Here is a 57,671-nt window from a genome sequence, read left to right on the forward strand (position 1 = left end):
CCTGGACCAGGGAAAATCTCATCGATCCGTTTCAGTGTCGACTCGTCCAATTCAAGCTCCACTGCACGCAGTGAGCTTTCGAATTGTTCCGCTGTACGCACGCCGATGATTGGCGCTGTTACGGCAGGGTTGGAAAGCAGCCATGCGAGCGAGACCACATCCTCGCGTTCGCCAAGCTCGTCGCATAGTGCACCGTATGCTTCCAGCTGTGCAGCGTGTTTCTCGAGGCGATTGGTATCGCCGCTGCGTTTGCCTGCACTGCCGCGGCGAGCATTTCCGGCGAGCAAACCGCCGTCGAGCGGACTCCATGGAATGACGCCGATGCCAAGTCCTTGTGCTGCTGGCAGCACTTCGAGCTCCGGCAAGCGGCAAAGTAAGTTATATTTATGTTGCTCCGACACAAGTCCGAGTATTCCGCGAGCTTTCGCTTCGCCTTGTGCGACGGCAAGATCCCAGCCTGCAAAGTTGCTGGCGCCGACGTAGCCGATTTGGCCTTGTGTTTGTGCCGCTTGGAATGCAGGCCATAGCTCGTCCCAGCTTACGTTGCGGTCAACGTGGTGCATTTGGTACAGCTCGATATGGTCGGTTTGCAAGCGCTGAAGCGATGCTTCCAGGTGACGGCGAAGCTTATAAGCAGACAAGCCGCCATCGCGGTTTGGTCCATCATTCTTGTTACTCATGTCGCCGTAGAATTTCGTAGCCAGCACGGTACGCTCGCGGCGTCCGCCGCCTTGCGCGAACCAACGACCGATGATTTCCTCTGTGCGGCCGGCATTCTCGCCCCAACCGTAAATATTCGCCGTGTCAAAGAAGTTGATGCCCGCATCCAGCGCCGCATCCATAATCCGAAACGCTTCCTGCTCGTCCGTATCGACTCCGAAATTCATCGTTCCCAAGCACAAGCGGCTAACCTTCAAACCAGAACGTCCCAAATAGGTATACTTCATCTTGATTTCACAGCTCCTCTTCCATGTATGAATGAGATAAGGAAATAACTCCCTTTCCTATTATAAAGAATTTGCTGGGGAAAGAAAAATGAAGTTGGTGTTTAGTTTTGCTCGCCATGTAAGTGTAGTTGCATGGAAGTGGCCGATGAAGCGCAAGTTCGGCTCCTCGGCCAACACTTCTAAGCGAGCGTACTTGAGTAATGAAGCTCTCCTGGTGAGCTAAATTGGCTAGAAATCGATGTGGTTGTGCTGATGTGGATCTCCTGGTGAGCTACTTTCGATGAGTTCAGAGAATGCTCAAATAGAACACAAGTGTGGCTCCTAGAGCTACACAGCTCTACATCACGATCACATATAACAGAGACAACCCACGAGCAACAACAAAAGACGACGATAACCATCGCCGTCTTCTCTACAAACACTATGGCAGATGGTGAGACTACTCACCATCACGCATTCCTTGAACAGCCGCGCGAATCGCGCCATAAAATTCGCGCCAATGCGGTGCGGCCTCGGCTGGGCCGATTAAGTTTTGCGGCGTATTCGATTCAGCCAGCCCAGCTTCCGACAGTTGACCGCTTAGATGGAGGCGGCTAGCCCTCTGCGATACATCAACCGCAGGTGAAGCAGCCTTGGCGTGACCCGCGACAACTTCTCCAGCCTTCACCTGACCCTCACCAGCGCCACTTATGCGCTCGGCTTCAACTTCTCCAGCTTTGGCCTGATCCGCGCCAGCGCCGTCATTCACACGTGCCGCATCATCAGTGGCGTCTACTCCAGCATCCCGATCCTCAGCAACTTCCACCGCTGCATCCAATCCCGCTACCGTGTCTGCCTCTGCCTTCAGTGCTTCCATTACTTCATCATCATGCACTTGATTACCCGTCCATTCTTCCATCGGTTGCCTTGCACCTCACTATCGCTTAGCCCTTGAGCCGATGCTTACGGAGCGAGAACAGCTCACGCAGCTCGTCAGTCGACATCTCGGTAATCCAATTCTCCGATTGGCTCACGACTTGATCATTGAGCATCTGCTTCCGCGTAATCATATCGTCAATTCGCTCTTCCAATGTGCCGAGCGTTACGTATTTGTGCACCTGCACATTACGCGTCTGGCCAATCCGGAACGCGCGGTCCGTCGCTTGATTCTCGACTGCAGGATTCCACCAGCGATCGAAATGGATAACATGGTTGGCCGCCGTCAAATTGAGTCCGGTGCCACCGGCTTTCAGCGACAGGACGAATGCACAGCCCGGCTCGGCTTCATTTTGGAACCGCTCGATCATGTTGTCCCGTTCCGCCTTCGGCACTGCGCCGTACAGATAAGGCGTCGGAATGCCCAGTCGCTCTTCAATGAGCCGCTTGAGCGTTGATCCCATCTCCACATACTGCGTGAAAATCAAACAGCGCTCGCCTTCCGCCGCAATCTCCTCCACCATCTCAAGCACGCGGAGCACTTTATTCGAGCGCTCCGGATCCCACGCTGAGGGGAATAGCGTCCGATCTTCCTTCATTAATAAGCTCGGATGATCGCATACCTGCTTCAAGCGAGTAAGCGCAGAGAGTATGATACCCCGGCGCTGCAGTGCACCGACCGCCTCCAGCTGATTCATCAGTTCAGACACAATATTCTCGTACAGCGCACCTTGCTCCACAGTCAGCGACAAATACGTACGCATCTCGTTCTTCTCCGGCAGCGCAAGCGCGATGGCAGGATCTTTCTTTAACCGGCGCAGCATGAATGGCTTCACCCAGCGCTGCAGCTCTGCGATAAGCGCCTCATCGCGCTCCTTCTCAATCGGCAGCACAACGGCTTTACGGAATTCAGTCAGCGTCCCAAGATAACCCGGATTCGTAAAATCATACAACGACCACAGCTCGGTCAACCGGTTCTCCATCGGCGTACCTGTCAGCGCGACCCGGTGATGCGCGGAGAACCCGCGAATCGCGGAGGATTGCTTCGTATAGTAATTCTTAATATTCTGCGCTTCATCCAAACAAAGCACATCCCACGATACAGCGCCAAGCTCATCCTCATCGATTGGAGCTAGCGTGTACGAGGTTATAACAAGGTCAACCTCTGCCGCTTCCGCCGCAAATTCCTCTCCGCGCATACGCTTCGGCCCATAATGAACCATGACACGCAGCTCCGGTGCGAAACGTTCCAGTTCCTTCTCCCAGTTGCCGATAACGGACGTCGGGCAGATCAGCAGCGACGGGCCGAAGCTCCCATGCTCCAATACATGCTGCAGATAAGCTGTAAACTGAATCGTTTTGCCAAGCCCCATGTCATCTGCTAAGCAGCCGCCAAGTCCGAACTTCCGCAGAAATGCGAGCCATGATACCCCTTGCAGCTGATAATGACGAAGCTCCCCTTGGAAAGCATCCGGTGTAGCAATAAGCGGCAAATCCGCCGATTCATTCAGCTGTCCGATCCAAGTTGCCAAATGCTCGTTCAGCTCAATCTCGGCTGTCAAAGCATCTTGAAGCTCATCCTCCGGCTCCAGCTCTGCTCCGCCGCGCAGATGCATTTCCATCACATCGCGCATCGTTAAACCGCGTTTCCCGCCATTCTTCTTCAACCACTTGCGAAGCCGTTCCACATCGCCGGGGTCAAGATGTACCCATTCGCCGCCAACTTGCATCAGCCTGCGGTTCTCAGACGCCAGCTTCATGAACTCCGCTTCCGTCATATCGACATTGCCAACGGCAAGCTTCCAGTCAAAATCAACGATTTGCTGAAGGCCGAACATCGACTGCTCGGCAGAACCGACAGACGATCTTACCTTTGCTTTCAGCTTCATTCGGCGGCTTCGCGCCGCTTCCCACCAAGATGGCAGCAGCACGGAACAACCTGCGGCAAGCAGCTTCACGCTCTCCTGCTCCAAGAAGGCATACGCCTGCGCATCGTTCAGCTCAATGCGGATAAGTCCTTCATCTCCATGGTCAAAAACTTCCCCAGAGAGCACCCATTCCGGCAGCGCCGCCGCCCACTTCATCTCTTCCTTACGCATCCGCTCGGCAAAAGGCTCCCGCCATGCTTCCGGAGCATCCTCCGACAGCACAAATCGTCCTTCCCCTTGCACATCAGACACATCATCGTTAAGCGCAAGTGTCATCCAGCGACCGCTGTCTTCACGGTCCCGAACTGCCGGACGCAGCCGCCAGCCCTGCCCATCATTGGGCTCAAGCAGCTGCAGAGCAGTACGGAAAGGCGCATTATCCTGCTTCATTCCGATGGAGACCAGCCAATCGTCCTCATCGGCCGCTTTCATCAATAGCGCACCTTCACCAGCTTGAGATGCGGCGTTTCGCCAAGCCGCGCCAACCGAATCATCGGAAGCGATTAGCTCCTCCACGATACCGCTTAGCCACCCTTGTACCGAGCCGATATCTCCCTGCTCATCGAGCTGAGCGGCAAGCTGCATCCAATCCTTGCGAGTCTTCACTTCGCCTTGTGGTACATCCAAGCGCCAAGCTCTCGCTTCAGCCTGCCAACGCGACCAATCCGGTGAAAACCAGCCGTGGAGCAGCGCCTCGCGCAGCATCACAGCAAGCTTCGCCAGCGTGTGCAGTCTGTCAGTCCATTCTACTTGCAGCAGCCTAACCGGCTGCGGGGAGGACAAATAATCCATCGCAATCGCCGGCGACAACGGCAGCTCGGTACGTTTGAGCCGCTCGTCCGTACGTTCTTCGATCTCTGCGCCAAACCAAGAAGCCTCGTGCCAAGCGAAGAGAAGGCGGCGCAGACGAAGCGTTAATCCAGCTACATGCCCAGCTGCAAGCACAAGGCCTTCGCCCTCTTTCCAAAATCCGTCAACGACGACCGATTCAGTTCCTGTGTACCCTCTCATGTGATGATTTTACCCCTCCAAAGCTCTTCCTGCAGCGCGCGCAGGCGCCCATGCTTTCGTACGATACCATCCACATAGCGGCTCCATTTATCGTTATGCTCTTCCGCTTTATACAGCTTCTCAAGCTTCTTCATCAGCTTGACCGCTTGCTTGTAGCCTTGTCGATTACGCGAACGAATCGCGCCGTCAATCGCTTGATGATACAGCGGATACAGCACGCGGGGAGCTGCCTTGCTGATTTCCCGCACCAATTGGATATCCATCTCATCTGGCTCGATGCCGAATAATAGCTGCAGATCTGCCCATTTCTCATAATGTTTGCGATCCAACCAGTGTTCCGTCAACGCCGAGTACGAGTACGGCAGGAACGAAACCAAATACTGCTGCCAGCTCGGATTGTCCGGCTGCTGAAGATCAGCAAGCCGGCACATGGACAAGAACGGTCCAAACGCCTTGGATTTCCGCTCAATCGATAAGCCGCCGTACAAGTACCGAATCCAGTTCTCGAGCTTCTCCCAATTCCGCTCCTCAAGCCGCTGCAGTGCACAATCACATGCAAGCAGCGCCGTCCGATTAAATGGGGTTCTGGCAAGCAGCTCCATGGCATAGTCGTCGTTATTCTCCGCATAAGCGAGAAAAGCCATTGCCATAGGAGCGAAGAAGCTCGCATGTCCAGCGTTTCTTTCCTCTGCCAGCTTCATCTCCAGCCAATGCTTCTCCTTGCCGGTCCAGCCGGAATCGTGAACCAGCTGCCCCCATATCGAGAAATACAGCGCCTCCCATCTGTGGAGCTGGTGTTCACGATCCATTTCCCGTTCATGGAACAGCTCAAGTAATTGTTCAACCCCGACACGTTCAATGTCCGTCATGGTATCGGGTGTAAGTTCTCCTGCTAGCTCGTGATATTGATTGATCCAAGGCTCCGTCATCCGCGCGAAAGCCATCTCATAATAGTAACGGCTGTAGCTGTCTGTAATCGAATAGGCCCGTTCCGTCTGCTCCACGACAAAAATAATGCCATGCATCCAGTGCAGCCGTCTCAGTCCTTCATCCCAATTCTTCGAAACCGCCTTAATCGCCGACAAAACCGGCTGCAACGGATGCAGGGAGTGCCTGCATTGCCGCCATACTTCGCCGTGCTTCGCTTCCATATCTTGCTGCCATAGACGCGGGTCACCTTCGAGACCGGTCTTAGTCGCAGCAATGACAGCCGCTTCAGGGATCGTATCCCCAGCCCCCCGCTGACCTTCAGTAAACATCGGATCGCGACCATACAACACACGGTTGTGCACCTCGTCCGCACTTCTTCCCGCATAGTCATAGTAAGCGTAGAAAACAGCAGCCATATGCTTGCAATATCCTTTAGCCGGACAAGTACAAGTACTAAAACCGAATTCATCGCAGTCGAGCGTAACGGCAAAAATTGCAGCATCCTTGACGGTTCCATATACAGAGGTTCCTTCCATCACTTGAACGGAAAGCACCTTCTCCCGGCGGTAATAATCAAAGCCAAGCTGCATCACCTCAAGGGGGATGCTGCTTGCGACAGCTGTTTCCAAAGCTTGCAGCCGCTGTTCATCCAGTTGAAAAAACGTGCTCACGATGCGTCCCCCGTTCCTCAATAACCATTCCAACCATTATACCACATTCACAAACGGTTTCGCTTTGAACTGGGACAGACATGAAGAGAATAAAAAAAGCCCCTTGTCCGGACCAGCAATTCCGGGCAAGAGGCTTGGCATGATTTTCAAAAACAGTCACTCTTAATAAGGCACTTTCACGATAAATGTCACCGTATTCGGTTCATTGATGGCAAGGTTTATGGCACCTTTGTACTGCTCCACGATGGACTTCACGATGTGCAAGCCAAGTCCGGAATGACTGCCTTTCTTCGACGTATAACCTGCCTGGAATAACGGTTTATTCTCAAGCTCGGCTGCGCGCAAACAAGTATTACTTACGGCAAACTCATAATAACCGGTTCTCTGACATGCCTCGATGTGGACCGTGCGTTGACCTTCTGCGTAATTGAGCACCTCGTCAAACGCATTATCGATCAGATTGCCGAGCAGCCTTGTCATATCAAGCGACTTCATCCCAAGCTCCAGCTTATTGATATCATTGAAATCCGCCTTGAATTCTACCTTGAGCATCTCAGCCTGCAAACCCTTCGCACGAATGAGCGCAGCGATTGCCGGATTGCCGATATCGATAATATCGTTCATTTGTCTGATCTCGCCGGTCAATTCTGCCGCGTACGACTTCAATTCCTCCGTTTTGCCAAGCTCAGCCAACGCGTGAATGGTCTGCACATGGTTAGCAAAATCATGCCGCTGAGCGCGAATCGACTGGAACAATCCGTTTATTTCATCCAAATACGTCTCTTGCGCCTTACGAATCAACTTATCCTGCGATTTGCGGTAAGCAGAGACGAACAAGTAGACCAAGATTAAACTCAGCACAGTTACAATGCCGATAATCAGCGCTATATTGATAAACTGTTTATCCAGCGTCTGTTGAATGGTCGCATAATCGGAAACAAGCGAAATCACATAGCGATTTAGCGGCTCGCCATTCTTATCAAGCATACTCGCCGATTTGGTTTGGATATCAACCGGAATAAACAGCTTAATAACATGTTTGCCGTTGATGACATCATTCTGATAAACCTTAATGTTCTTCTCATTCGCCAATTTCACGTTAGCCAAATCATCAGGATCCTTAAACTTATATGTTCCATTGATGATTTCATTTTGCGTCTTGTGCTTGAGAACGTCACCGTTATCGGTAATGGTTGTTTTATCGCCATCTCCGAATGTCTCCGGATTAATAATCGTAATTTCACTTAACGATTTATTCTCTTTGAGCGTCAGAGAGATCAGCTTATCAACCCCGGTTGCATCGTCGTAAGCATGCTGCCTGCTGTCATAGCTGATATAGGGATCAATCATATAGTTGGTCGTACCGTCGTAATAGTAGCCCCATTTTTGAATAGAGCTTGTGTCAGTCGTGGCAAACTCAAAAGGTCCTGTCCAGAAGTTCGTTAAATGCTGGCCCCAGTCAATCGTAACCTTGTGTTCATCGAACAGCTGGTTGAATGCTTGATACCATGGCTTCCACGTATTTGTCTTGTATCCGATCTGTTTCGGACTGGACGATTTATATAGGATGATATTGTCTTGGGTTCGTTTGAGCAGCGTAATGCCAACCATATCAAGCTTCTTCGAGAGCTCCACCAATTGCGAGTTGGACACTTTCTCGACATCCGGACTCAGTGCGAATTGGGTTGCGATCGAGACAGCGCGAAGCTCGCGGCCGATTTGCTCCTGATATTTCTCTGCGCCATTGCGGGACAGCTCAATGGAAATTTCAATCTGTTTTGCAACCGATTCCATTTCATGCTCAAGGCTGTCTTCCAGTGAATCCTTGGATGTAAAATAATAGATGGTATTATTGACGCCAAGTAACAGCGCGATCAATAAGATGGCAAGAAGCCACGCATTACGCCGCATTTCGACAGACTCTCCGATCAAATTCGATATTTCTCTCAATTATGTACGATTTCATAGAGAGTGACAATGAAAGAATTGAACAATAATGGGTTTTACGAGCTAAATATGGGGGATTTTAACGCAAAAAAGCGGTGTCAGCACGTAAGAAACATGCTGACACCGCTTATTTTAGGAAGAAAGTCTTTTGAAAAAGGCCAGAAGTGCCCATTTACGCTCTTGTCGTTTCTTGTAACGCGGCAAAGCTCGATACAGGGTTCCGCATTCTACCAGTGTTTGCTTCGCATCTTCCGCACGTCCCAGCTGTGAATAGAGCAGAGCCAGCTTATAATAAGCCTCGATGGAAGAAGAATGAATGGCGCGGAAGGATTGCAAATGTCCGATTGCCTTCTCTGGATTGCTTCTGGCATGAATCCCAGCTAAGCGTAAGTAGGGCGTCCCGTACTTCACTCTCGGATTGATCGAAAGTGCATTGCCAATTGCCGCTTCGGCTGCATCCGTTTCACCAAGCTGACTGAGACAAGCACCGAGATCATCCCAGAATTCCGCGGAGTGCTCCAGTGCATCCTGCAGCGGCATCAGCCATTCCTTCGCTTCTTTATAACGTTTGCGTTCTATCAGCAGTCGAGCGAGCTCGTGTTTGGCTGGAATATCGTTTGGATTCATGAGGATTTGCTGGCGCAGCCTTCTGATTGTACCGAATCTGCGCAGCGGCTTCACGAAACTTGGCGTGAGTCCGACGAACCTGCGGTCCAGTACATAAAGCAGGGCTAGAAGGACAAGAACAGCAAGGAACGGACTGCCTGTCAGCCACCATAACAAGCCGAAAAGTAGGATTTTAATCATAGAGCCTCCTGCTTTCAATAATGAGGTTGATTCCTGTCATCATTGTACACGATTGGCCAAGCTCTCAGATAGTGGGAATTCGATTTCCTCTTGCAGAGCAACTCAGGTGAGCCGTACACTATGAAGTAGAAAAGGACAGCGAAGAGGATGGGGCGACAATGATGATGGAGCAATTGCGGGAAACGCTGCCGTTATGGGTAAACGCAAGCCGGCTGCATGCCAGCGAAGGGCAAGTAGCCTCCTATATTCCGGAGCTTGCTAAGGCGCCTGAGGATGCGCTGGGTGTTACGATTATGGGTGCCGGCGGGGAGACGATTAGTGCTGGGGAGACTGACTTTCCTTTTACCATGCAGAGTATATCGAAGGTGTTCACACTTCTCCTAGCCCTAATGGATAACGGCGAAGACGGTGTATTTGCTAAAGTTGGCATGGAGCCGACCGGCGACGACTTCAATTCAATGCTCAAGCTTGAGCTCGTTGAACCGGGCAAGCCGTTTAATCCGCTTATTAATGCCGGTGCAATCGCGATCAGTTCGTTGATTCACGGCGATACACCTGCGGCCAAGACGCAGCGCATTCTGGCCTTCTTCGCGGAAGCGGCAGGCGGTGCAGCGCTGTCCGTCAACGAAGATGTCTTCCGTTCCGAATCTGCAACGGCACATCGAAATCGCTCGCTTGCTTATTTCCTAAAGGATAACGAAGTGCTCGGTGACGAAATTGACGTGGAAGATGTGCTCCGCGTCTACTTCCAACATTGTTCCATCGAGGTCAGCTGCAATCAGCTTGCACGTATGGCGCTGCTTCTGGCATTCGACGGCTTCGATCCGCTGGTTGGTCGACAAATCGTACCGAAGCGTTACGTGCAAATCGCCAAAACCTTCATGATTATGTGCGGCATGTACAACGCATCCGGCGAATTTGCGATTAAAGTCGGCATCCCGGCGAAGAGCGGCGTCTCCGGCGGCATTCTCGCCCTTGTTCCCGGCCGGTACGGCATCGGTGTCATCGGTCCGGCACTCGGCACCAAAGGAAACAGCACCGCAGGCGTCCATTTGCTGGAGACGATGTCGACCGCGCTCGATTGGCGAATTTTCTAATATTGCGGTGAGACAATGAGAAAAGAGGCTGAACCAGTGGGATCCCCACCTGTTCAGCCTCTTTTATTTGATGCAAATGTTGCAATTAACCTACATGCATCATCATTTCCGGTTGTTTGTTGCCTTCTTCACCGGCAATCGGTGCCGGTTTGCGGAGCAATAAGCCCAGTACAGCGCCGAAGATCGCGATGAACGTCAAGATCAGGAACGTATCGCCGAATGAGAGCGAATAAGCTTCAAGCTCACTCTTAGCCGTCGGTCCGTAGAACACCATGCGTTTAGCAAGAATGGTTGCCAAGCCTGCTACTGCAAATGAAGTCATGATTTGCTGCGCAGCATTCGTAAGGGAAGTTACGCGGCTGACGAGATCACGCGGTGCCGATTGCATCAGATGCGTGTTCAGCGGCATCATCGACATGCCCATTCCTGCTCCGAGCAAGGCCAGCGGCCCCATGATCATCATTTTGCCGGATTCTGCATCAACATGAGAGAAGATGTATGCCGCTACTGTTACTAGCAGCATCCCTGCGAATACAAGCGGTCTTGCGCCGATCTTATCGTAGAGCATCCCGCCGATTGGCATGAACAAACCTGCGGCGATTGCTTGCGGAAGCATAATGAGTCCTGTGTCAAATGCACTGTAGTGCTGTGCTTGCTGCAGGAACAGTGGAACTAGGAACATCGTGCCAAACAATGCGATTTGGGAAATCCATTGCACGACAATCCCTTTCGTGAAGTCCATCGAACGGAAAACACGTAGCTCAAGTAGTGGATCTTTACGTCTGAGTTCAACGATAACGAACAAGATAAGTGCTACTGCTCCAACAACAATACCGATAATCGTCTTCGATGCCGTCCAGCTTACTGCACCTTCACTAACACCGTAGGAAAGACCGGCGAAAGCGATTGGAGCCAAGAGGAAACCAAGCTTATCAAGTGCGGCTACAGCTTGACGCTCGATGCGAGGCAATGAGCGAATACCAAGGAATACGCCAAATGCACCAATTGGAATGTTGATCAGGAACAACCATTTCCAGCTGACATAGTCAACCAGGTAACCTGCAAGTACTGGTCCAAGCGCCGGAGCAAGAAGGATCGGAATCCCCATCATACCCATAACTGCGCCAACCTTCTCCGGTGGGCTAAGACGATAAATGAAAGCCATCGCAACCGGGAGCACCATACCTCCGCCGACCCCTTGAACGATACGGAAAATAATCAAGGTCTCAACAGATGTTGCCAACGCGCAAAGCAGCGAGCCTACCGTAAACAGAAATACGGAGATGAGAAACACTTGTTTTGCGCCGAAACGGTCAGACAACCATCCGGCAAGCGGGATGACCGCTGCTTGTGCCAGTGCATACCCTGTAACGGTCCAGGATACAACCTGATACGTCGTGTCAAACTCTTTAAGCAAACCCGGAAGCGCCACGTTAACAGCAGTTCCGTCCAGCACGACCATGAAAATCCCGATAATAATTGCTGCCAGCGGCCCTAATATTTTCCGAATGGAAAACGGCTCTTCGCTTCTTGCAGCTGATGTTGCTTGTGCAGACATGGTACTCTCCAGCTCCCTTTACCCGTCCTATGCTCCTTCTGATCCTCGCACTTACATTGACCCTTCCTATGGAGAGGAGTACAATGAAGGCATCGAACCTGATTCGGAACATCTCGGTTTTTTATAAATGGACAATTGTCCGCTTTAAATACAGCTTACCTAACGCTAGGCGCATTGTCAATGAAAGACAATGTGAACTTTTTTCAATTTCAGGAGGTTCATGGCATATGCAGCAACGGAGCGAACGAAAGGACGCCGCCAGACACCGCGAGCTCATACTCGATACAGCGTCCCAGCTGTTTCATGAACATGGTGTGGATAGCGTCAGCATGCATCAGATTGCCAAGTGCGCAGGCGTCGGCCAAGGCACATTGTACAGACGTTATTCCTCCAAGGCCGAGCTCTGCATGGAACTTCTCACGGATAGCTTCGAGCGATTTGCATCCCATATTTCCGATTATCTTGCGCTCGAGGCACAATTGCCGGTACGCGAACGAATGGAAACGTTTCTATCGCGCTGGATTGATTTTCTCGCAACCGAAATGCAGTGGTTTAATGCGATTCAGCCGGATGCTTGGTGTTCGGATGATCGGGAAAATATGTTCGGCTCACCGCCTTTTCAATTTGTGACAGGCGTCCTGAAGAAATTGCTTGATGAAGCTGTTGCGACCGGCTTGGCACCCAACGTGGATACCGAATTCGCAGCCTTCCATATTACGATCTCCATGAGTCCGATTTCGTTCCTCTACTTCACCGACGATCGCGGACAAACGACGGAACAGATGAAGTCTAAGTACATTTCTTATTACAGTAGCCTATTCCTCGGACGATGATGCAGGTGCAAAAAGGACGCTGCCCGAACAATCCCTTGTAGTTAAAGGGGTTGCCCGGCAGCGTCCTTTATTTGGTTAAAGCCTTTGTCAGCTATAGCTGACCCAATATCGGCTTGTTCGGCAAATAATGCTGGGATTTGATGTACCGAATGGTACGCGTCTTCACTCGCATCACGATCGAATGGGTTTCGGCCCGTTGATCCGGCAGCATGGAGACACCGCCGAGAAACTCGCCAGGCGTGACTCCGGTTGCGGCGAAGATGACGTCGTCATTGCCTATCATGTCCTCCATCCGCAGCAGCTTGCGCGGGTCGGAGAGTCCCATCTCTCTGCAGCGCTGCTCCTGCTCCTCGTTCAGCGGCATGAGCCGGCCTTGAATCTCGCCGCCGAGGCATTTGAGCGCGGCAGCTGCAAGCACTCCCTCCGGTGCACCTCCCGAGCCAACGTACAAATCGATGCCCGCCTCAGGGAAAGCCGGGGCAATCGCGCCTGCAACGTCGCCGTCAGACAGAAACTTGATGCGTACGCCGACCTCACGAAGCGAGCTGATTAGCTCTGCGTGGCGCTCACGATCAAGGATCATAACTGTTAGGTCCGAAACTTGCTTGTGAAGGGCAAGCGCCGCTTTCTCCACGGTCGTGCGGATTGGATCCTCCAGCCTCAGCTTTCCGGCAAGCGCCGGCCCAACGGCAAGCTTCTCCATGTACATGTCCGGCGCATGCAGCAGTCGACCTTTCGGTGCCACTGCAATGACGGCCATCGCATTATTGAGCCCTCTCGCAACGAGCTCAGTCCCTTCCAGCGGATCTACTGCCACATCCACCTCCGGTCCTTGGAGGCTTCCAACTACTTCGCCAATGTAGAGCATTGGCGCCTCATCCATCTCGCCTTCCCCGATGACAACCGTCCCTCGAATCGAGACGGAATCCAGCATGCCCCGCATCGCATTCGTCGCCGCTTCATCGGCACGATGCTTGTCTCCTCTGCCCATCCAAGGAGCAGCAGCAAGGGCTGCCAGCTCCGTTACCCGTACAATTTCAAGTGCCAGTTCCCGCTCCATCGTACATCTGCCTCCTCAGTTTGCTTGTTGCAGCCAACCAATAATGATGCCCGCTGTTTCTTCAATCGCTTTCTCGGTGACATCAATAACCGGACAATTTAACGACTTCATGATGGATTGCGCGTAGGTAAGTTCAGCGTCAATGCGCTCTGAGGATGCGTATTTCGCAGAGAAGGGGAGTCCCATCGCTTTAAGCCGTTCGGTTCGTATTCCTGAAAGCTTCTCCGGCTGCATCGTTAATCCAACCACGAGACGGTTGCCTTTATAAAGCTCCTGGGGCACTTTGACTTCCGGCACGAGCGGCAAGTTCGCTACTCGAATGCCTTTATGAGCGAGATAAATGCTTAACGGTGTTTTCGAAGTACGGGATACGCCAATGATGACAACTTCAGCGAGCAGCAGCCCTTTCGTATCCTTGCCGTCATCGTATTTCACAGCGAATTCAATCGCTTCAATGCGGCGGTAATAATCATCGTCGAGGGTATGGAGCAGGCCGGGTTGTCGTTTCGGCGAATCATTGAACGTATCGATAAAAGCTTGCATCATCGGGCCTAATACATCAATGGCGCGCACGCCCTTAAGAAGCGCTTCCTCTCTCATCGTTTCGCGAAGCTCCGGCTGCACCAGCGTATAGGCGATGAATCCGCCTGCCCGGGCTGCTTCCGAGGCAATGTGGACAATTTCATCCTCCGACTTGATATGGCCGCACCGAATCAATTTCACATCTTCAAAAGCGAACTGCCGCATCGCCGCCTTCACAACCGCTTCCGCCGTTTCCCCAACCGCATCCGAGCAAATATAAATCGGCTGTACTCGTTTCCCCGCGATCCCCAACGTCCTGCCTCCTTATCCCTGCCTGTCCGATTCCAGCTCCATCATCCAGCGGAGGATATTCGTTTTGCTGATCCACCCTACGACCTCATATCGATTCGCGGGCTGTTCTTCACCTGAAACGACCGGTAAGCCGTCCAGTTCCTGCACGAGCATCTTCTTCACCGCGTCCATCAGCGGTTGATCAGCTTGCACCGCTGCAATAACCGGCAGACGAGACATCGCCATACTTACCGGAATCGTGGCTGCATTGCTGCTGCCAAGCGTGATTTTGAGCAAATCCTTCGGTGTCACGACACCTACAAAATGCCGGTTCTCATCCACAACGGTGAGGACCTCGGCATTACCCATGAATAATGTAATTACGGCATCATGCACAGAAGCAGTCTCCGTCACGCTGATCGGCATCCCTTGTACATCCTTCACGCACGCGGTTTCCCAGCGATTAAGCACTTGTTCTCTTCCTTGCGCCGCGGTCCCCGGAAAATAGCCCACTCTTGGCTTCGCCTCCAAGAGTCGCAGCATAACAAGCAGCGATAAATCCGCACGCAGCGTCGGCTTACCTGTCCCCAGCATCTCCGCAAGCTGATCGCCAGTAATCGGCGCATGCATCTTGACGAGTTTTAATATTTCGACTTGCCTTGCCGTTAACGTGATGCCAACCACCTCATTCATGCGTCCTTATTTGATAATTAATGTATCACATTGGTTAATTAGTACACAATATATATTTGGCTATTTTTGCAAAAATGCGCTGCAGCTGCTAGCAGTGGAATGTCATCTCCCTCTTACATAATTATGGAATTCACAGGTTAAAGTATGAACATCGGCATTGAAGGAGGATCCCCGTTTGAAATCCAGTCCATCTATAGACAAGACCGAACACTATTTCAAGCAACTGTTCTCGGAACAAAGCGACTTTCAATCGAAACAGCTTTTCCTTGGAGGAACCGAACATAGACTGTATTATTTCGACACGTTAGTTGAGTCTACTCACATTCAAGAGTTTATTCTGAAACCGCTGCATCTTCGTCCGCAAGATGCGGTCTCTGACGTCATTTCAATTCTAGATTATGCTGAAACAGAGCAACTGGATGAAGCCGTACATGCGTTAATGTACGGTAAAGCCGTGCTGCATCGTGACGGAGAGAGCAAGCTTTACCTGCTTGGTGTAGATGTAAAGAAAGAGCGATCCATTAATATACCGATTAATGAGCGAGTATTGCGTGGTTCGAACGAAGCGTTCATAGAAAATATCGATACCAATATCAACCTGATGCGCAAGATGATCAACTCTACCGAGTTTGTCGTGAAAACATTCACGATCGGGCGGCTCTCTCAGACAAAAGTAGCGGTCATGTACATCAAGTCGATTGCCAATATGGCGAATGTAGTGGAGCTGGAAAGAAGGCTCAGCAGCATTGACATCGACTATGTCGAGGCGCCGGGATTTATCGATGAGCTCATCCGGGAGAAGAAATTCAGCCTGTTTCCACAGCTTCTTATTACGGAACGGCCTGACCGTGCGCGTGCCTATTTAATGGAGGGGAAGATCGTCATTGGAACTGCAGGGTCACCGGACGCGATCATCCTGCCGGTATCGGTTTGGTCTTTTTTTCAAAGCCCGGACGATTATCAAATCAGCTGGGTGATCGGTACCATCTTTCGGTTATTGCGTGTCTGCTGCTTTTTCATTGCCATTGGCCTGCCTGCCTTTTATGTTTCCGTCAGTTCCTTTAATCCCCAACTGCTGCCGATTAATTTCGTCAATACGCTGCAAAGCTCTCTGAAATTTATCACGTTTCCTCCGTTATTCGAGGCGCTCTCCATGATGCTCATGCTTGAGATCTTAAGAGAAGCGACAATTCGGCTGGCGAGTCCCGTCGGTCAAACGATAGGCGTCGTTGGCGGTATTGTCATCGGAACGGTGGTCGTGCAGTCCAATTTGGTCTCCAATACGGCCGTTATTGTAGCTGCGTTAACAGGCTTGGCATCCTTTATCCTCCCGTCGTACGAGATGAATAGTGCCGTACGCCTTCTAAGCTATCCGGCGCTCTTACTTTCCTCGTTGTTCGGCCTGCTCGGTCTGGTCTTCTTCTTCATGATGATCTGTATCCACTTGTGCCAGATGAATACGATGGGACTTCCGTATTATTCGCCGCCTTTCTCATTGAGCGATGCGAAGGATACGTTGTTTCGCGCACCGATGTGGAGCATGAGCAAGAGGCCGGCAGGAACCGCAGCCAAGAATCGGACAAGGATACGGAATCCAAGGGGTTGGAAACGTTGAAGAAGGAAGAAACCATCACCGGAAGACAGCTGATTTCGCTCGTCGTTATGGCGCAGCTCGGGACAGAGGTATTATCCTTGCCTCACGTAGAGGCCGGAGTTGCCGGTCATGATACTTGGCTGGCCGTATTGCTGAGCGGACTTGTCGCGCAAGTAGGCATTATGCTGATTTGGTGGCTCGGCAGCCGATACCCGGCACGGAATTTCTTTGCCTATATCCCTCTTCTTGTCGGGAAACCGATTGGAGCTTGCATCAATTTGGTGTATGGATGCTACTACGCCCTTTCCGGACTTTTGCTGACCTTGCTGTACACCGACATTCTAAAGAGATGGATGTTTGTGCTCACCCCCAGGTGGGTCATCATTCTAATGCTTCTAACTGTGTGCGGCTATGCGGCAACGTCAACGCTGAAGAAACTGGCTTTTCTATCTCAAACCTTTATGTACTTCTCTTACATCAGCTTCTTGCTTGTCGTTTGCAGCGGAATCTACGGACTGGACATGAGAAATTTGCTGCCGGTTCTACCCGGTGGCTGGTATCCCGTAATGAAGGGTGTATATACCGCATTTAGCGCTTATGTAGGTTATGATCTGCTGCTTTATGCCTACCCGTACGTAAAGACGCAAAGCAAAAAGAAGCTGCTTCTTGCCATGACGCTGGCAAATGCCTTTACGCTCGTGTTCTATGTTGCGGTCTGCCTGATCTGCACCATGAAGTTCAGCTTGAAACAGCTCGACGTTATTCCGGAACCGCTCATTTTCATATTAAAGAACTATCGGGTTGAAGTTTTGCAGAGCATTGACATCTTGTTCCTAATCTTCTACGTCTGCATTATATCGGCAACGATCTACGTGTATTTCTTTATGGCTGCTAAAGCATTCCAGCATCTGCGCAGTCAGGGCTTGGGCAAACAGCATGTATGGGTATGGGCTATGGTCTGCGTATGTTTTATTGGAGGGCTCTTCATGGCGAAACGATTCGACATTATGCGTGCTGCTTCGATTCAGGACCGAGTGTCCATCATTTTGATTGTCGTTTTACCCGTTTTCTTACTCATCATTTCCGGGCTGCGAGGCAAGGGAAGGAGCGAGATATGAAGAAAGTGATAGCCGCGTTAATCGTTTGTTTGATGCTCACTGGTTGCTGGGATCAGCTTCAGCTGAAAAATCTGCTTTTTGTCGATGTTATCGGGCTGGATTACGAGGATGACAGCAAACAGCAAATCAAGGTAAGCTATGTGATTTCCTCGCTTCGGAATGCGAATCAGGGAGGAGGGAGTCCGAATGGCTTGTACATGGGTTCAACAGGCACCAACCTCTATGATTCCGTAAGTAAAATGAACAAGTATTTGCCCGGCATCCTTAACACTCTGGAGACTAGGCTGTACCTAATAAGCGCCAAGTTCGCCAAAGATCAGCCGTTGAACTATCTGAATATTACGGGCCAATTTCTATCCAATCCGTCGTACGCTCACCTAGCGGTGTTTGATGGCGATCCCTCGAAACTGATGGCTAAGAAGAAGATTAATGATCAGACCGTATCCAGTTATCTGGTTGGTCTATTGGACGATGAGATTAAGAGAGGAAAAATCCCATCTAGTAAATTACTCCGTTATATATTCGGGGGCATGTATTTCATAAACGACTTTGCGCTCAACCGCTTCGAGCCCGATGGGAACGGGGCTCGACTTGCAGGTACCGCCCTATTTCGAGACGGTAAGTACACCGGTGTTAACCTGAATGATGATGAGACCCAGCTTGCTGTTCTGCTGCATGGCGCGGCTGGCAAGAATCAGCTGCTTGTTGGTGAAACGGAAGGAACAAAATACACGGTTCTGGTAGTGAAAGCTAAACGGGATTACCATATTATCCATGATGGTGAAGGGCTGCGCGAAATTGATATCTCGTTAAAGTTGGATCTTAAGTTAATCGAAGACAAAGACGGAGATGAACTGAAGAAACACACAGGCAAAATGCTCTCTGAGCTTGAAAAGAAAATCGCAGCTGATCTCACTGTAAAGGCATCTGGCGTGATTAAAACTTTGCAAAAGGCTAATTGCGATTACTTGCAGCTGGGGCATGAGGTTGCTGCCTATCATCCGAAGCTGTATGCAGGTCTGAACTGGCGCGAGGAGTATCCCAAGATCAGTATTAAACCCAAAGTTAAGATAACGATACGTAACACAGGAATTCTGGATTGACGAAAGCAAGCATGAGTTGATCGCTGCATAACATAAATGTGATCGGCTAAGACGTCAAAAAACCTTCTCGCAAACGTTTCCGAATAAATTCGGAAGCATTGCCAGAAGGCTGAGCAAGGTATGCGGTGATTTTCGTCAAATCTTTAATTCCCCAAGCTTTATAAGCTCGACAACCGCTTGTGAACGACCTTTAACGTTCAACTTTTGCATGACGTTGGAGATGTGGTTTCGAACAGTTTTCTCGCTGATGAACAGTTGCTGTGCGATATCCCTTGTGGTTTTATCCTGCACAAGCAGCTCGAAAACCTCGCGTTCACGATGAGTTAATAAGAACTTGCTCTTCTGGTCGCTACCCATATTGTGTTTGTCACCCCTCCTTGCTCGGGTTTTTATGGTTTAACAAGGTTAAGGGATACAGTCAAATTATCTTATGATCAGGCGCCTGTAGTGGTGCCGTATATTGAAAAAATGGGCGGGTGTTTGTCGCTCCATGACGGATGCCTTCTTAGTTATTCGGTTTATTGTTGGTAAGGATATACCGCTCTCAGAAGTAACACGAGGTCGAAGTGGTCACGATAGAGGCTATGTCGCTCTCGATGCTGCACATTCGTCGAAACTACAGTATATTCGCCCTTTCTTGACGCTGATAGCGGATATGCCGCTATCAGAAACAAAAATGAGGTCGAAGTGGTCACGATAGCGGTTATTCCGCTCTCAATGCTGCACATTCGCCGAAACTACAGTATATTCGCCATTTCTTGACGCTGATAGCGGATATGCCGCTATCAGCAACAAAATCGAAGTCGAAGTGGTCACGATAGCGGCTATTCCGCTCTCAATGTTTACGTAGCAGCTGAGGAGGGGGTAGTTTTGGGGCTGAGAGGCGGATTTTCCGACTCTCAGCTACTTTTTCTTGCAGTTTCGGTGGTAAGAGTCGGGTTTCCCGACTCTCAACTGCAGTGCAGGGACTGAGGTGGTGTTGTTACCACCGCCAAAGCAAAAAAACCTGCGGCCCGGCCGCAAATTAGCGACCGGCCCGCAGGCCCCATACAAGCGTCTATCGACGCCAATACACTTCGTGTGCGTAGCGGTACTGCGCCGGCTGCTTCGGCGCGCGGATCGCGAATGCGCCACCTGGTTGATACGCGAACGGCGTTTCGCCTTGCGCATAAGATGCGCCTTTACGACGCTCAATGCAGTCCAGCAGCATATGCTGCTTGAGCGACAAGTACTCCAAGGTGTGCGGGCCGAATTCGGCTTCGATTTCGCCGGGACGGAATTCGTAATACACGGTACGGCGCAGCGGGTTGCCGTCGCCTGCGGGCGAACCGTGCAGCACCTCGATATTGTGGAAGATGACATCTCCCGGCTGCATCGGAACCGGAATGGCATCCTCTGTCGTAAAGCCAGGCTGCTTGCAGCGCTGATCGGCTTCTTCTTTACTCCACTTATTGCTCCCCGGAATGACCCATAGACAGGTTTGCATATCGGCCTCATCCAAGTAAAAATCCACATTGAAGATCGGACGCGTATCTTCGCAGCCGTCCGGTACCGCCGCATCGCGGTGCCAAGGGACGATAATGCCTTCATTCGGCGCCTTCAGCACCATGGAGTCCCAGGTCGCGATGAAGTTGCGGCCTTGCAGCTTCTCCACGGAACGCAATATAAACGGATGACCAAGCAGCACCTTCATCGGATCGCTTTTTTCAATCACATATTCGACACGCTTAAAGATCGATTGGCCTGATTTCACACCAACCCCGTACATAAAATCCGGGTCGTCTACACCGGCAGCACCTTTCTCGTAAAGCGCTTGCATTTCAGATTGCACCACTTTCAACTCTTCGCCGGCGATCACATTTCGAATAACCAGAAAACCGTTATTCAAGAAAAACTGCGCCTGTTCTTCCGTTATACAGTCTTGCGCCGCAGCGTCGACAAGAGGAATTCCCACATGAATCATACCCATTTTACGTTCCACTCCCTCATAGTTTATGAGTGCTTCTTAGCTAAGTATAAGGGATTGGGACGGAGGGTGTATGTAGTTGAAAGTAACAAAGATGTTGCAGAAATCACACGAAATTGCGATAGTAAACTTGACTAGCAGCAGCAAGCAACTATCCGACTCCCCCAAGAGGTGATCCCGCAGAGTATGACGAACACGCCCAAAATCCCATACTACCACCACGCGCTGCCCGAACATGTCGCAGGTCTGTATTTTCACCCCCCGTACATCACGCTTGCGCATTTGTTCCACGCACCTCAGCAATGGGACATCGCAAGCCGAATGCTGAACAATTATCAGTTCCAATATGTCGTCGAAGGTGCTGCCGAATATCGAATCGAGGACCACATCTATATCACACGCCGAGGCGATCTCATCTACCACTCACCTTCTCAAGTTCATGAAGTACATACAATTCCAGGGGAGAAGTATATTTGTATTTCTATTCTTTTCGACTTCGGAGAGACAAACTATCCCGTTGAGCAGATGCTTGGCGATGAACGGTATTTGGGAAATTTCGCTGGTCATGACATTGAGAAGAAGCTTACGCAGCTGATCACTCATTATCATCAGCCTGGACTGACCCACCACACACAGTGTCAAGGACTTCTGATGCAGCTATTGGCCGATCTGTCGGGTATCAAGCAGGAGCAGGAAACGAAGACGGAAGGTCAGCAAAAGATTAAAACAAAAATGGTGCTCATCCGAAATTACATCGCTAATCACTATAACGCGAATATCCAGCACGATCAGCTCGAACAAATGTCCGGGCTCAGCCGCAATTACATTATTATCAAATTTCGACAAGCTTTCGGTATAACGCCATTCGAGTATTTAACACGTGTCCGGATTGAACGAGCAAAGGAGCTCGCCATTCAAACGAATATGTCAATCGGGGAAATTGCCAATGCGGTTGGCTATGCCGATGTGCATACGTTCGGACGGATGTTCAAGAACAAAATGGGTACGAGCTTTAGTCAGTTTTGCTCCTCCATGGTAACTTAACGCAAGCAAAGTCATGTTTAAGAAAAAACAGCCGATCACTTCAGAAACGTGAATCGGCTGCCGCTTGAATGCTCATAGTAACTATGATTAATCCTTTTCAATTTCCGAACTCTTCGGCAAGCTCACCTTAAGATCCAGATCTATGCGGGAAAATCCGGTCCACCATCGCATTAAATTCAGCAATAAAACCTTGAATCGGATGACCCAGCTTTACATCGTTCATGTAGGCATTCATGCGGTCGAAGAAATCCGGGTTCGCCGAGACGTATACATTCTTCACCTGCGGCGCTAACTGTTTGACCTCATTGGCAATCCGGTCTTTCAATCCTCCGCTCACGTCTGCATCCCGACCCATGCGGCTCGGAGCCGTCGGAACGGTAGGAGCCATTGGAGCTGGGGTTGTATTGTATACCCGCAGCATATTCGGCGCAGTGGAAATCGAACTAATACGGGTATTCATCGTTCCATCATTCATGTTGGGACGCTGATAAGCTTGCTGCGTACGGCTAAGCGGAGTCGGCGCAGAAGGAACATTCATGGCCCGAGCGCCCATGTCCGCCTTATCCCTCAGAGAAACGCCAACGTAGGCGTTGTTGTCGGTCAGCATGACGTAGGCTTTATTCACTTCAGGCAAGCTTTCAATCCGATCTGCGATCTCTTGGCTCATTTCCAGCCTGTAGTTTTTGTGAAGCCCGATAATGTTGTTGCTGTTTAATCGATGCCCGTCCACACGATTCATTTCGTTCATTTGATCATTTGCAAACCGGGAATTGATGATTCGGTTGCCATTCATGTCATAAGCGATACTGTTATTTCGGATGTTGCGGTTACCAAGTTCCCCTTGGTTCTCCATACAGCCTGTCAGTATCGTCGTCAACATCGCGCCGGCTGCGAGCACTGCCAATTTTCGCTGCATTCCATCTCATCCTCCGTTTCGTATGAACCGAATTGATGCGGCCCGCTTATAGGGTTAACCGAACGGAGAAGCGCTATGCTGGCAAGTTTTTAGGCGACAGCCTGAACCGCGCCACCTCACTCATAATTCCGACGGCTATTGCCAATACTACCCACAGGTGGTGGGTAGTGGTGAAACAAGTCATCGAAAAACTTGGGAAGAGTCCCGATTTTCAAAAACAGCTTATTCTGCTCGGCGGCCAGCACGTTGAGCTCTTTGCGCTGTCAAGCCTAGTCGATGTTGCTGCCACGGTATGGCGGCTCAAGGAAACTGCTTCGGCAGAATCCTATACATGGGAACAGCTGAAATGGACACTTGGCGCTGATGAGGCGGCTAAGGCGGCAGACCAAGTTCATGGTCTTCTTGAAGGTCGCGCTTTACTCTTGAACGAGAAAGGCTCGGAGGCAATCTGGGTACAATCCGAATCTCAGAATTTGAATCGATCGATCAATACCCCGATCAATCAGAATATCCTCATCTCTTCGCAAACCGGCTTTATTGAAGATATTATGACGAACCTCGGCTTGATCCGAAATGAACTTCGTTCAGCACATTTACATCAATCGCATTTTCTTGTCGGTTCCTCACATAAGCAGCGGATGTTCATTTTATCGCTCGATAATACAGTGAATTCGGCTCTTCTCGCGGATTGTGAAGCAGCGATTCGAGCACATGCAAACGAAGACTTCATATCTACCCGCCAGGTAGCGAAGTGGCTTCGTCAACAGCCGATATGGAGTCCGCTCCCGAGCTATAACAGAACAGAGTCACCGCATGAGGCCAGCCACTTTCTAAAACTTGGCCGGATTGTGCTGCTCATTGAAGGTTATCCGGAAGCGATCATCATTCCCGTACATATCGCCGACCTGTTTGTTCTTGATACCGATCTTGACTTACCGTCGTCGCTATCAATTATGTTGATTTTATTCCGCGTCCTCGGTGCTCTCATCGCCATAGGCGCTCCAGCCGCATATGTCGCCTTGGTTTCCATCAATCCGGATGTCATGAAGCTTGAATTAATCTATTCCATTGCTCAGAGCCGCGTAGGGGTTCCTTATCCCTCCCTTACGGAAGCGCTCATCCTGCTCTTTATTATTGAAATGCTCATCGAGGCCATCGTCCGATTGCCCAAGAGCATTGGCCCGGCCATGACCATGGTAGGGGGGATCATCCTCGGACAAGCGGTTGTCGAGGCGCAGCTGGTCAGCAATTTACTGATCATCGTGCTCGCCGCGTCCACGATCGCCAACTTCACGGTCATTGGCTATCAATTCGCGCTAACTGTTCGATTATGGCGATATATCATGCTGTTTTTTGCCGCCTTGTTCGGCCCTTTGGGTATCGTGTGCGGGTTTTATTTGCTTCTGTCCCTCATAAGCAATACAACAATACTCAGTAGGCCCTTTGTGCCAACCACGTCTCCGAGAGGCAGGAAAACAACCCGATGAAGCAAGGAATTTCGATAGCCGCTTTATTTATCGTCCTTCAATATGGCCTCCTCATGTTTATTTTCCCCCAGAGCGTTATCCAGTCCCAACCTTCCGGACATTGGATGACGGTAGTCATTGGATGGCTGCTTCAGGGTCTATTGCTTCGCCTGCTCGTTGGGGGATTTCAAGAGGGACGCGAGGACCTGCTCCAATGTTTCCTACAATCAAGAGCGGCTTCAAGAGTCATTTGGATGTGGTTGATAACCATAAGCAACATTATAGTCATCACCATCATTATTCGAGGCCACTCCCAATTACTTAAAATGTTATTTCTGCCGAATACGCCGATTTCAGTGCTAATGGCGCTCATCCTTGTTTCATCGATGTGTATTTCGTATGCCGGGCGAGAATCGTTACTACGTCTTTCCTTGCTAGTCGGGATATTTGGACTTCCACTCGTTATTCTGAGCCTTGCGAGTACCTATGGAGATCTATCCTTCGACATGATTAAACCGCTTACACCTTCATTTTCGTTTTTGGGAAAACTGAAGGTATTGCCTTTGTTTTTTATCTATTCTCACACGGTCGGACTGATCGGATTTTTTGGGCCGCTCTCCCGCGTCTCCAAGCGTTGGCTTTGGGGGGCATGGTTCGTTTCCTTGTTCTTTTATCTGATTGTCGTCTATATTCCACTAGCCATGCTCGGTCAGGAAGGCGCGGCTCCACTGCGATATCCGCTCATTATTGTACTGGATTCCATTCGGGTCAATTGGTTCTTCTTTGACAGGCTATCCTTGTTTTATGTGATGGCTGTCTTAATGAGTACACTTATGAACGTCACAGGACTTCTCTGGCTGACTCGAACGCTTGCCAGTCGTTCATCCACTTTCACTAAATGGGCAACGAATCCAATCACAGTGTCGGCAATGGCACTTTGTTTGGCACTGCTTATTGTAAACATGAAAGATTTGGAAAAATTATCGGAGTGGGGAGCCCCTGCTCGATTCGGACTCGTACTTGCAATCGCGCTGGCAGCGACTTACTACCGAAGAAAAGCGCGGCTAAGGAGATGACCCGACTTGATCTTCCGAAATAGTAAACTAGTTTGCTCTCTCGTTTGTCTTTCTTTCCCCCTGCTCCTCGGCGGCTGCTGGGACAGTCACGACATTAATCTTCGGACAATGCCTGTAATCGTTGGCGTTGCCAAAGGACAAGATCATGCTTATGATGTCACACTCCAAATTCCAATTCCTGCAGAGAAAACGTTATCGATCAAGACAATCTCGCAAGAAGCCGGTTCGGTCAGTGCAGCCTTTGATAGTATAAAAATCAATATCGAGAATTATATCGATCTGTTAGATGTCGAAATGATCGTATTTCATGAATCCGTAGCTAAAGAAGGGATGGAGGAGGAACTCAATAATGCCATCCGAGCGAGAGGTGTCCCGCCACGGGCATTAGTTGCGATTACGGATGCAGATATGGAGGAGCTCTTTAGTAATACGACGAATGCTGTTCAATCGGATGTGACGACTTTCTTTAAATACTCCAATAAAGCGGCCGGCTGGACACCAAGAACAGCTAAAGCAAGATTATGGGAAGCCTTTGAATCCACTAAATCCTATACGGAAGACGTGATTGTCCCTATCATTCGCCCAGGCAAGGAAACCGTGCTTCAATTCCCCGGATCAGCAGTCTTGCGAAAAGGAACGATGGTTGGACGCATTGGAAAGGAAGAAACGATGTTTGCTAACGTGGCTACGAACCGTTATCACGGTGCTGCGATCGAGGTTCTATCTAATGCTAATTTGACTATTCTGAAAGCCAATATGAAATGGAAGGCTCGGTTAACAAAGGAAGGGCCAGCGCTAGACGGCAAGCTGTTCGTGAAAGCAGTCGTCACAGAGAGCAGAGAGAAGATTACGGAGACCAAAATGATTGAGGAAATGGAAACGTACATGACAAAGCAGCTAAATCTGCTAACTACGAAACTGCAGCGCTATAAGAGCGACCCGCTTGGATTGGGCAATCACTTCAGAGGCAAGCTTTCGCTCGAAGATCTGAAGCGCTGGCGAACCGACTACTATCCGAAGCTGAAGGTGACCTATAAGGTTAAAGTATTAATCAACAACTCCGGAAATATCGAGCAGGAGGAGTAAATGAATAAAGGCTGTCCCAATGTGAACAGCCCTACAACTGCTTCCATTACTCCCAAGCGATCGTGCAGTCTCCTTTGAGCCTCGCCAGACCTTCAACAAAGTAATAGTCGCCGTAAATCAAAGGCACATCGACGTTTTTCCGTTCCGGATAATGACTCGTTCCATGCAAAATAAGTCCTTCTTCCTTATCGTTGTCGAAGGCTCCATAATTCCGGTAGAGCGACTCCAGTATCCGCTCGCCTGCTTGCCTGTAGCTGCTCGATTCCGTATCAGCAACAAGCTCGGCGATCAGCAGGAGGCCGCAGGCTGCACAAGCCCCTGCAGAAGAATCGCGCAGCTCCTTCGTCTCAAGCGGCGCACGGAAATCCCATGCCGGTACATGATCATCCGGTAGCTGTGAAAGGAAGAAATGCGCCACTCGTTTGGCAGCATCGATGTATTCTTGACGGCCCGTTTGCTTGGCCGACAGCGCAAGCCCGTAGATTGCCCATGCTGTCCCGCGTGACCATGCAGATTCGGGGGAGTAGCCTTGGCCGCCGATATATTCTACAGCCTCCCCTGTCTGAGGATCGAAGCGAACGATATGCCGAACCGAACCATCGGGGCGGATGAAATGTTCAATAACTGTACGTATATGCGCTTCTGCGATATGGGTATAACGTGGATCACCGCTTTCGCGTGAAGCAAAGTAGAGTAGCGGCAGATTCATCGCGCAATCGATGATGGCTAAGCCCGCATTATCATCCCCTGGCCGCCAAGGATTCCATGCACGGATATAATTCCCCTTCAAGTTAAAGCGAGCCGCCAAATAGTTTGCTGCCTTCAAGGCTCGTCTGCGTGATGGTTCCCCGCCGTTCAGCTTGTAATTGAACACGCTCGTCAGCGTCCACATGAAACCAAGATCATGGTCGAGATGATCGAAGCCGTCCAGAACATCGTCCAGCCTCTGCTCACACTGCTCGGCGATTGCACGAAATTCAGGATCGGCGCTGCCTTCATGCAGCAGCCACAGCATGCCGGGCCAGAAGCCCGCCGTCCACCATTGCGGCTCCTCCAACACATAACTGCCGCCTTGACTGGCATGCGGGAAATGAGCTCCAATCCGAGAACTAGTCCGCTTCACTTTGGAGATTGTACGCTCCCACGCTTCATTCACCCATTGCATGGATGTTGGTTCCGAATTTGCATTCCCCACGCCGACCTCACCTGCCTACTCTAGAAATTTGAATTGAAAAGCAAGCTGAATATCGCTGCCCTCCATTACATCTTCTCTTCGATCCAAATAAATGCGAGAATAGCTTTCTTCCTGTCCGTAGTGGTTTGAATAGTTGCGTTCCTCGATCCGAACTTCATAGCAGCCCGGCTCAAATTCAAGCAGGACGGCATGTCGGTTGCCTTTCAGCACAATTTGTCCGTCCGATAGGCACTTCGTTTCGCAGCGCGTAATAATTGTCTCCGTAATGGTCTCGGACTTCCCGGCAAAACGGAATGTATCCCGCAGTTCAAGGCAGGGCAGATCCGATTTATGCCATATCAATTGCCGCTTGAACGAGGTCAGACTACTGCTCGGATAACAAGAAGCCAGCTCCATTTCAAGCCGATCATTCCCTTCACCGGTGAACGCTTCCAGCACAACTGCCGCACTTTGTGCGCCAAGCTCTTGAAGGCGTCCTCCGATCACAGGAAGCGAATGACCGTGAGCTCCGTTGCAATCATAGCCGTAGCGCCCTTCACCGAAATAGTCAGCCGTATATTCCCCGCTGCCAAGATCAGCCGCGAAAGCCGGGTCCCCATCTGCGAGCAATATAAAATGGCCAACGTCGATATGGTTATGCGGTTCATGATTTGTGCCGCCTTTGGCCGCAAACCCAAAGCTCCCTGAAGGTGTGCTGCATCGCGAAACGAGCCACTCCGCATCAGGCAGAAACCAGCTTCCTGGCTGCCATTTTTCTTCTCTTGGTACCTGCGGCTTATGCCAGATGAAATTACGCAGCGCGTGGGCGAACCGCCAGCAATGATCGTCGCTGAAGCTTGCCCGAACAGCCAGCGGAGGGTATTCTACTTCTTCATAATAGGAGGCCAAATAATCCGAGAGTCCCAGATGAACGTTCACATCAGGAACTGCATCCGAGAAATTAGCAGGCCTTCTGCCGACAAGGTAGCAGCGCTGCTGAAACTGTGCAATCGCTCGCACCTTGTCATCGTCAAGCAAATTCGCTTTGCCGCCGGTTCCGCGATTCAGCAGATCCGCGAAAGCAACGAAATAGCCGAAGCCGTAATTCCAATAGCCCGGACCTTCGAGGCAAGCACCGTCCTCGCCAAACCCGGACAGATAATGCCCCATCGTGGCAATGGCTTTCACAAGGATAGCAGCCGCTCGATCGGAATCCGTCTCGAGGAGAAGCGCTGCGGAAGCGATAGACCCCGCGCAAACCGATGCCCAGTTATGGTCGGCCGTCTCCCAGTGGTATGGGCCGTCGTTCAAATAGCGCTGGAATAAACGTTGATCCACTTCAAGACGAATCGCTTCCTGAAGCGGAACAGACAGATGCCCGGTACCTGATATCGTTAAGATTTCAGCCAGCGCAAAGCCGGTTTCTGCGGCGAACAGATCAATGTTGCGATCGATGGCATGCCCTTTCATGTGTGCGGGCAGGCACCAAGTCTGCTCCTCTAGGATGGCCGCAATGATTTCCTCCAGCGCACCGATGTAGCGCTTCTCACTCGGATACAAGAAGTGGCGGATCGCGAAGGTTGCCAGACGCCTCCTGCGCTGAAAATAGACACCTTCATACAACAACCGGTTCCCGGTTCTCTCATAGAGCGCATAGAGTTCAGGTGTAAGCTCAGGTATCGATACTTGTTCAAGAATCGTTGCTTCCGTCTCTACTTCCCGTACCATGTCCGCGTAATGAGCTGAACTTGCGATCTCCTGCCACTTGGCAGCACTAATTACGTCTGCGCCGTACATATTCTGTTCGGCAGGTTGACGCTCCTCAAGCCAACTCTGCAATCTGTCCTTCGTCCAACTTATCGCCTCTGCCACACTCTCGCCTCCGGCTCCATAGAGCTGCTAACCTAACGTGCCAGCCATCCGCCGTCCACACAGAGGACGTGGCCGTTCATATAATCCGAAGCTGCCGAAGCGAGGAACACAGCCGGTCCTTGCAAATCCTTCGGCAAGCCCCATCGGCCTGCTGGAATTCGCTCAAGGATCGCTTGGCTTCGCTTCTCATCCGCCATGAGCGGCGCCGTATTGCGCGTATCGATATAACCGGGAGCGATCGCATTCACTTGAATGCCTTTGCCGCCCCATTCATTGGCAAGCGCCTTCGTAATGCCGGTCACGGCATGTTTGCTGGCCGTATAACCCGGTACGTTGATGCCGCCTTGGAAGCTGAGCATCGAGGCAATATTGATGATTTTGCCGCTGCCTCTGCTGATCATATGATTGCCCGCCAATTGGCTGAGGAAGAAGACGGCATTCATATTCAAATCGATGACATCGAACCAATCCGATCGCGAATGCTCCGCAGCCGGTGAACGGCGAATCGTGCCGGCATTGTTGACCAGAATATCGATGCCGCCGAAGGTACCTGCTGCCTCGGCAAACACCGGCTCCAAGTTATCAAGTTGGCTCAAGTCCGCAGAAATTTGCGCTGCAAGTCCGCCTGTGCTGCGAATCAATTGGATCGTCTCATCGCTGTTCGAAGCGGATACCGCCACAATCGAAGCGCCTGCTTCAGCCAGCCCGATCGCGATGGCTTGGCCAATGCCGCCTGACGTACCCGTGACCAGTGCTGTTTTGCCCGTTAAGTCAAAGCTCATCCTCATTCTCCCTTCTCGCCTATAAGAAGTGTCGCGCCTTCTTGCCGGAACTGCTCTGCAGTCTCCCGCGAAATGCCGGAATCCGTTATGATCGCGCTGACCTCGTTCAACTTCGCAAATGTGAAGAGCGCACCTTGACCGAATTTGTAATGATCCGCAACGACATAGGACGTCTTGGCCGTCTCCAGCCATGCCCGCTTAATGTCTGTTGATTCTCCGGAGTAAATCGTAAATCCGGACTGCGGATGGATGGCTGTTGCGGATAGGAACGCCTTGGCAATGTTCAATCTGCGAATGTAGGCCGCTGCCTCAGCACTGATCAGCATATTGCGGATTTGATAACCGCCCGGTACGACCAAACGAATCGACGTACGGCGGGCCAGCTCCGCAATAATATGTAGATCGTTCGTGACGACAGTAAGCGGCTCATCTGGAAGCAGCTTGGCGATGGCAAGCGTTGTTCGCCCGCCATCCAAAGCGATAACCTCGTTAGCTTCAATGAGCGAAACCGCCAGCTCTGCAATCTCTTGATGCTCAGCTGTGTATGGCGCTTCTTCTTGCTTCAGCGACATAATACCAAGCTGATTCTCCTGTGCTAACACCGCGCCACCGTGAATGCGCTGCAGCAGTCCCTTCTGCTCCAGCTTCGCCAAGTCCTCGCGAATGGTCTTGCCTGTTACCTGCAGCTGCTCGCTAAGCTCCGTGACCATCACTTCTCGGGAGGCAAGCAAGATTTCCATAATTTTCTCATATCTACGTAAAGGGTTCATCGGAAACCATCACTTTCATGCTATAGTTGTCGGTTTATCGTAAGTCTTTCATCGCCACGGCGTCCATGTCCTCGAAGGTTTGATTCTCGCCCGCCATCCCCCAAATGAACGTATAGCTGTTCGTGCCCACGCCGCTGTGAATCGACCAGCTTGGGGAGATGACCGCTTGTTCATTGCGTACGACCAGGTGACGAGTTTCCGCCGCTTCGCCCATGAGATGAAACACAGCGCCGTTATCCGGCATGTCGAAGTAGAAATACACTTCCGACCTGCGGTTATGCGTATGGCAAGGCATCGTATTCCACATGCTGCCCGGCTTCAGCAACGTCATGCCCATAACGAGCTGGCAACTTTGAATACCGCCCGTGTGAATGTAGCGGTAGATGGTTCGCTCATTGGAGTTCTCCAGGTTTCCCAGATGATTAGGGGACGCTTCGCTAATCGCAGCTTTCACAGTGGGATACGTCTGATGTGCCGGAGCGGAATTCAAATAATACTTCGCAGGCTGGGAGGCATCCTCGCTTGCGAAGCTGACATCCTTCGCGCCGCGGCCTATGTACAGGCAGTCCTTGCTATCCATAGAATAAACATCTCCGTCAACCGTAACCGTTCCCTTGCCGCCGACATTAATAATGCCAATCTCCCGGCGCTCCAGAAACGTAGCCGCACCGATTGTGGCCGGATCGACTGCCAGATTCACAGAACCATTCACCGGAACTGCTCCGCCGATAATAAAACGATCCACATGAGAGTAGCTAAGCTTGAGTTCGTCAGGGGCGAATAGTTGTTCAATCAGAAACTCTTCACGAAGACGAGTAGTATCGAAAGCTTTTACTTCATTAGGATGCGAGGCATAACGGATTTCCATGTGGACACAATCTCCTTTTGTGTTCATATAAGTTCATTTAGTAATTTATATGTTCATATTAATTGAGGTTTGTTCATTATACAAGGAGAAAAATCCAATTCAGTCTAAATAAGTTTTTCCCGCTCTGAATACGCTTCCTCTTCTATCCGAATGGGATGGATTTGTCATCGAACACAAGTTACAATACGTTGTGAGAGATTGCGTCAATTGCTCGCAGTCAGCCTAGCAAGGAGGATATCGTTGTGCCTACATTGAAAGATATCGCTGAACGCGTAGGTGTTTCTATTTCGACAGTTTCTCGGGCTATTAGTGACGACACGAGCCGACCTGTGAGTGAGGAAACGAAACGTAAAATAAGAAGTGTCGCTGTCGAACTGGGATACAAGCTTGCTGATTCAGACCATCCTGAGGCTCAGAGCAGCACTCCATTGAAGCAAGTCGTATGCATCATCCCCCAGTCCCTTATGGGAGATCATCCTTATTTCTCGCAAGTACTGGAAGGCTTCCACAAGAAAATGAATGAGCTTGGGCAGCCCCCGGTCATCGTTCGTACCGTTGAGGAATTAAAGGATACGCAGCGTCTTGCAGCCATGCTTGGAGAAGCAAGCGTGAAGGGAGTTCTCGCCGTCAGCTGGTACGATGAAGAATTTTTCGAGCTGATGCAAAACGATGGTATCGTCACTCTTGGCGTGAGCTTAAATGATGAATCCTTGTCTGTGCCGGTAGTCGACTGCGATCGCGTAGCTGCAGCCCGAATGGTTATTCGCCATCTTGTGGATCAGGGGCATACGAGAATCGGTTACATAGGCGGACCTGCTTTCTACCGAAAGATGGAGAACGATGAGCGGTATATCGGCTATCAATTCGCTATGCTGCAGTCCAATCTCATCATCAATCCGGATTGGGTCATCGACACCAACTGGAACGTGAACGACAGCTATACCCAAATGACCCAAATGCTCCTACGTGTACCGAAGTCCGATTGGCCAACCGCCATTTTCTGTGCGAGCGATATGCTTGCTATCCCTGCCATGCGAGCCGCTCTGGAGAAGGAATGCCGCGTTCCGGAGGATATTGCCTTTGTTGGAATGGACAATATTGCCTTCGCTCAATATACATCTCCACCACTTTCATCTATTCATGTTCCTAAATTCGAAATCGGCAGTATTGCGGCGAAGGCGATGGTGGATTACTTAGATGGTCACTATTCGATTCCGCCCAAAATATTACTTCCGTGCTCCTTGATCGTCAGAGAGTCATCAGACTATCATCGAAGTGTGAACTAATTTGTTCGTCTAATTGAGTCGTTCACTATAGAAAGCCCGACGGTTAGCGCCGTTGGGCTTTTTAATTTGCACAAACACCAAATTCAGCCATGGTTATGTCCAAAAAATCGATGAAAACCACGAAAAACCAGTCATAATTTTGGATAAATAACCGAATAGTTTGGATAAAACTTATGCAAAACTTTATGAAATTTGACCACTCAGCACATTGAAAGCGCTTAATTTTATGATAGAATATTGAAATACAATCTGTGATAAGGAGAAAATACAGCGTTTTCAATGGATTCACCCTCATTCCAAACGTCCCGCAACTTTATCCAAAAATATAATTATTTTTGGATAAAAAGATTGACAATTTATTCCCAACGCTCTTATGATAGGTGCATGTTACAAAACATCACATCGAGATCGATCGACGAGGCACACAAAGATTAAATTACAGACGAGGTGATAAGAAATGGCTATCCGAACTGCCCAGGCTCTGCAAAATCCCATTCGGACGACTACCATAACGGGAAAGAGAAAAGCCTTTTGGAATCGTATCTTTCGAAATTGGCAGCTCTATCTGCTCATTTCACCTGTTCTGGCCTACTTCATCGTGTTCAAGTACATCCCCATGTATGGTGTTCAGATTGCATTCAAGGATTTCATTGCGAACAAAGGGATTTGGGGAAGCCCTTGGGTTGGCTTTGATCATTTTCATCGGTTATTCAATAGCTACTTCTTCAAACGCTTAATCAGCAATACGGTCGGTCTCGGCCTTTATTCACTCGCAGTAGGATTTCCCATTCCGATCCTCCTAGCTCTTCTGATGAACGAAGTTCGAGCAGCGAAGTTCAAGAAATTTGTTCAAACCGTTACCTATGCGCCACACTTCTTATCCACCGTTGTAGTGGTTGGCATGATGATGATGTTCCTGAATCCACGGTACGGTCTAGTTAATACCATGATCGAACTGTTCGGGGGCAATCCGATTAACTTCCTCACCGAGCCCTCCTGGTTTAAAACCTTATATGTGATGTCCTCTGTCTGGCAGACGACAGGCTGGAGCTCTATCATCTATCTGGCCGCGCTCGCCGGCGTAGATCATCAATTGCATGAAGCAGCTCGCGTAGACGGTGCAACTCGGCTGCAGCGCATTTGGCATATTAACATCCCCAGCATCCTGCCGACAATTATCATTCTGTTTATATTGGAGCTCGGAAACGTGATGTCGATCGGCTTCGAGAAGGTACTACTTATGCAAAACACGTTAAATATGGGCAGCTCGGACATTATTGATACCTACGTCTACAGAAGCGGTATTCAGGAGGCAGATTTCAGCTTCTCAACCGCAGTCGGACTATTCAGCTCCATCATCAATTTCGCCCTTCTGGTCAGTGTCAACTCGATATCCAAACGACTTAGTAAAACCAGCTTATGGTAAGGAGGCGTACGAATGGCTGATCAGACCCGAGGTGACCGCCTCTTTAGCTTCATAACGTATTCGGTGTTAATCCTTGTCGTGATTGCCGTGCTTTATCCGCTTGTATTTGTCCTAAGCGCCTCATTCAGCGATCCCCAATACATAATGAGCGGCGAGATTCTGCTTTGGCCGAAAGGATTGACGCTGGATTCCTACAGTAAAATCTTCCATAACAGCGACATTGTCAGAAGTTTCGGCAACACGCTTCTGTACACCTCTCTTGGTACGTTCATTAATCTGCTGATGACGATATGCGGTGCTTATCCATTGTCGCGGCGTGATTTCGTCGGGCGCAATGTGATCATGGCCCTGCTCGTATTCACGATGTTTTTCAGCGGAGGCCTCATCCCGACCTTCATTCTCGTCAAGAAGCTCGGCATGCTGAATACCCTGTGGGTTATGGTCATTCCAAGCGCGGTATCGATCTGGAATATTATCATCATGCGTACATTCTTCCAGCAGACCATTCCCGGTGAGCTGCAGGAAGCGGCCACAATCGATGGTTGCTCCAATTTTCAAATTTTGCGCAAGGTAGTCCTGCCTTTATCCATGCCTATCATTGCAGTAACGATTCTCTTCTATGCGGTTGGACATTGGAATGCGTTCTTCAATGCCCTCCTCTACTTATCTGATAAAAGTAAGTTCCCGCTGCAGCTCATTCTGCGCGAAATCCTGATACAAGGTCAAACGGACGACATGATCAAAGCGTCTACGGAGTCCGCAATTAAGCAGCAGCGTGCCGTTGAAGGCATCAAGTACGCCGTTCTCGTCGTTGCTAACATTCCGATGCTCATCCTCTATCCATTCCTGCAGCGTTATTTTGTAAAAGGCATTATGATTGGCGCCATAAAAGGATAATTCCTTTGCGTGGATATAAATTGGATGGATAAGGGAGGAAGAAACAATGAAGGTTGCAAAAATGGGGAGTATTCTGTTGACCTGCGCACTATCGGTATCCATGGTCTCTGCCTGCAGCAGCAATAACGGGAACAACAATGGCACCGGCTCCGCGACAAACAATGAAACGAGTGCACCTGCAAGCAAAGAAGAAGTAGCTGGGCTGAACACCGCCGGTTTCCCGATCGTGAATGACAAAATTACGGTGAAAGGGTTCGCAGCGAAGCTATTTGCCAATGCGGACTGGAACAATCTGAAGCTGTGGCAGGAATACGAGAAGATGACCAACGTTCATATGGTTTGGGACACCACACAGAAAGACAGTCTCAAGGAAAAACGGAATATTTTGCTCGCAGGCGGCGAATATCCTGAATTGTTTTATGCGTCCGCATTCTCCCGCTCCGATCTGTTCAAATACGGAAAGCAAGGCGTATTCGTACCGCTCAACGACCTGATTGATAATTATGCACCTAATTTCAAAGCACTCATGGATAAATACCCCATCATCGGAAAAGGCATTACGATGCCGGACGGTAATATCTACGGACTTCCAACTATCTATGATCCTGAATTCAAATCTGTTTTCTATAACACGCCATGGGTCAAGAAAGAATGGCTCGACAAGCTGGGCATTGCAGAGCCGCAAAATCTGGATGACTTCTATAACATGCTGAAAGCCTTCAAGGAGAAGGATCCTAACGGCAACAGCAAGCAAGATGAGATTGCTTGGGGCGGTGTAGGTACAACCGGTCTGCTTGGATACTTGAAGGGCTCCTTCGGTCTTAATAATCATGGCAACTCCAATGCTTATGTCGATACGGATCCGTCAACAGGCAAGCTTCGCTTCGTTGCAACGGATCCCAACTACAAGGAGCTGCTCCAATATGTAAACAAGCTGTACAAGGATGGTCTGTTGGAAAAGGATATCGTTTCTGTGCAGAGTGAAGAAATTGACGCCAAAGGAACAGGCGGTCTACTTGCTGTCATCGACAACGTAGATCCTGTGGCCATTTACAATCAACAAGGTTATGTCGGTCTTCCAGTGCTGAAAGGACCTCACGGCGATCAGACCTTTACGTATATTGGTTCTCCGCTAGGAAACATCGGGATGTTCGTACTGACGGATAAAGCTAAGAATCAAGAGGCGATGATGCGTTGGATGGATTATTTCTACAGCGAGGAAGGCATCAAATTGTTCTTCATGGGCTGGAAGGATCAAACGTATAAGGAGCAAGCAGACGGTACGGTAGACTACACCGATGAGATCAAGAGCAATTCAAATGGCCTCTCGCTCGATCAAGCAGTCAGCCAATATTTAGTATGGCCTGGCGGCTACTATCCGGGATTTGTAAAGCAGCAGTTCTTTAAAGGCGCAGAAGGACTTCCAACGTCGGTTGAGAATGCGAAGAAATCCGAAGCACTTACACTTAAGCAGGATCAAATTTGGCCGGCATTCAATTTCACCAGCGAAGAGCAAACCGAGCTTACGACACTTGCTACCGATATTCAAACTTACGTAGATGAGATGAGAGATAAATTCATCGTAGGCAACGCTTCATTCGATGAATGGGACAATTATGTAGCAACACTTAACAAAATGGGACTTGATCGTTATATCGCAATCTACCAAGCTGCACTGGATCGATTCACATCCCAATAAATGAACTGAGCGGTGCAAAGCTTCTTTACTGCGAGAGAATGACATATGGAAAAGGAGCATGAAGCTAATGAGTCAATTAACTGCTGTATTGATTGGTGCCGGATCTAGAGGTGCAGGGGGCTACGCGCCTTTTGCACTGGATTATCCGCATGAGCTGAAGTTTGTTGCCGTAGCGGAAGCTGATCCGGTGCGCCGTGATAAAATGGCGCAGGCGCATGGCATCCCGCCCGAGCACTGCTACGAATCCTGGGAGGGGCTGTTGGCACAGCCTCAGCTTGCTAACATTGCCGTCATTTGCACGCAGGATCGAATGCATTATGAGCCCACGATGCAGGCGTTGAATAAGAAATATCACGTTCTTCTAGAGAAGCCGATGTCGCCGGACCCGCTTGAGTGTCTGGATATGGAACAAGCAGCCAGAGACAATGATCGTCTGTTATCCATCTGTCATGTGCTGCGGTATACGCCCTTCTGGTTAACAATCAAACAGGCGATTACAGATGGGCGAATCGGAGAGGTAGCCTCCATTCAATTGAACGAGAACGTGGGTTATTGGCACATCGCACACAGCTTCGTACGCGGCAACTGGAACAACTCGGACAAATCAAGTCCGATGATATTGGCCAAATCCTGTCATGATATGGACGTTCTCTCCTGGCTCATGGACAAACCGTGTACCCGTGTCAGCTCCTTTGGTTCCTTGATGCATTTCAACGCAGACCATGCTCCTGAAGGCTCAGCGGAGCGCTGCCTTGACTGCTCGGTTGAATCTACCTGCCCGTATTCGGCACCTCGATTCTATTTGAGCAATCAGTTCAAAGGCTGGGCACGGCATTTCACGCCGGATCTGGTTAAGGAAAATATCGTTCAAGGTATGCGGGAGACCGACTATGGCCGCTGCGTCTATCGAAGCGATAACAATGTCGTTGACCACCAGGTCGTAAACATGGAATTCGATGGCGGTGCCACGGCGATGTTCAGCATGTGCGGCTTTACGTTCGAGCAGGAGCGAAGAATTCAAATTATGGGCACGCGGGGCGAGCTTCGGGCGGAAGAAGATAAAATTACGCTGTATGATTTTCTGACTCATCAGAAAACGGAAATTACGATTCCTCCCCAAACAACTGGACACGGAGGCGGTGATGCCGGAATCGTCCGCAGCTTCTTAAGTGAAGTTCGACACTACAACGGTCAGGAAGGTTTAACGTCCGCTGCCGCATCTGTTCGCAGTCACTTAATGGCGTTTGCAGCAGAGGAATCCCGCCTAAATGGCGGTAAGACGATCGTGCTAACGGATTATGCGAAAGACTTGGTTACTGCCAAATAAATAAGCCGAATATGTAAAAGGAGGAGCAAGAGTTATTCTTGCTCCTCCTTTCTGGTTAGCGATACCTGACAACCTCTACGATTTCACCGTGATCTGCATCCCTTTAATAAAGTTCTTCTGAAGGGCAAAGAACAGGATAAGCGTAGGAATGGACGTCACCACGATACCTGCCATCAGCGTCGTAATCCCCGTAGAGACGTAGACCCCTTGCATAGCGGCAAGTCCCGACATAATAGGCCGGATATCATCGCTTCGCGTTAAGATCAACCCGAAGATCAAATCATTCCATATAAACGTGAACTGGAATAAGAACAAGACGGAAATCGGCGGAATCAAGAACGGAAAAATGATTTTGAATAAAATGCCGAACGTCGTATAGCCGTCCAATTGTGCTGCTTCCACATATTCTCGCGAAATGGTCGCCATAAAGTTACGCAGCAAGAACACGCAGAATGGTATACAGATGGCGGTATAAAACAAACACATGCCAAAGAACGTATCATAGATGCCCACTTTCTGAAATCCCGAAAACAACGGAACCAGATACATTTGGAACGGAAAGATCGTGCCGCTATAGATGAGCAAGAACCAATAGAAGGAGCCTTTTAAGCGAAGGACAACCAGACCATATGCCGCAAAGGCCGAGATTAGAATACTAGCCGCAGCCCCCACTACACCATAAGTTAAGCTGTTCTTCACATATTTGGTGAGCTTCCCCACATTCAATGCTTCCTCGATGTTCTGGAAGAAATGAAAGCTCTTCGGCCATGCCCACATGCTTCCGTTCGTAAAGTCTACAAAAGATTTCGTCGAGTTCATCAGCACTAACAGGACCGGTGCAATCCATAAAATCGCTAGCGTGATGACGATGATATATTTAATTCCAATGGCAAGCTGTTTCATGCCCTCACTCCTCCACGATTGTTTTTCTCAAATAAAACCAAGATGCAACAACGGTTAACACCGTCAACAGCATGGAGATCGCCGCACCTTGTCCGAAGTGAAACAGCATGAAAGATTCACGATACATCGTAACAGCCAGCGTTTCCGAGGAACGGTAAGGTCCGCCTTGCGTCATGACCCAGATAATATCAAACGTCTTGAAGCTATTGACCAGCGCTAACCCCAGAACGACAATGGTCACCGGATTTAAGAGAGGCAGCGTAATTTTCCAAAATGTTTGGAACCGATTCGCGCCATCGATCGCCGCAGCCTCGAACGGATCCTTCGGCAATGATCCTAAGCCAACCAGAAACAGTAGCATATTGGTACCCGTTCCCTGCCATAAAGAGGCAACAAGCATCGCAAATGTATTGTAGTAAGGCGTACGCAGCCAATCCTTGGCCCATGATTCGAGCCCTATATGCGTTAGGAGATAATTGATTCCGCTAGAGGAGAATAGAAAGATCCAGATCACACCGACGACCGTTAAGGACATCGCGTAAGGCATATAGAACAGATTCTTGAAGAAGCGTTGGCCTTTAATTTGCTGCAATAAGATGCTGAGCAGAAGTCCAAGTCCAACCGGAAGTACCAATGACAAGGCAACCCACATGAACGTATTCTTGAGTGAAGTAATGTACGTGACATCACTAAACACTTCGATGTAGTTCTTCAAACCGACCCAGTGCGACTTCGTCAATCCATCCCAATCCGTAAAGCTGACAAAGAAGGTGTAGATGACGGAGGACACAAAAAAAACAGTAATCATCAGGGCGGCAGGTAATACGTAAAGCAACGCTTCTCCATGTTTTCTGAAGTAATTCATCTAGTCACACTCCCATAGGTCCCGATAATAAGCAGGGTTAAGAGGCCGCTATCGCCCCTTAACCCTATCGACTATTATTTATGTTCTGCCCAGTATTTATCAGCTTTCTTCTGGATGTTGTTCAAGACATCCATGTATTGGTCCGGATTGAGCATGAAGCGGATAAATTCACTTGCTCCGTACTCGGAAAGCTCCGATGGTGTCGCTTCCCAGTAACGCGTAATGGCTGTGTAGTTGTCTTTGGAAATGTTGTCTACAAGCGCTTTAATCGTTGGGCTGCTTGCTGCTACATCCTTACGAGTAGGCACACCGCCGAATACGGCCAGCAGCTTCTCGTTCGGTTCTTTCTTCGTAATCGCAATGGCAGCTTTAATGGCCTCATCACGGTTTTTCGCATTTTGCGAGACTAGGAATGGCGTGATTTCGGAGATAACGGTTTTGCCGGCTTCCGGCTTGATGGCAGGCATGATGAACGAACCGTATCCTTCTTCCGCCTTCAATCCCGCTGCGTTTAGGAAGCTTTCATACCAAGTTCCGACCAAATACATGCCGATTTCACCTTTGGCGAATGCCGGCGGGATTTCCGTGTCCATTGTCATCGGTTTCGAGAAATAACCTTTGTCGTACATCGATTTCCACAGCTCCATCACTTCTACCATTTCAGGATCCGTGTATTTCGCTTCACCGATAACAAGCTTGTTATAGAAATCAGGATACGAGTGGATTAGGAGATCCTCGAACCAGATAAATCCGTTCCATGTATCCTTGATCGAAGTTCCGAATGGCGTTATGTTCTTCGCTTTGAGCGTATCCGAAATTTTCATTAACTCATCCCACGTGGTCGGTGGAGTTAAGCCGTTATCCGCGAATACCTTCTTATTGTAGAAAATCGTCCAATAATGCGCAGAAGCCGGAATGCCGTAAATCTTGCCATCGACAGTCAATGGACCCGCGAGCGAAGGCAGAATCCCGTTCTCATCTGCGGTAAGCTCTTTCCACTGCTCTGTCATATCAGCCAAGTTTCCGCTGTCAGCCAGCTCTTTCAATTTATATCCGTTCCACCATTTGAATAGATCCGGCGCTTCTTGTGTCGTAAATCCAATACGCACAGCTGTTTGATAAGCTGTTGTATCCGTGTATGGAACGCCTTCGAACGTTACGTTGTCTGATGCCTGAACAATTGGGTTGACATCGGTTATGTACTGGGTAATTCCCGCGAAATCATAGTAAAACTGCGCTTTAATCGGCTCTGATTGTTCGGCTGCAGGCGCATTATTCGTTGTATTGGCAGCTGTATTGGTCTCTGCCGCTGCATTCTTGTTCGATTCCGAATTATCGTTGCTGGAACAACCGGCTACGACTAGGGACAAGCTTGACAGCGCTACCAAACTGCTGAGCAACACGTTTTTCTTCTTCATTCTTTGGTTCCCCCCATTTGTTTTGACTGGACCATATGAATTGTCTACTGCTTCATTGTATAGGGGTATAGGTTTGGTTCCCATCAAGGAAATATAGATTATCTTGGATTATTTATAGTTCTATACTCTTGAGGCGAAACGCCGCAATATTTCTTAAACAGCGTAGAGAAGTAGGCCGCATCGTTGTATCCGACATTTTCCGCAATTTGATAGGTTTTTAAATCTGTATGTATTAACTGCTTCTTGGCTTCTCCCATTCGCACCTCAGTTAAGTATTCAATGATGCTTTTTCCGGTTTTCTTCTTGAACATGACGCTCAAATAAGCCGAATTCATGTAGATATATTCCGAGATCGAAGTGAGCGTAATATTCTCGTGAAAATGCTCCCTGATGTACTTCATCACTTGCTCCGACGTTCGATTCTCGATTTTCCCTTTCTTGCTGTCCGAACTGATTTCCTTGAGCACCTTGATGATCGGATTCATTCTCGCATAGAAGGAATCCGCCGACTCCATCATGCCGATTGCTGCGCCGAGATCATGCTCCTGATCCCCCAATTCCTTGACGAAATGCCTCAGTAAGGAATGAAAGACAATTCTCGCTTCTTTCTCCATCATTTCAATGGCATCAAGCGTTAGTTCCGCTTGTTTAAGCCCTTCATACCATTGTTTGAGCCGCTCGATGACCAGCTCGGCTTGATCAAGATCGAACAGCTCCGCTAATTGATCCATATAGGGCTTAATGGAATTGTTCTGATTACGGCTTGCATGCGATGAGAAGACGATAATAGGACTGTCCGCGATTAGACGGTACTTCAACACTCGCGTTGCTTGCTGGTAACCGAGAAACATCTTTCGCAGATCTTGCTTGTCCGATATTCCAATCGAAACGGTTAATTTCAGCAGCTCTCTGCTTTTCATGACGATCTGGCTGGCTAAACCATGCACATGTTCTTCATCCATACTGCCCTCATAGAGTACGATCAGCACTTCCTGCTCGTCATAATAACAGGGGGCATAGCCTGTTAATTCCTCCACGATGTTGTGAAGGGCGTATTTCATTAACGTCCAATCACTTTTGCCATATTTACTTTTCGTCTCCAGCTTCTCTTCAATTTGTATCGCGAGTAGAGAATAGTCGGCTGCTTTCAGACGAATGCCAATATTGTCAGCTTCGGCTAGTATGGTCTCGACGTGCTGCACCTTCTCGAGCTGAATGAAGGTTCTTAGAAATTCATGCCTGATGAGAACCTGATTCTGATTCAGAATCCCTTTCAGCTTCACTTCTTCGATCATTTTCTTCTGCACGGCATTAAACTCGATCTCAATCTTCCCAAGCAGTTCAAAGAGATCGTGATACATAATAGGCTTCAATATATAATCTTTGCAATTTAGTTTCAGCGCTCGTTTGGCATATTCGAAATCATCGTATCCGCTAAGCACGATCGAGCGTATATGAGGGTTCAGCAGCATGACTTCTTCCAGCAGCTGCAGCCCGTCTTTCTTGGGCATGCGAATGTCTGTAATGATGAGATCAACACCGATATGAGATAATTGCTCTAAAGCTTCCTCTCCATTACTCGCCACCGCAACGACGGAGCAGTTCAAACTCATCCGTCCGATCATCTTAGCAAGTCCCTCACGAAGCAGATCTTCATCCTCGACTATCATGATTCTCATGGCGAATCCTCCTGGGGATTTCAATATAGAACGACGTACCTATTCCTAATTTACTTTGCAGTGTGAATTCGAAATCGCCTTCATAGGAGAGCGCGATGCGATTATACACATTTTGCAGTCCGATACCACCGGGTTGGTCTTCATATTCCTTCAGTCTCAACATGGTTGCGTCGACCGTTTGTTGGTCCATGCCCACACCGGAGTCCTTGACCGAAATAAACAACCTGCTTTCGCCGGAATCAGCGGGCTTCTCTCCCACATGAATGTTGACCAGCCCTTCTTTCCCCTTCGGAACAATCCCGTGAATGATCGCATTCTCCACGATCGGTTGAATCAATAGGCGAATAACTAACCAATTATTGACGTTGTCGTCGATCTGCAGGTCGAATTGAATCAAAGGAAAGCGGAATTGCATGATCCGAATATAGGTTCGGATATAATCGCATTCTTGCCTGACCTCTACCCACTCCTCTTGGCTGCCGATCGAATAGCGCAGCAGCTTGCCGAGCAAGGAGGACATATCCGAAATTTTATAGTTCTCATCCAGCTCTGCCTGCATGGTGATTGCACTTAACGTATTGTAGAGAAAATGAGGATTGATTTGCGATTGCAGCGCTTCGATTTCCGATTTCTTGCGTCTTCGCTCCGTTTCCGTGACCGTGTCGATTAGATTATGTATCCTGCGGACCATGAGGTTGAGGCTGTTGGATATCATTCCAATTTCATCCTTGCGCTTGAAGCTGATCGTATCGATAATGAAGTTTGTTTTCGAAGCCTGCTGCATAATCTTGCTGAGGTTCCAGAGCGGCCTGGTTATGCGATAGCTGAGCAGATAAACAATGACCATGGACAATAAAATAAAGACAATATTGGCGAGTAAGATCCATTTGCGAAGCTGATCTACTTTCTGGAATAAGAGATTCTCAGGCACCATGCCGACAAGCTTCCACCCGGTTAATTCAGAATCGTAACTGACATGGAACTGATTCGCTTGCTTGTTCCAATCCATCCGCTCGCCGGTTCTAACCCCATTAAGATCAAATATGACCCGATCGGATTTATCTAATATAAGCAGATCACCTTCCTGCAAGAAGTTCTCATTATCCTCCTGCGTAAGGAAATTCAGTTGGAAGGCGAGCTGAATGGTTGCAGTAACGTGAAAAGTATTCGGGTTAATAATCGTTCGAGTGACGGAGAATACCGTTTCGCCATCCTCCAGCTTTGTAGGCGGCCAAACCATGCTTCCCCCATTGAATTCACGGGTTCGATCTATCCAATCTTTATTCACTTCCACAAAACTTTTCCCCAGATGAAAGCGGTTACCGTTTATGTCGACGAAATTGACGGCATAGATATTGTTATCCATCCCTCTAAGCATCGCCAGCCAGCCATTGATTTGGACGCGCTCATCATAGGAATAGCCGTACATACCGTGCGGATTTTCTATGTGTTTCTCGAAAATGTTCATCAGTGTACTATCATATTCAGGATTCTTCGTGATTCCGGTGACGAGCTGGATATAACTATCCATCGTTCGCCCCGAGTTGTTCGTAATACCCTTCAGCCACGTGATGGCATCACCTTGCATTTGCGTCTTAATGGTGGAGAAAGTAAGAAAATTGATCAGAACCGAGGGCAGCAGCACGGTCAAGAGGATAACGAGCATTAGCCGATGCTGGAAGGATAGCGGTTTACGAATCATAAAATTCTCCTTATTTAGACAAAATTCGCATTACTTCAAGTATGCTTGAAATCCGCAGAAAGTAAATAACTGTTTTACGAGATCACGCGAAAAAACCGCACCATTTCCAACTTGGAAATGGTGCGGCAACCCTTTTAAATCAATTCACGCCAAGAACTGTAAAACCGTAAGCAGGCAGCGTAACCGTATAACTGGAGGACGTGATCGCGGCTGCTCCTCCGCCGTTCAATAGATCGATCGGAGTCTGCGAGGTGCTGATACCCGTATTCGCTAGATTGACGGTGATTGTTTGAGACGCGTTCTGATAGTTTAAGATGACAAGAGCTTTGCTGGAGCCGTCCTTGTTCGTGCGTTTGAACGCATAATACTTGTTGTTATCATTCGTATTCAGCTTCACCCTTGAACCATTTGGCGACAACGCCTTATAGCTGTTCTGCGCTTTAACCAGCTTGCTTAACATCGACTGATCCGCGGCCGGCCAGGTCGGAATGATCGTCGTCGTCGGATCAATCGTATGCTGCCCGTTGTGCAGGTAGAAGAAAGTGCCCATCGTCGTTAAGGTCGCGATCTCAAGCAAACGTTTCGTCGAGGATACACCTGCAATCTCCCAGCTCGGCGGCGTTTGCGTAATCCCGTTCACGGCATTGATCGCATCGCGGTTGTTTTTCAAAATACCTTCTATCGCGTTCGGATTCTGGTTATTAATGGCCGGAATAATTGTACTGTAACCGGCTCCGCCCCAATTCGTAATATCGTAATCCTGCAGCAGATTATAGTGCCAATCGGTTATCATCTCTTGTCCGCCGGCACCTTCGGCATTGCTGGAGATATCATAATTGCGCAATATGTCCGTGATGCTCGAATTGTTACTCGATACATTAATGCCGTCATAAACAACGGGAGCGTCCAGAACAATACCGTCGAAGCCTTTGTCCATCCAGAAGCGGAGATATTTCTGAACCTCGTCACGCCATTCTTGGTTCGCAAAGTTATAGGAAGGAATGTTGGAATCCCACTGCGGAGTTGCCGGATTATCGCCCCAGTAAGCCCAGTAGTAGGCATTAGCTCTTGCGCTCCATGTCCAGCGCTCATAAGGACTTGGGGTTGGACTAAAGTGGAACCAATACCGCTCTTTGCTATACACATTATTTCTGTAATCATCGGCCGCTTTCTCGAAGATGGCCGCTGTATCGCGAGCATAACCCGGGTTAAGCATGACCACGATTCGGATGCCTTTAGCATGCGCTTGGCTGATCAGATTTTCCATTTCGGCCATTGTGCCTAGATTCGGGTCTGCACTATAATTATCCGTCGCGCCAAGTCCTGCCCATACATCGGGTGCGCCCGGATATGGAGCAACTAGCTCAATTGCACCATAACCCTGCGACTTCAATGTATCCAACTGGCTAGTAAGATAATTAAATGTCTGATTATAATACTTCGCATAGTATCTCATGACGCCTGACGTGCTTTCCCACCACTTCGTTGTTACGGGAGAGCCGATGCCGAACACCTTCAATTCTCCGCTGCATGCCCAGTGTCCATTCTGAGAATAGGTCACGGTTAACCGAATATACCGGTACGTTCCGCTTACATTCGTAACCGAGCTAGTACCGTTGATTCCGGCACCTGTCTTATCTACGAGCATCGTCCAATTGCTCTTATCCGTTGACCCTTCTATCTTGAATTTCCAAATATCCGAATCAAAAAAGTGTTGTTCCAGCCTAGTGATGAGGCTGTTATTGCCCAAATCGACAATAATCCATTGCGGCATGGTCGCATCTTTGGCGATCCAGTAGCTGTTCGGGTTGCCATCTACAGCAATCCAAGGCTCGTAACCAGGCGCCAGTGATGAAGAGGTGACAGATGTCCCTAACGCCAGATTGCGCTCGAGCGGCGTACCGAACACCTTCAGTTCTCCGCTGCATGCCCAGTGTGCGTTCTGTGAATAGGTAACGGTCAAGCGAATATAGCGGTACGTCCCGCTGACGTCTTGCCCAAGGAACGTTCCATTAATGCCCGCTCCTGTCTTGTCCGCAAGCATCGTCCAGTTCACGTTGTCCGTGGAACCTTCGATCTTGAACTTCCAAACATCCGGGTCGAAGAAATTCTGCTCCACTCGCTTGATCGAGCTGTTCCCGCCAAGATCTACCGTCAACGTCTGAGGCATCGCCGCATCGGTTGCGAGCCAGTAGGTGTTCGGATCACCGTCCACTGCTTTAAAGGTATCCCATCCCGGTTCAGTCGTTGACGCCGATGTCGATTTGTTTAAGGCAAGGTTGGCAAATCCATATACATTGAATTCGGTGCTGCCTGTCCAGAAGCCCGATGCGGAGGAAGTGACCGTCAGTCTGACATAACGGTAGGTTCCGCTAACAGCCTGCTTGAAGGATTGACCCGCTGCAGGCGTCGTTCGATCGAGCAGCATCGTCCAGCTTGTATTATCCAGCGAGCCTTCAATCTTAAAGCCAAAGGTGTCAAAATCCTTGAAGTTCTGTTCAACCCCAGTCACGATACTGGGGCTTCCTAAGTCAACCTTCAACCACTGCGGCATACTGCCGCTGCTTGCTACCCAGTAGGTTGACGTATTTCCGTCGCCTGCTTTGCCCGGCTCGTATTTCGCTAAGTTCGAGGAGGCGGTGTATGCTTTTCCTTGTGAAATGATGTAACCTTCATCGGAGCCGATAATCGTAAGCTCCTGGCTGGAGGCCGTATAGCCTGAGGCAGAGCTGAGGACGGTAAGCTTCACGTATCTGAAGGCTCCGTTCACGCTGTCGCTGAAGGTTCTGCCCGATGCGCTGGTAGACTTGTCCACTAACGTAGCCCAGTTCGCATTATCGATGGAGCCTTCGATTTTGTACTTCCATACGTCGTCATTTGCGAAAGTCTGATCGATCTTGCTTAACGTGTAAAGCCCCCCAAGATCAATCTGTAACCATTGAGGCATCGAGGTGCTGCTTGCATTCCAGTATGTAGTCAAATTTCCGTCTACCGCTTTACTTGCGGAATAAGTTGCGCTTTGCGAAGAAGAGGCCGTAGCCGTACCCGTCAATGCCAAGTTGCCGCTTGCTGCCTGTGCGATATTCACTTCTACCGGTGCAAACAGTGCAAACATTGTCGTAATCATTGCCATTACGGTAACCATAGACATCCATCTGGTTTTGCGATTCATCAACGATTCCCCTTTCGATATGAAAACGCTTACTTACATTTGCCATTATACTTCAACCCGCTGAATCGCAAATAGAGAAAATATATTGGATTGTACTTTAATAATTATGGATTCTGAAAAGCTGCACCGGCCAACCTCACAATTTTCGCTGCTTTCGCTGTCATGTAGACCTCTGGGTGAACTTCTTGTGTTGCTCCTAGAGCTACTCTTCACTCAACTACTCCGCATTTCGGCCAATGTGTTGCTCCTACAGCTACTCTTCACTCAACTCCACCACTTTTCGGTGAATGTGTTGCTCCTGGTGTTACTCTTTACTCCATTCCACCGCTATTCGGTAGATGTGTTGCTCCTAAAGCTACTCTTTACTCCAATCCACCGCTATTCGGTGAATGTGTTGCTCCTGGTGCCACTCTTCACTTAACTCCACCACTTTCGGCGCATGTGTTGCTCCTGGTGCTCCTCTTCGGGAAGCTGTTCTGTGCAGCACTCCCGATCTAAATAGAAAAGGAACCCAGCCCCAAGGCTGAGTTCCTTTTCCTAAATTATTCCTTATAAGGATCAATCGTTTGAATCGTGCCATCTTCATTATAGTGCAGCTCTGTGAATTTTACGCTGCGCTTATGATCGACTCCGCCGGATAGCGAGGCGTCATGGTAGAACAGATACCATTTGTCTTGAAACTCCACGATGGAGTGATGCGTCGTCCAGCCGAGAACCGGCGTCAGGATCGTTCCTTTGAAGACGAACGGACCCTCCGGATTGTCGCTGACGGCGTAAACGAGCTTATGCGTTGTTCCTGTGGAATACGAGAGATAGTACATGCCTTTGTATTTGTGCATCCAAGGACCTTCGAAATAGCGGCGATCTTCGTCCCCTGCCGGGATCGGGTTTCCGTCCTCGTCTATTATCGAAATTTCTTTCGGCGATTGTTTGAACGTCAGCATATCGTCGCTAAGCTCTGCAACTTGAGGGCCAAGAGCCGGAGCATTTGCATCCGGACCAGCGGCTTCAGGCAAGTAGGAGCCGGTCTGCCATTTCTCTAACTGGCCGCCCCATAAACCGCCGAAATACATATAAGCTTTGCCATCATCATTGACGTATACTGCAGGATCAATGCTGAAGCTTCCGGGAATATAGTTTTCCTCTGCCTTGAACGGACCGATTGGGGATGTGCTCGAAGCAACACCAATGCGGAAAATGCCATCCTTGTCTCTGGCCGGAAAGAATAAGTAGTACAAATTGTTCTTGAAAGCGGCGTCCGGTGCCCACATTTGCTTCGACGCCCAAGGTACGTCTTTCACATGAAGCGCTTCTCCGTTATCCACGCAAGGCGACTCCATATTATCCATCGACAGCACATGATAGTCTTCCATCGCATACTGATCGCCGTTATCATTCGTCGGTCCGTCATGGTCGATGTCATGCGAAGGATAAATGTATAACTTACCTTCAAAGACATGGGCAGAAGGATCTGCTGTGTATATATGCGTCACAATCGGCTCGTTGGGGGCCGCGACTCTTGCTTTTGTACTCATGATAACCGCTCCTTCTTTATTACGTAATCGCTTTCATCCTATTATAGAAATGATTTCGCCTCGGTTCATTATGTAAAGTATTGATCTTACTTATAAAAGTTTAGAACTTACAGACTTAAGAATACGCATATTGAAGCAGAATACTTACCCCGATGCCAAATAGCGCGCCGACAAACACTTCTATGGGGCGGTGACCAAGCATCTCCTTTAACATCGGTTCGACTTTCTCATGCCGCTGCACGGAAAGCTTCTTGGCGATCCGATTAAGGATGGACGCATGCTCCCCCGCATGCCTCCGAATGCCAGCCGCATCATACATCGTAATGATCGCAACCATACAGGCGATCGCAAACATGCTCGAAGAGAACCCCTCCTTGATGCCGACTGCTGTCGTGAGCGAGGTTACGGCCGCTGAATGTGAGCTTGGCATTCCACCTGTACCGAAAGCGAGCTTCACGTCCAACGTCCGATGGGTAATCAAATAAATAGGAACCTTAATAAATTGCGCGATCACTATGGCAGCCAATCCTGCGACTAGTGGGTAATTATGAATGACACTCATGTAGGCCGACCCCTTGCTTCAATGTGACATCCGAGTAAAAATATAGGCTTTCCAGAATGCGTGTATTACATGCATCAGAATCATCGCGCCTTGGATAAAGCCGCGAAATAATGGACAACCACCTCACGGAATTCCTGTGCAGCTGGCGATATATATCGACTCTTGTGCCATAATAACGCGATTTCCCTTACCACTTCGTGCATCTCGACTTGGAGATAATGGACTTGTACCCGTGTATTCCTTGCCGTGCTGGGTATGAAGGCTATGCCGATCTCGGCTTCCACCAGGTTGACCAGCCTTGCCGGTTCATCCCCCTCGTACACATAATGCGGCTCAAAGCCAACCGTTTTACAGACCGCGTCCATTAAATCGCGCGTGCCGTAGCCGATCTTTACCCCGACAAACCATTCCTCCCTTAGCTCGGCCAAGGATACGCTGCTCCGGTCCGCCAGCCGATGCCCCTTTGGAACGGCGACAAGGATGGGGTCGATGTAAACGATCTGACATTCGATATCATCCCGTTCAACTGGAGGCGAGGACAAACAATAATCGATCTCACCTCTATCCAGAAGCATAACCATTTCCTCAGTGGTCAGCATTTGCACATGAAATTGGATGTGGGGCCGCTTTTTTCGAAATTCCCGAAGAATATCAGGCAGTACGCTTGCGCTAGTCACCCCTAATTCTAAGGTGCCATGATCGGGACTGGATAAATCGCTAAGCTCCAGCCTCCCTTGTTCCAATTCGAACAAAGCCCTTTCTGCACGCCGAAGAAATCTTCTTCCGAACTCATTTAATTGCAGCTTCCTGCCTATTCGATCGAATAGCGAGACCCCTAGGTCATCCTCCAGGCGTTGAATCGTTTTGCTTAATGACGATTGCGTAACGTTCAGACTCCGTGCAGCTTCGGTCACATGTTCCGAACGAGCTACCGCGAGAAAATAGTGCAGTTGAAGAAGTTCCATTTTCGCACGCCCCTATCATTCCTTCTAGTAAATGAGTTTATAACATAAAATGCGTTGGAATAAATAATCGATATTAAGTACGATGGCATTAATAAATTTAGGGGGAACCAGAAGTGAGGAATTACACATCATGAATCGAAAATTCATTGTTTATATCGTAGCGTTTGCTGCATTTCTTGGGCCGTTCACGCAAACCATCTACACCCCCGTATTACCCGAGGTTGCCAGTCAACTCCACTCTACCTCATTTGTCGTAAACTTGACGATTTCAGTGTTTACCTTATTTCTTGCCATCATGCAGATGATCTATGGTCCGCTCTCGGACTCGAAGGGGCGCCGCAAAGTCATTCTTTTCGGTATATCGCTGTATGTTATCGCTTCAGTCGGGTGTTTTTTCTCTGCAAGCATCGAGCTGCTTGTGGTCTTCCGAGCGTTGCAGGCTATCGGAATCGCTGCGGGATCAGTCGTTGCCGTTACGGTCATCAGCGACTTGTTCGATGGAAAAGAACGCGGCCAAGCGATGGGAACCTTTCAAATGTTGGTTTCGCTAGGCCCAGTGCTCGGGCCGGTCATCGGCGGCTTTCTTAGCGGGATGTTCAATTTTCACTCTGTGTTTCTCGCTCTTGCAGCAACAGGTATGCTAGTACTGATCCTCAATTACCTCTATTTGAAGGAAACAAAACCGGACAACGTCGGAGCAGGTCGCTTTCGACTCAAGGATTTCGCGGCGATTCTTCAGAATCGAATCGGATCGTCCATTATTTATCTAGGTTTTATTCAGTATTATGTATTTTACGACTTTCTTGTCTTCCTGCCGAACATCTTAGGTGATCGTTACGGCTTGTCGGCCGAGCAAAAGGGACTGGTATTTCTGCCGATGTCGCTTGGCATCGTGGTCGGCAGTTATTTAGGCGGGAAGATCCAAGCTCGGATAGAAGGAGAAAGGCTGCTCGTTCTGAATACTTATCTAAATGTAATTTCGGTATTGTTCTTCCTTATCTTTTACTCGATTTCATTATCTTGGCTGTTAGCCGGAATTATCTTCTTCGGGTTATCTCTTGGTCTCTCGCTCCCCGTGCAGACGACGCTGCTGACTGGCGCTTTCACGAAAAACCGCGCGACCGCCGTCGGCGCGTATAACTTTTTTCGATATATGGGAATGGCTTGCAGTCCGATTGTAGGCAGCCCGCTCTACCATATCGGTGGCAATTTCTTGTTGTTTGGTTTTATCATCATCGTTTTTCTCGCTTTTGCCTTGCTGTTGTCGCGACGTCTCCTTAGCGCACAAGCAAATCGTCCATCTCTTGAAAAGGGTTGAATTCGGACTTGTAATTATAATAAGTAAGGATAATAATTCAAAACAGAAACCACACTATATAAGTAACAGATTTATAAAAAAGTAAGCATATTATTCATATAAATAAATGATTATTCAATTTCTCGTAAAACTGAAAACTCCTCTCCGGAATTCAGCTAAACATTCTAAACATTTTTGGTACCAAACAATAGACATATGCAATAAAAAGGTGTACGCTACAATTATTAATATCAGATCATAGTACCTGGTACTAAGGAGATGAAGAATATGCTGCAACACCCTTTACGATCACTGGCAGCTATAACTGCTTTTGGCGCTTACGTCCCTGAACGGGTATTAACGAATCACGACTTGGAACAAATGGTGGAGACGACAGACGAATGGATCTTCCAGCGGACCGGCATCAAAGAAAGACGGATTGCTGCGGAGGATCAGTTCTGCAGTGACCTCTGCTTCGGCGCGGTTCGGGACCTGCAGCTCCGCTATGGCGTTGTGCTCGAGGACGTCGATTATATCTTAGTCGCAACTACGACACCGGATACCTACTTCCCTAGTATGGCCGCACGGGTGCAGGCGGAATTCGGTATCACGTCCTGCGGGGCAGCCGACGTGCAAGCGGCTTGCGCTGGTTTTGTCTCTGCACTGCAGCTTGCAAACGGCCTGCTGCTCTCCGGCGCCTATCACAAAATTCTCGTCATCGGCGCCGAAACGCTGTCCAAAGCGACGGATTACACCGACCGCTCTACTTGTATTCTGTTCGGCGACGGAGCTGGAGCGATGCTCGTGGAACGCAGCGAAGACGGAGCATTCCTCGCTTCCTATAACAATACGAAAGGCAATGACGGCCAGCATCTCTACCGCTCCTCGCTAGCTTCTGCCATCGATGGCGTGCCGATTCAGACGAACGGCATGATCGTTCAGAACGGGCGCGAAGTATATCGCTGGGCGGTAACGACGGTGCCTAAGGGCATTCAAACCCTTATGGAGCAGAACAGCCTGACGCTTGAAGACATCAACTGGTTCGTTCCGCACAGCGCCAATATGCGGATCGTTGAATCGGTCTGTGAGCGGACCGGCATTCCGCTTGAGAACACACTGACTAGCATGGCGCAGTACGGCAATACATCAGCTGCATCGATCCCTCTCGCTCTTGATCTGGCCATCAAGGACGATCGAATCAAAACCGGCGATTTGGTCTTGCTTTACGGCTTCGGCGGGGGCTTGACGGAGTCCGCTCTACTGCTTCGCTGGACGCTATAAAAGTTGGCTGACAGCCCTTTGCCAGAAAGTACATGGCGGGGCTGTTTTGTTTTATTTTGTCGAATGGGGGCAAAGGAAGTATACTAGTAGAAATACGAGTATAAGTTTAAGAGAAAGTGAAGGTAGCCCGCTTATGAATGATCTGAAACAGGCTTATGAGCTGCTTGGCCTGCCGGAAGGCGCAGCGAAGGAAGAAGTGGAGAAACGTTATTTTATTCTGATCCGCCGTGACCGTATGACGAAGCAACGTGAAGCATCCGAACATACCGAAGAGCAAGGCATCAGTCTGGAAGAGATTAACCGGGCGTACAAGCTGATTTTGGAGATGGAAGATCAGAAGACGACGGACCAGTTTAATCAAGCGAATTACGGTAAATATAAGGCGATGGGGCCTTTCGTTCAGAAAACGGAGCATTTCTTTAATTACTATAAGTTTCATGTTCTTGGTGTAATCGCTGTCATTCTTATTATTATTTTCGGAACGCGTGCTTATATCGATCATCGCCATGAGATGGCTGAGCTTGCAAAGCTTCCGCCTGTTGATGTGAGCGTTTCCTTCTTCGGCGAATACTTCAGCGAGGACGGCACTTACCCAATGTCCGACCTTAAGCCGCTGGAGAACCGGTTCCTGTCGCAGTTCCCGGATTGGAAGCGCGTTACCGTGTTCTTCACGTACGTGCCTTCCCAAATGAACAGCCAGCAGGACTCCGCGATGATTCAGAAAAGCATGATCGATCTCATGATGAACAAGGCTGATGTCTACATCATGGATCGGGACAACTTTATCAAACTCGCGCAGGATGGCTCGCTGCTTCCGCTTGATGGTGAGAACCTAAGCAAACTTGGCCCGGGCTATAAGCCCGAACAAGCTATGAAAACCGTGACGGAAGACGTGCCGGAACAGCATGTATACGGCGTCGATATCTCCGACAGCCCGCTGATGAAAGGCGTTCCGGTCTTCGGCAAAGAGTACATCGCCGGCATCCGGATCAATGGCGAGAAGCGAGACAACGCGTTTAAGTTTATCGCGAATTATTTGCAGCCTGCTGCGAAGTAAATAGAAGGGCCGTACCCTGGGTCAACTTTGTTGACTGGGGTACGGCCCTTTTTTGTTTTTGGCGTAGGTGGTGCTTGGGGCATCGTGAGAGCTTGCGCTCCTAGTGCGGGATGCTCCAAATCATTGAAATCGCCGCTTTTTCGGCGGCGGCTGAGCTGCGAGAGCGGTATATCCGCTGTCGACGCTGAAATTCTTGTAAAACTAACCCACAATCCCCTACTTGCCAGCTCAATAAGCGGTATATCCGCTTACAATAGGCAGAAACGAGCAAACTACTCTCCATTAGCGGAATAGCCGCTTACTGCGACGAAATTCTTGTAAAACTAACCCCAATCCCCTACTTGCCTGCCCTATAAGCGGTATATCCGCTTATAGCAAACGAATTCGACCAAATGACAGTCCATAAGCGGAATAGCCGCTTACTATGCCATCAACCACAGCACTTTTAGGTTAGTTTTCGTGCTGAGAGTTCTTTTTTACGACTCTCAGCATTATTTTTGCGGTGATTGGCGCTTGAGAGTTCGATGTTCGGACCCTCAACACTCGCCGACATCACTTTTAGGTTAGTTTCCGTGCTGAGAGTTCGTTTTTCCGACTCTCAGCATCATTTTGGCGGTGGTTGGCGCTTGAGAGTTCGATTTTCGGACTCTCAGCTCTCGCCGACAGCCCGCATCACCAGATGCTTCAAGCCCGTATAGCGATCCCGCAGCTTGTGCGCTTCCTTCATTGCTTCAGCGATAAGCGCCTCGGACAGGCCGATCTCATCCGGATCGGCTGGTCCGCCGGCCGCGCGAAGCCAGTCACGCAGCTGGTCGGGATGCGGCAGTGCGCCGTAGATGGCGGGGTACTCCGCAGCCAGATGCTCACGATACAGCTCGGCAAGCAGCACCGAAGCCACGCCAACTTTTGCACCGTGCAGCAGCTGTCTGCGGCCTTCTCGTATGTATGCCATCTCAAAATGATGCGACAAATGATGCTCGCCGCCAGACGCCGGACGGGAATGACCAACAAGCAGCATCGACCAACCGGATAGCAGCAGCGCCTCCATCAGCACGCCAACTCCCTTGTGCGAACCGGACGCGATCTCATTCACGTTCTCGATACATTTCATGAGCGCTTGCTCGGTGAGCTCATACGCCAGCGGGCAGAACGGCTCGTCTGCCAGCTCACTTGAGAATTTCCAATCGGCAAGCGACGTAAACTTGCCGAGCATATCGGCGAAGCCCGCTGCCGTAAGACGCTGCGGTGCAGCAGCAAGGACATTCAAATCCGCGAAGACGGCGCATGGCGCGACTGCCGGAACCGTTATTTTCACGCCATCGACTATGATCGGCGCGCCGACCGAGGTGAACCCGTCCACCGACGCCGCTGTCGGAACCGACACGAAATCTCGCCCCGTCTGATAACAGACGAACCGCACGATATCATGGATCGTGCCCGACCCTACGGCCAGAATCGCCTTAACCTGTGGCAATGTTTCCAGCATCAATTGCACAATAGTCCGCTCATCTGCGATGACATCCCCTTGAGCATTGGGCTTTAGCACGCAAACACGGAAAGCTTCACCCGCCTCCTCAAGATGCGCAGCAAGCTCTTTTCCCGCCGCTTCCCACGTATTCGCATCGACAACAAGCACTACTTCTCCGTATCCTCGATCTCGAACAAAAGGAGCAACCTGCCGCAACGCTTCCGAATCCAGCACACCTGCCATCACGATAGGGGCAAACACAACCCCTTCCGATTTCTCTCTGGCTGCAGCGTTTACTTCGTCTAATGCCATTTGAATATTCATACTCACCGTTCCCCTCGCCATTTAGGAATAGTCATTCATTCAAGCTTTTCACAATCATGCCACTGAAACTTCGTCCTTTTCAGTATACAGCGTTGCGTGTGAAACGCACGAAAAGGTTCTCACTGTTCAACCACTACCCACACGCGCCCCTACTCTTCTACATATAGTATTCATAAGTGTTTGCTAGATAGGGAGGTTCGCAAGTGATGAAGCTGCTGTTCACGTATTTTATTCCTAGCGGCGGGATCGAAACGCTGAATCGGCTGCGCTATCATGCGCTTCGTTCGGTTGGCATCGAGGCGCACGCACTCTATTTGTGGGATGGCGCAGGTAGGCAGAATATGATGAATATTCCTCATTTTATAACCAACAGCAATGAGGAGATTCAAGCGATTCTGGCTGCAAACCAGTATGATGCCATAATTGTAACCTGCGATCATCTTATGCTGGAACGACTGTACGGGCTTGGATACCGGGGTACGATGATTTACGAGGCTCAAGGCCTCGGCACGAAGGAACAAGCACTGGCTACGTTCGCTTTTGCCTCGGGATATATTCGCACTTATGCCAGAGCAGCCATTAGCCCGCCGACCTCGCATCTAATGGGGCTTTTCCAAACCTACCTGGGTGACCTCCCCCGATTCTATGTGCAAAATATGATCGACACGGGCAGCTTCATCCACCATCATGTGCCTTTTCTGAATCCTACCGGTGCGCCGATTCTAGGCTGGATCGGCCGACTGGAACAAAATAAGAACTGGCC

46 protein-coding genes (2 of these 46 cut by a window edge) are annotated in these 57,671 nt (G+C 49.5%); 18 read left to right on the plus strand and 28 right to left on the minus strand.

All coding sequences use genetic code 11. From position 1 onward, the window contains the following. The 6 genes from AC506A_RS19890 to AC506A_RS19915 all read right to left on the minus strand — a co-directional run. On the minus strand, positions 1-947 hold the 5' portion of the coding sequence (locus AC506A_RS19890; protein WP_495462743.1) for an aldo/keto reductase. It extends 31 nt beyond the left edge of the window; the window shows 947 of its 978 coding nt (coding positions 1-947); its start codon is at positions 945-947; its stop codon lies beyond the left edge, outside the window. 439 nt (positions 948-1,386) lie between these two features. Further along, complete coding sequence (locus tag AC506A_RS19895) at positions 1,387-1,845, minus strand: hypothetical protein (protein WP_495462744.1); 459 nt, start codon at positions 1,843-1,845, stop codon at positions 1,387-1,389. Between the two features lie 25 nt (positions 1,846-1,870). Then, positions 1,871-4,801, minus strand: a complete 2,931-nt coding sequence (locus tag AC506A_RS19900) for a DEAD/DEAH box helicase (RefSeq protein ID WP_495462745.1) — start codon at positions 4,799-4,801, stop codon at positions 1,871-1,873. Continuing rightward, on the minus strand, positions 4,798-6,402 hold the full coding sequence (locus AC506A_RS19905) for an SWIM zinc finger family protein (RefSeq protein WP_495462746.1): 1,605 nt from the start codon (positions 6,400-6,402) through the stop codon (positions 4,798-4,800). The genes AC506A_RS19900 and AC506A_RS19905 overlap by 4 nt, the downstream gene beginning before the upstream one ends. A gap of 162 nt (positions 6,403-6,564) precedes the next feature. Continuing rightward, positions 6,565-8,313, minus strand: a complete 1,749-nt coding sequence (locus AC506A_RS19910) for a sensor histidine kinase (RefSeq protein ID WP_495462747.1) — start codon at positions 8,311-8,313, stop codon at positions 6,565-6,567. Positions 8,314-8,481: 168 nt separating this feature from the next. Continuing rightward, positions 8,482-9,156: a tetratricopeptide repeat protein gene (locus AC506A_RS19915; RefSeq protein WP_495462748.1), complete on the minus strand. Its 675-nt coding sequence runs from the start codon at positions 9,154-9,156 to the stop codon at positions 8,482-8,484. Between the two features lie 158 nt (positions 9,157-9,314). On the opposite strand from AC506A_RS19915, the gene glsA reads away from it, so the two are divergent. Continuing rightward, entirely contained in the window at positions 9,315-10,253 is a 939-nt protein-coding gene (gene glsA, locus AC506A_RS19920; protein WP_495462749.1) for a glutaminase A, read from the plus strand. An 85-nt stretch (positions 10,254-10,338) separates the two neighbouring features. Here glsA and AC506A_RS19925 read toward each other — a convergent pair whose 3' ends face one another. Then, positions 10,339-11,811 carry a DHA2 family efflux MFS transporter permease subunit gene (locus AC506A_RS19925; RefSeq protein WP_495462750.1) on the minus strand — a complete coding sequence of 491 codons (1,473 nt, stop codon included), beginning with the start codon at positions 11,809-11,811 and terminating at the stop codon, positions 10,339-10,341. Between the two features lie 227 nt (positions 11,812-12,038). Between AC506A_RS19925 and AC506A_RS19930 the strand changes: the two genes are divergently transcribed. After that, the gene (locus AC506A_RS19930) at positions 12,039-12,644 is read left to right on the plus strand and encodes a TetR/AcrR family transcriptional regulator (RefSeq protein ID WP_495462751.1); all 606 of its coding nucleotides are present in this window, start codon (positions 12,039-12,041) and stop codon (positions 12,642-12,644) included. A gap of 91 nt (positions 12,645-12,735) precedes the next feature. Here the strand turns inward: AC506A_RS19930 and glpX are convergent, their stop codons facing one another. The 3 genes from glpX to AC506A_RS19945 are packed head-to-tail and all read right to left on the minus strand — an operon-like array spanning position 12,736 to position 15,210. Then, positions 12,736-13,704 carry a class II fructose-bisphosphatase gene (gene glpX / locus AC506A_RS19935; protein WP_495462752.1) on the minus strand — a complete coding sequence of 323 codons (969 nt, stop codon included), beginning with the start codon at positions 13,702-13,704 and terminating at the stop codon, positions 12,736-12,738. Between the two features lie 15 nt (positions 13,705-13,719). Then, positions 13,720-14,532 (minus strand): pyruvate, water dikinase regulatory protein, encoded by an 813-nt coding sequence (locus AC506A_RS19940; protein ID WP_495462840.1) that lies wholly within the window; start codon positions 14,530-14,532, stop codon positions 13,720-13,722. A gap of 18 nt (positions 14,533-14,550) precedes the next feature. Then, a complete protein-coding gene (locus tag AC506A_RS19945; protein WP_495462753.1) occupies positions 14,551-15,210 on the minus strand; it encodes a CBS domain-containing protein in 660 nt (219 codons plus the stop codon). A gap of 175 nt (positions 15,211-15,385) precedes the next feature. Between AC506A_RS19945 and AC506A_RS19950 the strand changes: the two genes are divergently transcribed. Genes AC506A_RS19950 through AC506A_RS19960 form a run of 3 tightly spaced genes read left to right on the plus strand, consistent with a single transcriptional unit; the run spans position 15,386 to position 19,025 of the window. Further along, on the plus strand, positions 15,386-16,825 hold the full coding sequence (locus AC506A_RS19950) for a spore germination protein (protein WP_495462754.1): 1,440 nt from the start codon (positions 15,386-15,388) through the stop codon (positions 16,823-16,825). Then, positions 16,822-17,922: a GerAB/ArcD/ProY family transporter gene (locus AC506A_RS19955; protein WP_495462755.1), complete on the plus strand. Its 1,101-nt coding sequence runs from the start codon at positions 16,822-16,824 to the stop codon at positions 17,920-17,922. Before AC506A_RS19950 ends, AC506A_RS19955 begins: the two co-directional genes overlap by 4 nt. Continuing rightward, on the plus strand, positions 17,919-19,025 hold the full coding sequence (locus AC506A_RS19960) for a Ger(x)C family spore germination protein (protein WP_495462756.1): 1,107 nt from the start codon (positions 17,919-17,921) through the stop codon (positions 19,023-19,025). Before AC506A_RS19955 ends, AC506A_RS19960 begins: the two co-directional genes overlap by 4 nt. Positions 19,026-19,160: 135 nt before the next feature. Here AC506A_RS19960 and AC506A_RS19965 read toward each other — a convergent pair whose 3' ends face one another. Together AC506A_RS19965 and AC506A_RS19970 are read right to left on the minus strand one after the other, a co-directional pair. Next, a complete protein-coding gene (locus AC506A_RS19965) occupies positions 19,161-19,382 on the minus strand; it encodes a helix-turn-helix domain-containing protein (RefSeq protein ID WP_090641524.1) in 222 nt (73 codons plus the stop codon). A 700-nt stretch (positions 19,383-20,082) separates the two neighbouring features. Continuing rightward, positions 20,083-20,994: a phytanoyl-CoA dioxygenase family protein gene (locus tag AC506A_RS19970; RefSeq protein WP_495462757.1), complete on the minus strand. Its 912-nt coding sequence runs from the start codon at positions 20,992-20,994 to the stop codon at positions 20,083-20,085. Between the two features lie 183 nt (positions 20,995-21,177). On the opposite strand from AC506A_RS19970, the gene AC506A_RS19975 reads away from it, so the two are divergent. Then, on the plus strand, positions 21,178-22,035 hold the full coding sequence (locus AC506A_RS19975) for a helix-turn-helix transcriptional regulator (protein WP_495462758.1): 858 nt from the start codon (positions 21,178-21,180) through the stop codon (positions 22,033-22,035). A 127-nt stretch (positions 22,036-22,162) separates the two neighbouring features. Here AC506A_RS19975 and AC506A_RS19980 read toward each other — a convergent pair whose 3' ends face one another. After that, on the minus strand, positions 22,163-22,951 hold the full coding sequence (locus AC506A_RS19980) for a YhcN/YlaJ family sporulation lipoprotein (protein ID WP_495462759.1): 789 nt from the start codon (positions 22,949-22,951) through the stop codon (positions 22,163-22,165). Positions 22,952-23,121: 170 nt separating this feature from the next. On the opposite strand from AC506A_RS19980, the gene AC506A_RS19985 reads away from it, so the two are divergent. Genes AC506A_RS19985 through AC506A_RS19995 form a run of 3 tightly spaced genes read left to right on the plus strand, consistent with a single transcriptional unit; the run spans position 23,122 to position 26,579 of the window. Continuing rightward, positions 23,122-24,438 carry a spore germination protein gene (locus AC506A_RS19985; RefSeq protein ID WP_495462760.1) on the plus strand — a complete coding sequence of 439 codons (1,317 nt, stop codon included), beginning with the start codon at positions 23,122-23,124 and terminating at the stop codon, positions 24,436-24,438. Next, positions 24,435-25,493, plus strand: coding sequence for a GerAB/ArcD/ProY family transporter (locus AC506A_RS19990; protein ID WP_495462761.1), 1,059 nt, complete (start codon positions 24,435-24,437; stop codon positions 25,491-25,493). The genes AC506A_RS19985 and AC506A_RS19990 overlap by 4 nt, the downstream gene beginning before the upstream one ends. 6 nt (positions 25,494-25,499) lie before the next feature. Further along, entirely contained in the window at positions 25,500-26,579 is a 1,080-nt protein-coding gene (locus AC506A_RS19995; RefSeq protein ID WP_495462762.1) for a Ger(x)C family spore germination protein, read from the plus strand. Positions 26,580-26,625: 46 nt separating this feature from the next. Here the strand turns inward: AC506A_RS19995 and AC506A_RS20000 are convergent, their stop codons facing one another. Genes AC506A_RS20000 through kduI form a run of 5 tightly spaced genes read right to left on the minus strand, consistent with a single transcriptional unit; the run spans position 26,626 to position 32,045 of the window. After that, positions 26,626-27,744 carry a glycoside hydrolase family 88 protein gene (locus AC506A_RS20000; RefSeq protein WP_495462841.1) on the minus strand — a complete coding sequence of 373 codons (1,119 nt, stop codon included), beginning with the start codon at positions 27,742-27,744 and terminating at the stop codon, positions 26,626-26,628. 45 nt (positions 27,745-27,789) lie between these two features. After that, positions 27,790-29,625: a hypothetical protein gene (locus AC506A_RS20005; RefSeq protein WP_495462763.1), complete on the minus strand. Its 1,836-nt coding sequence runs from the start codon at positions 29,623-29,625 to the stop codon at positions 27,790-27,792. A 32-nt stretch (positions 29,626-29,657) separates the two neighbouring features. Beyond that, positions 29,658-30,413, minus strand: coding sequence for a 2-dehydro-3-deoxy-D-gluconate 5-dehydrogenase KduD (gene kduD, locus AC506A_RS20010; protein ID WP_495462764.1), 756 nt, complete (start codon positions 30,411-30,413; stop codon positions 29,658-29,660). Further along, positions 30,410-31,177 carry a DeoR/GlpR family DNA-binding transcription regulator gene (locus tag AC506A_RS20015; protein ID WP_495462765.1) on the minus strand — a complete coding sequence of 256 codons (768 nt, stop codon included), beginning with the start codon at positions 31,175-31,177 and terminating at the stop codon, positions 30,410-30,412. Before AC506A_RS20015 ends, kduD begins: the two co-directional genes overlap by 4 nt. 34 nt (positions 31,178-31,211) lie before the next feature. Further along, positions 31,212-32,045: a 5-dehydro-4-deoxy-D-glucuronate isomerase gene (gene kduI / locus AC506A_RS20020; RefSeq protein WP_495462766.1), complete on the minus strand. Its 834-nt coding sequence runs from the start codon at positions 32,043-32,045 to the stop codon at positions 31,212-31,214. Between the two features lie 242 nt (positions 32,046-32,287). Between kduI and AC506A_RS20025 the strand changes: the two genes are divergently transcribed. The 5 genes from AC506A_RS20025 to AC506A_RS20045 all read left to right on the plus strand — a co-directional run bounded on the left by AC506A_RS20025 (position 32,288) and on the right by AC506A_RS20045 (position 38,680). Beyond that, on the plus strand, positions 32,288-33,331 hold the full coding sequence (locus tag AC506A_RS20025; RefSeq protein WP_495462767.1) for a LacI family DNA-binding transcriptional regulator: 1,044 nt from the start codon (positions 32,288-32,290) through the stop codon (positions 33,329-33,331). A 457-nt stretch (positions 33,332-33,788) separates the two neighbouring features. Further along, on the plus strand, positions 33,789-34,757 hold the full coding sequence (locus AC506A_RS20030) for an ABC transporter permease (RefSeq protein ID WP_495462768.1): 969 nt from the start codon (positions 33,789-33,791) through the stop codon (positions 34,755-34,757). Positions 34,758-34,769: 12 nt separating this feature from the next. After that, complete coding sequence (locus AC506A_RS20035; protein ID WP_494820638.1) at positions 34,770-35,654, plus strand: carbohydrate ABC transporter permease; 885 nt, start codon at positions 34,770-34,772, stop codon at positions 35,652-35,654. A 46-nt stretch (positions 35,655-35,700) separates the two neighbouring features. Further along, on the plus strand, positions 35,701-37,353 hold the full coding sequence (locus AC506A_RS20040; RefSeq protein ID WP_495462769.1) for a type 2 periplasmic-binding domain-containing protein: 1,653 nt from the start codon (positions 35,701-35,703) through the stop codon (positions 37,351-37,353). Positions 37,354-37,420: 67 nt separating this feature from the next. Further along, entirely contained in the window at positions 37,421-38,680 is a 1,260-nt protein-coding gene (locus AC506A_RS20045) for a Gfo/Idh/MocA family protein (RefSeq protein ID WP_495462770.1), read from the plus strand. Positions 38,681-38,755: 75 nt separating this feature from the next. Here the strand turns inward: AC506A_RS20045 and AC506A_RS20050 are convergent, their stop codons facing one another. The 9 genes from AC506A_RS20050 to AC506A_RS20090 all read right to left on the minus strand — a co-directional run bounded on the left by AC506A_RS20050 (position 38,756) and on the right by AC506A_RS20090 (position 51,481). Further along, complete coding sequence (locus AC506A_RS20050; RefSeq protein WP_495462771.1) at positions 38,756-39,583, minus strand: carbohydrate ABC transporter permease; 828 nt, start codon at positions 39,581-39,583, stop codon at positions 38,756-38,758. 4 nt (positions 39,584-39,587) lie between these two features. After that, on the minus strand, positions 39,588-40,448 hold the full coding sequence (locus AC506A_RS20055) for a carbohydrate ABC transporter permease (protein WP_495462772.1): 861 nt from the start codon (positions 40,446-40,448) through the stop codon (positions 39,588-39,590). 74 nt (positions 40,449-40,522) lie between these two features. After that, positions 40,523-41,866 carry an ABC transporter substrate-binding protein gene (locus AC506A_RS20060; RefSeq protein WP_495462773.1) on the minus strand — a complete coding sequence of 448 codons (1,344 nt, stop codon included), beginning with the start codon at positions 41,864-41,866 and terminating at the stop codon, positions 40,523-40,525. A gap of 98 nt (positions 41,867-41,964) precedes the next feature. After that, a complete protein-coding gene (locus AC506A_RS20065; RefSeq protein WP_495462774.1) occupies positions 41,965-43,545 on the minus strand; it encodes a response regulator transcription factor in 1,581 nt (526 codons plus the stop codon). Next, entirely contained in the window at positions 43,520-45,247 is a 1,728-nt protein-coding gene (locus AC506A_RS20070) for a sensor histidine kinase (protein WP_495462775.1), read from the minus strand. The genes AC506A_RS20065 and AC506A_RS20070 overlap by 26 nt, the downstream gene beginning before the upstream one ends. A gap of 139 nt (positions 45,248-45,386) precedes the next feature. Then, entirely contained in the window at positions 45,387-48,419 is a 3,033-nt protein-coding gene (locus AC506A_RS20075) for a discoidin domain-containing protein (RefSeq protein WP_495462776.1), read from the minus strand. 542 nt (positions 48,420-48,961) lie between these two features. Continuing rightward, positions 48,962-49,954, minus strand: coding sequence for a glycoside hydrolase family 43 protein (locus AC506A_RS20080; RefSeq protein ID WP_495462777.1), 993 nt, complete (start codon positions 49,952-49,954; stop codon positions 48,962-48,964). 115 nt (positions 49,955-50,069) lie between these two features. Beyond that, complete coding sequence (locus AC506A_RS20085) at positions 50,070-50,516, minus strand: divergent PAP2 family protein (protein WP_495462778.1); 447 nt, start codon at positions 50,514-50,516, stop codon at positions 50,070-50,072. 80 nt (positions 50,517-50,596) lie between these two features. Beyond that, complete coding sequence (locus AC506A_RS20090) at positions 50,597-51,481, minus strand: LysR family transcriptional regulator (RefSeq protein ID WP_495462779.1); 885 nt, start codon at positions 51,479-51,481, stop codon at positions 50,597-50,599. A 130-nt stretch (positions 51,482-51,611) separates the two neighbouring features. Here AC506A_RS20090 and AC506A_RS20095 point away from each other — a divergent pair, with 130 nt between their 5' ends. From AC506A_RS20095 to AC506A_RS20105, 3 genes are all read left to right on the plus strand, one after another. Continuing rightward, positions 51,612-52,799 carry an MFS transporter gene (locus tag AC506A_RS20095; protein WP_495462780.1) on the plus strand — a complete coding sequence of 396 codons (1,188 nt, stop codon included), beginning with the start codon at positions 51,612-51,614 and terminating at the stop codon, positions 52,797-52,799. Positions 52,800-53,066: 267 nt separating this feature from the next. Beyond that, entirely contained in the window at positions 53,067-54,059 is a 993-nt protein-coding gene (locus tag AC506A_RS20100) for a ketoacyl-ACP synthase III (protein WP_495462781.1), read from the plus strand. Between the two features lie 133 nt (positions 54,060-54,192). Further along, a complete protein-coding gene (locus AC506A_RS20105; protein ID WP_495462782.1) occupies positions 54,193-55,116 on the plus strand; it encodes a J domain-containing protein in 924 nt (307 codons plus the stop codon). Between the two features lie 649 nt (positions 55,117-55,765). Here AC506A_RS20105 and AC506A_RS20110 read toward each other — a convergent pair. Beyond that, complete coding sequence (locus AC506A_RS20110; protein ID WP_495462783.1) at positions 55,766-56,908, minus strand: sn-glycerol-1-phosphate dehydrogenase; 1,143 nt, start codon at positions 56,906-56,908, stop codon at positions 55,766-55,768. 206 nt (positions 56,909-57,114) lie between these two features. Here AC506A_RS20110 and AC506A_RS20115 point away from each other — a divergent pair, with 206 nt between their 5' ends. Continuing rightward, a protein-coding gene (locus AC506A_RS20115; protein WP_495462842.1) for a glycosyltransferase family 4 protein crosses the window boundary here: on the plus strand, positions 57,115-57,671 show its 5' portion. Its footprint extends 532 nt past the window's final position; only the first 557 of its 1,089 coding nucleotides appear in the window; the start codon lies at positions 57,115-57,117; the stop codon falls past the right edge of the window.

This window comes from Paenibacillus sp. N22P23 (assembly GCF_059383735.1).

What these genes read in the sequence shown, in the direction of transcription:
- AC506A_RS20000 (WP_495462841.1), bottom strand. Translation starts at nt 27,744, where the DNA reads ATGCAATGGGTGAATGAAGCGTGGGAGCGTACAATCTCCAAAGTGAAG.
- AC506A_RS19895 (WP_495462744.1), bottom strand. Translation starts at nt 1,845, where the DNA reads ATGGAAGAATGGACGGGTAATCAAGTGCATGATGATGAAGTAATGGAA.
- AC506A_RS19960 (WP_495462756.1), top strand. Translation starts at nt 17,919, where the DNA reads ATGAAGAAAGTGATAGCCGCGTTAATCGTTTGTTTGATGCTCACTGGT.
- AC506A_RS19925 (WP_495462750.1), bottom strand. Translation starts at nt 11,811, where the DNA reads ATGTCTGCACAAGCAACATCAGCTGCAAGAAGCGAAGAGCCGTTTTCC.
- AC506A_RS19915 (WP_495462748.1), bottom strand. Translation starts at nt 9,156, where the DNA reads ATGATTAAAATCCTACTTTTCGGCTTGTTATGGTGGCTGACAGGCAGT.
- AC506A_RS20105 (WP_495462782.1), top strand. Translation starts at nt 54,193, where the DNA reads ATGAATGATCTGAAACAGGCTTATGAGCTGCTTGGCCTGCCGGAAGGC.
- AC506A_RS20050 (WP_495462771.1), bottom strand. Translation starts at nt 39,583, where the DNA reads ATGAAACAGCTTGCCATTGGAATTAAATATATCATCGTCATCACGCTA.
- kduI (WP_495462766.1), bottom strand. Translation starts at nt 32,045, where the DNA reads ATGGAAATCCGTTATGCCTCGCATCCTAATGAAGTAAAAGCTTTCGAT.
- AC506A_RS19910 (WP_495462747.1), bottom strand. Translation starts at nt 8,313, where the DNA reads ATGCGGCGTAATGCGTGGCTTCTTGCCATCTTATTGATCGCGCTGTTA.
- AC506A_RS20055 (WP_495462772.1), bottom strand. Translation starts at nt 40,448, where the DNA reads ATGAATTACTTCAGAAAACATGGAGAAGCGTTGCTTTACGTATTACCT.
- AC506A_RS20065 (WP_495462774.1), bottom strand. Translation starts at nt 43,545, where the DNA reads ATGAGAATCATGATAGTCGAGGATGAAGATCTGCTTCGTGAGGGACTT.
- glpX (WP_495462752.1), bottom strand. Translation starts at nt 13,704, where the DNA reads ATGGAGCGGGAACTGGCACTTGAAATTGTACGGGTAACGGAGCTGGCA.
- AC506A_RS20035 (WP_494820638.1), top strand. Translation starts at nt 34,770, where the DNA reads ATGGCTGATCAGACCCGAGGTGACCGCCTCTTTAGCTTCATAACGTAT.
- AC506A_RS20040 (WP_495462769.1), top strand. Translation starts at nt 35,701, where the DNA reads ATGAAGGTTGCAAAAATGGGGAGTATTCTGTTGACCTGCGCACTATCG.
- AC506A_RS20095 (WP_495462780.1), top strand. Translation starts at nt 51,612, where the DNA reads ATGAATCGAAAATTCATTGTTTATATCGTAGCGTTTGCTGCATTTCTT.
- AC506A_RS19980 (WP_495462759.1), bottom strand. Translation starts at nt 22,951, where the DNA reads ATGCAGCGAAAATTGGCAGTGCTCGCAGCCGGCGCGATGTTGACGACG.
- AC506A_RS20015 (WP_495462765.1), bottom strand. Translation starts at nt 31,177, where the DNA reads ATGAACCCTTTACGTAGATATGAGAAAATTATGGAAATCTTGCTTGCC.
- AC506A_RS20070 (WP_495462775.1), bottom strand. Translation starts at nt 45,247, where the DNA reads ATGATTCGTAAACCGCTATCCTTCCAGCATCGGCTAATGCTCGTTATC.
- AC506A_RS19965 (WP_090641524.1), bottom strand. Translation starts at nt 19,382, where the DNA reads ATGGGTAGCGACCAGAAGAGCAAGTTCTTATTAACTCATCGTGAACGC.
- AC506A_RS20085 (WP_495462778.1), bottom strand. Translation starts at nt 50,516, where the DNA reads ATGAGTGTCATTCATAATTACCCACTAGTCGCAGGATTGGCTGCCATA.
- AC506A_RS20045 (WP_495462770.1), top strand. Translation starts at nt 37,421, where the DNA reads ATGAGTCAATTAACTGCTGTATTGATTGGTGCCGGATCTAGAGGTGCA.
- AC506A_RS19900 (WP_495462745.1), bottom strand. Translation starts at nt 4,801, where the DNA reads ATGAGAGGGTACACAGGAACTGAATCGGTCGTCGTTGACGGATTTTGG.
- AC506A_RS20060 (WP_495462773.1), bottom strand. Translation starts at nt 41,866, where the DNA reads ATGAAGAAGAAAAACGTGTTGCTCAGCAGTTTGGTAGCGCTGTCAAGC.
- AC506A_RS19945 (WP_495462753.1), bottom strand. Translation starts at nt 15,210, where the DNA reads ATGAATGAGGTGGTTGGCATCACGTTAACGGCAAGGCAAGTCGAAATA.
- kduD (WP_495462764.1), bottom strand. Translation starts at nt 30,413, where the DNA reads ATGAGGATGAGCTTTGACTTAACGGGCAAAACAGCACTGGTCACGGGT.
- glsA (WP_495462749.1), top strand. Translation starts at nt 9,315, where the DNA reads ATGATGATGGAGCAATTGCGGGAAACGCTGCCGTTATGGGTAAACGCA.
- AC506A_RS20100 (WP_495462781.1), top strand. Translation starts at nt 53,067, where the DNA reads ATGCTGCAACACCCTTTACGATCACTGGCAGCTATAACTGCTTTTGGC.
- AC506A_RS20090 (WP_495462779.1), bottom strand. Translation starts at nt 51,481, where the DNA reads ATGGAACTTCTTCAACTGCACTATTTTCTCGCGGTAGCTCGTTCGGAA.
- AC506A_RS20075 (WP_495462776.1), bottom strand. Translation starts at nt 48,419, where the DNA reads ATGAATCGCAAAACCAGATGGATGTCTATGGTTACCGTAATGGCAATG.
- AC506A_RS19970 (WP_495462757.1), bottom strand. Translation starts at nt 20,994, where the DNA reads ATGGGTATGATTCATGTGGGAATTCCTCTTGTCGACGCTGCGGCGCAA.
- AC506A_RS20030 (WP_495462768.1), top strand. Translation starts at nt 33,789, where the DNA reads ATGGCTATCCGAACTGCCCAGGCTCTGCAAAATCCCATTCGGACGACT.
- AC506A_RS19930 (WP_495462751.1), top strand. Translation starts at nt 12,039, where the DNA reads ATGCAGCAACGGAGCGAACGAAAGGACGCCGCCAGACACCGCGAGCTC.
- AC506A_RS20110 (WP_495462783.1), bottom strand. Translation starts at nt 56,908, where the DNA reads ATGAATATTCAAATGGCATTAGACGAAGTAAACGCTGCAGCCAGAGAG.
- AC506A_RS19975 (WP_495462758.1), top strand. Translation starts at nt 21,178, where the DNA reads ATGACGAACACGCCCAAAATCCCATACTACCACCACGCGCTGCCCGAA.
- AC506A_RS20080 (WP_495462777.1), bottom strand. Translation starts at nt 49,954, where the DNA reads ATGAGTACAAAAGCAAGAGTCGCGGCCCCCAACGAGCCGATTGTGACG.
- AC506A_RS19990 (WP_495462761.1), top strand. Translation starts at nt 24,435, where the DNA reads ATGAAGCAAGGAATTTCGATAGCCGCTTTATTTATCGTCCTTCAATAT.